Annotated in this window: 52 protein-coding genes and 1 pseudogene (1 of these 53 cut by a window edge); 30 read left to right on the forward strand and 23 right to left on the reverse strand. The window is 55.4% G+C overall.

What is annotated here, in order from left to right; all coding sequences use genetic code 11:
• On the forward strand, positions 1-204 hold a 204-nt coding region (locus AB1287_RS12205), incomplete at its 5' end, for a cell envelope integrity TolA C-terminal domain-containing protein (RefSeq protein ID WP_435617930.1).
• 467 nt (positions 205-671) lie between these two features.
• Here the strand turns inward: AB1287_RS12205 and AB1287_RS12210 are convergent.
• The 8 genes and pseudogenes from AB1287_RS12210 to AB1287_RS12245 all read right to left on the reverse strand — a co-directional run.
• Positions 672-911: pseudogene (locus AB1287_RS12210) on the reverse strand (DUF4225 domain-containing protein); the annotation flags it as partial.
• Positions 912-1,234: 323 nt separating this feature from the next.
• A complete protein-coding gene (osmV, locus tag AB1287_RS12215; protein ID WP_435617931.1) occupies positions 1,235-2,383 on the reverse strand; it encodes an osmoprotectant ABC transporter ATP-binding protein OsmV in 1,149 nt (382 codons plus the stop codon).
• Positions 2,383-3,030: an osmoprotectant ABC transporter permease OsmW gene (osmW, locus tag AB1287_RS12220; protein ID WP_312626369.1), complete on the reverse strand. Its 648-nt coding sequence runs from the start codon at positions 3,028-3,030 to the stop codon at positions 2,383-2,385. Before osmW ends, osmV begins: the two co-directional genes overlap by 1 nt.
• A 9-nt stretch (positions 3,031-3,039) precedes the next feature.
• Positions 3,040-3,942 (reverse strand): glycine betaine ABC transporter substrate-binding protein, encoded by a 903-nt coding sequence (locus AB1287_RS12225; protein ID WP_435617932.1) that lies wholly within the window; start codon positions 3,940-3,942, stop codon positions 3,040-3,042.
• A 19-nt stretch (positions 3,943-3,961) separates the two neighbouring features.
• Positions 3,962-4,675: an osmoprotectant ABC transporter permease OsmY gene (gene osmY / locus AB1287_RS12230; RefSeq protein ID WP_435617933.1), complete on the reverse strand. Its 714-nt coding sequence runs from the start codon at positions 4,673-4,675 to the stop codon at positions 3,962-3,964.
• 285 nt (positions 4,676-4,960) lie between these two features.
• Positions 4,961-5,575: a Tat proofreading chaperone DmsD gene (dmsD, locus tag AB1287_RS12235; RefSeq protein ID WP_435617934.1), complete on the reverse strand. Its 615-nt coding sequence runs from the start codon at positions 5,573-5,575 to the stop codon at positions 4,961-4,963.
• 124 nt (positions 5,576-5,699) lie between these two features.
• A complete protein-coding gene (gene ynfE, locus AB1287_RS12240; protein ID WP_435617935.1) occupies positions 5,700-8,144 on the reverse strand; it encodes a selenate/tellurate reductase subunit YnfE in 2,445 nt (814 codons plus the stop codon).
• Between the two features lie 131 nt (positions 8,145-8,275).
• A complete protein-coding gene (locus AB1287_RS12245; RefSeq protein WP_435617936.1) occupies positions 8,276-8,533 on the reverse strand; it encodes a DUF1161 domain-containing protein in 258 nt (85 codons plus the stop codon).
• 133 nt (positions 8,534-8,666) lie between these two features.
• Here AB1287_RS12245 and AB1287_RS12250 point away from each other — a divergent pair, with 133 nt between their 5' ends.
• Positions 8,667-9,347, forward strand: a complete 681-nt coding sequence (locus tag AB1287_RS12250; protein WP_436799842.1) for a YnfC family lipoprotein — start codon at positions 8,667-8,669, stop codon at positions 9,345-9,347.
• Here the strand turns inward: AB1287_RS12250 and speG are convergent.
• The 3 genes from speG to AB1287_RS12265 all read right to left on the reverse strand — a co-directional run bounded on the left by speG (position 9,341) and on the right by AB1287_RS12265 (position 10,609).
• On the reverse strand, positions 9,341-9,895 hold the full coding sequence (speG, locus tag AB1287_RS12255) for a spermidine N1-acetyltransferase (protein WP_312626378.1): 555 nt from the start codon (positions 9,893-9,895) through the stop codon (positions 9,341-9,343). The two genes, AB1287_RS12250 and speG, sit on opposite strands and share 7 nt — an antisense overlap.
• A gap of 55 nt (positions 9,896-9,950) precedes the next feature.
• Positions 9,951-10,292: a DUF1283 family protein gene (locus AB1287_RS12260; RefSeq protein WP_312626379.1), complete on the reverse strand. Its 342-nt coding sequence runs from the start codon at positions 10,290-10,292 to the stop codon at positions 9,951-9,953.
• 101 nt (positions 10,293-10,393) lie between these two features.
• Positions 10,394-10,609, reverse strand: a complete 216-nt coding sequence (locus AB1287_RS12265) for a hypothetical protein (RefSeq protein WP_435617938.1) — start codon at positions 10,607-10,609, stop codon at positions 10,394-10,396.
• Between the two features lie 111 nt (positions 10,610-10,720).
• Between AB1287_RS12265 and AB1287_RS12270 the strand changes: the two genes are divergently transcribed.
• The 9 genes from AB1287_RS12270 (at position 10,721) to AB1287_RS12310 (ending at position 22,349) form a co-directional block, all read left to right on the forward strand.
• On the forward strand, positions 10,721-11,047 hold the full coding sequence (locus AB1287_RS12270) for a YnfA family protein (protein WP_435617939.1): 327 nt from the start codon (positions 10,721-10,723) through the stop codon (positions 11,045-11,047).
• Between the two features lie 164 nt (positions 11,048-11,211).
• Positions 11,212-12,495 carry an MFS transporter gene (locus tag AB1287_RS12275; protein WP_435617940.1) on the forward strand — a complete coding sequence of 428 codons (1,284 nt, stop codon included), beginning with the start codon at positions 11,212-11,214 and terminating at the stop codon, positions 12,493-12,495.
• Positions 12,496-12,653: 158 nt separating this feature from the next.
• Complete coding sequence (gene rspA, locus AB1287_RS12280) at positions 12,654-13,868, forward strand: starvation-sensing protein RspA (RefSeq protein ID WP_312626384.1); 1,215 nt, start codon at positions 12,654-12,656, stop codon at positions 13,866-13,868.
• Between the two features lie 35 nt (positions 13,869-13,903).
• Complete coding sequence (gene uxaC, locus AB1287_RS12285; RefSeq protein WP_435617941.1) at positions 13,904-15,310, forward strand: glucuronate isomerase; 1,407 nt, start codon at positions 13,904-13,906, stop codon at positions 15,308-15,310.
• A gap of 25 nt (positions 15,311-15,335) precedes the next feature.
• Positions 15,336-16,889 (forward strand): MFS transporter, encoded by a 1,554-nt coding sequence (locus AB1287_RS12290; protein ID WP_435617942.1) that lies wholly within the window; start codon positions 15,336-15,338, stop codon positions 16,887-16,889.
• 34 nt (positions 16,890-16,923) lie between these two features.
• Positions 16,924-17,943 (forward strand): Zn-dependent oxidoreductase, encoded by a 1,020-nt coding sequence (locus AB1287_RS12295; protein ID WP_435617943.1) that lies wholly within the window; start codon positions 16,924-16,926, stop codon positions 17,941-17,943.
• Between the two features lie 52 nt (positions 17,944-17,995).
• Complete coding sequence (locus tag AB1287_RS12300) at positions 17,996-19,378, forward strand: MFS transporter (RefSeq protein WP_435617944.1); 1,383 nt, start codon at positions 17,996-17,998, stop codon at positions 19,376-19,378.
• A 24-nt stretch (positions 19,379-19,402) separates the two neighbouring features.
• A complete protein-coding gene (locus tag AB1287_RS12305; protein WP_435617945.1) occupies positions 19,403-20,737 on the forward strand; it encodes an MFS transporter in 1,335 nt (444 codons plus the stop codon).
• A gap of 148 nt (positions 20,738-20,885) precedes the next feature.
• On the forward strand, positions 20,886-22,349 hold the full coding sequence (locus AB1287_RS12310; RefSeq protein WP_435618172.1) for a mannitol dehydrogenase family protein: 1,464 nt from the start codon (positions 20,886-20,888) through the stop codon (positions 22,347-22,349).
• Positions 22,350-22,473: 124 nt separating this feature from the next.
• On the opposite strand, the gene AB1287_RS12315 is transcribed toward AB1287_RS12310, so the two are convergent.
• Positions 22,474-23,160 carry a GntR family transcriptional regulator gene (locus AB1287_RS12315; RefSeq protein WP_312626392.1) on the reverse strand — a complete coding sequence of 229 codons (687 nt, stop codon included), beginning with the start codon at positions 23,158-23,160 and terminating at the stop codon, positions 22,474-22,476.
• A 92-nt stretch (positions 23,161-23,252) separates the two neighbouring features.
• Positions 23,253-24,002, reverse strand: a complete 750-nt coding sequence (gene ydfG, locus AB1287_RS12320; RefSeq protein WP_312626393.1) for a bifunctional NADP-dependent 3-hydroxy acid dehydrogenase/3-hydroxypropionate dehydrogenase YdfG — start codon at positions 24,000-24,002, stop codon at positions 23,253-23,255.
• A 150-nt stretch (positions 24,003-24,152) separates the two neighbouring features.
• Between ydfG and AB1287_RS12325 the strand changes: the two genes are divergently transcribed.
• Both AB1287_RS12325 and dcp read left to right on the forward strand, forming a co-directional pair.
• The gene (locus AB1287_RS12325; RefSeq protein ID WP_435617946.1) at positions 24,153-24,677 is read left to right on the forward strand and encodes a hypothetical protein; all 525 of its coding nucleotides are present in this window, start codon (positions 24,153-24,155) and stop codon (positions 24,675-24,677) included.
• A gap of 79 nt (positions 24,678-24,756) precedes the next feature.
• Entirely contained in the window at positions 24,757-26,802 is a 2,046-nt protein-coding gene (dcp, locus tag AB1287_RS12330; RefSeq protein WP_435617947.1) for a peptidyl-dipeptidase Dcp, read from the forward strand.
• A 78-nt stretch (positions 26,803-26,880) separates the two neighbouring features.
• On the opposite strand, the gene AB1287_RS12335 is transcribed toward dcp, so the two are convergent.
• The 3 genes from AB1287_RS12335 to ftrA form a co-directional block, all read right to left on the reverse strand.
• Positions 26,881-30,672, reverse strand: a complete 3,792-nt coding sequence (locus tag AB1287_RS12335) for a S6 family peptidase (protein WP_436799834.1) — start codon at positions 30,670-30,672, stop codon at positions 26,881-26,883.
• A gap of 945 nt (positions 30,673-31,617) precedes the next feature.
• A complete protein-coding gene (gene mgtS, locus AB1287_RS12340) occupies positions 31,618-31,713 on the reverse strand; it encodes a protein MgtS (protein ID WP_097163057.1) in 96 nt (31 codons plus the stop codon).
• A 122-nt stretch (positions 31,714-31,835) separates the two neighbouring features.
• On the reverse strand, positions 31,836-32,810 hold the full coding sequence (ftrA, locus tag AB1287_RS12345) for a transcriptional regulator FtrA (RefSeq protein ID WP_435617948.1): 975 nt from the start codon (positions 32,808-32,810) through the stop codon (positions 31,836-31,838).
• A gap of 184 nt (positions 32,811-32,994) precedes the next feature.
• On the opposite strand from ftrA, the gene AB1287_RS12350 reads away from it, so the two are divergent.
• The 8 genes from AB1287_RS12350 to urtE all read left to right on the forward strand — a co-directional run bounded on the left by AB1287_RS12350 (position 32,995) and on the right by urtE (position 41,347).
• Positions 32,995-33,849 (forward strand): 5'-methylthioadenosine/S-adenosylhomocysteine nucleosidase, encoded by an 855-nt coding sequence (locus tag AB1287_RS12350; RefSeq protein WP_312626400.1) that lies wholly within the window; start codon positions 32,995-32,997, stop codon positions 33,847-33,849.
• A gap of 113 nt (positions 33,850-33,962) precedes the next feature.
• Positions 33,963-34,358 carry a rhodanese-like domain-containing protein gene (locus tag AB1287_RS12355; protein WP_435617949.1) on the forward strand — a complete coding sequence of 132 codons (396 nt, stop codon included), beginning with the start codon at positions 33,963-33,965 and terminating at the stop codon, positions 34,356-34,358.
• Positions 34,359-34,501: 143 nt separating this feature from the next.
• Positions 34,502-35,605, forward strand: a complete 1,104-nt coding sequence (locus tag AB1287_RS12360; protein WP_435617950.1) for a cobalamin-independent methionine synthase II family protein — start codon at positions 34,502-34,504, stop codon at positions 35,603-35,605.
• Between the two features lie 202 nt (positions 35,606-35,807).
• Positions 35,808-37,079, forward strand: a complete 1,272-nt coding sequence (urtA, locus tag AB1287_RS12365) for an urea ABC transporter substrate-binding protein (RefSeq protein ID WP_435617951.1) — start codon at positions 35,808-35,810, stop codon at positions 37,077-37,079.
• A 124-nt stretch (positions 37,080-37,203) separates the two neighbouring features.
• Entirely contained in the window at positions 37,204-38,769 is a 1,566-nt protein-coding gene (gene urtB, locus AB1287_RS12370) for an urea ABC transporter permease subunit UrtB (RefSeq protein WP_435617952.1), read from the forward strand.
• Positions 38,769-39,842 (forward strand): urea ABC transporter permease subunit UrtC, encoded by a 1,074-nt coding sequence (urtC, locus tag AB1287_RS12375; protein ID WP_435617953.1) that lies wholly within the window; start codon positions 38,769-38,771, stop codon positions 39,840-39,842. The genes urtB and urtC overlap by 1 nt, the downstream gene beginning before the upstream one ends.
• The gene (urtD, locus tag AB1287_RS12380) at positions 39,842-40,639 is read left to right on the forward strand and encodes an urea ABC transporter ATP-binding protein UrtD (RefSeq protein WP_435617954.1); all 798 of its coding nucleotides are present in this window, start codon (positions 39,842-39,844) and stop codon (positions 40,637-40,639) included. The genes urtC and urtD overlap by 1 nt, the downstream gene beginning before the upstream one ends.
• A 9-nt stretch (positions 40,640-40,648) precedes the next feature.
• Positions 40,649-41,347 carry an urea ABC transporter ATP-binding subunit UrtE gene (gene urtE, locus AB1287_RS12385; RefSeq protein WP_435617955.1) on the forward strand — a complete coding sequence of 233 codons (699 nt, stop codon included), beginning with the start codon at positions 40,649-40,651 and terminating at the stop codon, positions 41,345-41,347.
• A 95-nt stretch (positions 41,348-41,442) separates the two neighbouring features.
• Here the strand turns inward: urtE and AB1287_RS12390 are convergent, their stop codons facing one another.
• Positions 41,443-42,339, reverse strand: coding sequence for an SDR family oxidoreductase (locus AB1287_RS12390; protein WP_435617956.1), 897 nt, complete (start codon positions 42,337-42,339; stop codon positions 41,443-41,445).
• A 99-nt stretch (positions 42,340-42,438) separates the two neighbouring features.
• On the opposite strand from AB1287_RS12390, the gene AB1287_RS12395 reads away from it, so the two are divergent.
• The gene (locus tag AB1287_RS12395; RefSeq protein ID WP_435617957.1) at positions 42,439-43,272 is read left to right on the forward strand and encodes a helix-turn-helix transcriptional regulator; all 834 of its coding nucleotides are present in this window, start codon (positions 42,439-42,441) and stop codon (positions 43,270-43,272) included.
• Position 43,273: 1 nt separating this feature from the next.
• On the opposite strand, the gene ydeE is transcribed toward AB1287_RS12395, so the two are convergent.
• Entirely contained in the window at positions 43,274-44,467 is a 1,194-nt protein-coding gene (gene ydeE, locus AB1287_RS12400; RefSeq protein WP_435617958.1) for an efflux MFS transporter YdeE, read from the reverse strand.
• A gap of 195 nt (positions 44,468-44,662) precedes the next feature.
• Between ydeE and eamA the strand changes: the two genes are divergently transcribed.
• Positions 44,663-45,562: an O-acetylserine/cysteine exporter gene (gene eamA, locus AB1287_RS12405; RefSeq protein WP_312626418.1), complete on the forward strand. Its 900-nt coding sequence runs from the start codon at positions 44,663-44,665 to the stop codon at positions 45,560-45,562.
• A 40-nt stretch (positions 45,563-45,602) separates the two neighbouring features.
• Here the strand turns inward: eamA and marB are convergent, their stop codons facing one another.
• Genes marB through marR form a run of 3 tightly spaced genes read right to left on the reverse strand, consistent with a single transcriptional unit; the run spans position 45,603 to position 46,691 of the window.
• Complete coding sequence (marB, locus tag AB1287_RS12410; RefSeq protein WP_312626419.1) at positions 45,603-45,821, reverse strand: multiple antibiotic resistance protein MarB; 219 nt, start codon at positions 45,819-45,821, stop codon at positions 45,603-45,605.
• Between the two features lie 29 nt (positions 45,822-45,850).
• On the reverse strand, positions 45,851-46,234 hold the full coding sequence (gene marA, locus AB1287_RS12415) for an MDR efflux pump AcrAB transcriptional activator MarA (protein ID WP_312626420.1): 384 nt from the start codon (positions 46,232-46,234) through the stop codon (positions 45,851-45,853).
• Between the two features lie 22 nt (positions 46,235-46,256).
• Positions 46,257-46,691, reverse strand: coding sequence for a multiple antibiotic resistance transcriptional regulator MarR (gene marR, locus AB1287_RS12420; RefSeq protein ID WP_435617959.1), 435 nt, complete (start codon positions 46,689-46,691; stop codon positions 46,257-46,259).
• 258 nt (positions 46,692-46,949) lie between these two features.
• On the opposite strand from marR, the gene AB1287_RS12425 reads away from it, so the two are divergent.
• Together AB1287_RS12425 and bla are read left to right on the forward strand one after the other, a co-directional pair.
• On the forward strand, positions 46,950-47,618 hold the full coding sequence (locus tag AB1287_RS12425) for a MarC family NAAT transporter (protein WP_312626422.1): 669 nt from the start codon (positions 46,950-46,952) through the stop codon (positions 47,616-47,618).
• A 43-nt stretch (positions 47,619-47,661) separates the two neighbouring features.
• A complete protein-coding gene (gene bla / locus AB1287_RS12430; RefSeq protein ID WP_435617960.1) occupies positions 47,662-48,516 on the forward strand; it encodes a class A beta-lactamase in 855 nt (284 codons plus the stop codon).
• Between the two features lie 38 nt (positions 48,517-48,554).
• Here the strand turns inward: bla and AB1287_RS12435 are convergent, their stop codons facing one another.
• Entirely contained in the window at positions 48,555-49,748 is a 1,194-nt protein-coding gene (locus tag AB1287_RS12435; protein ID WP_312626424.1) for a sugar transporter, read from the reverse strand.
• Between the two features lie 203 nt (positions 49,749-49,951).
• Between AB1287_RS12435 and AB1287_RS12440 the strand changes: the two genes are divergently transcribed.
• Together AB1287_RS12440 and AB1287_RS12445 are read left to right on the forward strand one after the other, a co-directional pair.
• Positions 49,952-50,752: a PhzF family phenazine biosynthesis protein gene (locus AB1287_RS12440; protein WP_435617961.1), complete on the forward strand. Its 801-nt coding sequence runs from the start codon at positions 49,952-49,954 to the stop codon at positions 50,750-50,752.
• Entirely contained in the window at positions 50,752-51,540 is a 789-nt protein-coding gene (locus AB1287_RS12445; protein WP_435617962.1) for a PhzF family phenazine biosynthesis protein, read from the forward strand. Before AB1287_RS12440 ends, AB1287_RS12445 begins: the two co-directional genes overlap by 1 nt.
• Here AB1287_RS12445 and ptrR read toward each other — a convergent pair.
• On the reverse strand, positions 51,537-52,415 hold the full coding sequence (gene ptrR, locus AB1287_RS12450; RefSeq protein WP_312626427.1) for a putrescine utilization regulator PtrR: 879 nt from the start codon (positions 52,413-52,415) through the stop codon (positions 51,537-51,539). The two genes, AB1287_RS12445 and ptrR, sit on opposite strands and share 4 nt — an antisense overlap.
• A 103-nt stretch (positions 52,416-52,518) precedes the next feature.
• Between ptrR and sad the strand changes: the two genes are divergently transcribed.
• The 3 genes from sad to glsB all read left to right on the forward strand — a co-directional run.
• Positions 52,519-53,904, forward strand: coding sequence for a succinate-semialdehyde dehydrogenase (gene sad / locus AB1287_RS12455; protein ID WP_435617963.1), 1,386 nt, complete (start codon positions 52,519-52,521; stop codon positions 53,902-53,904).
• Between the two features lie 162 nt (positions 53,905-54,066).
• Positions 54,067-55,656: a methyl-accepting chemotaxis protein gene (locus AB1287_RS12460; RefSeq protein WP_435617964.1), complete on the forward strand. Its 1,590-nt coding sequence runs from the start codon at positions 54,067-54,069 to the stop codon at positions 55,654-55,656.
• Between the two features lie 54 nt (positions 55,657-55,710).
• On the forward strand, positions 55,711-56,527 hold the 5' portion of the coding sequence (gene glsB / locus AB1287_RS12465) for a glutaminase B (RefSeq protein WP_409438232.1). 104 nt of this gene lie beyond the right edge of the window; 817 of the gene's 921 nt are visible here — the first part of the coding sequence; the start codon lies at positions 55,711-55,713; its stop codon lies off the right edge, out of view.

The following is a 56,527-nucleotide window of genomic DNA, read 5'->3' on the forward strand; positions in this document are numbered from 1 at the left end:
TTTTGCAGGGATGCTTACAAAGCTTGCTCAGTTCAGATAGCGCTGGATCGGGATGGCACCGTGAAAAATGCCCGGGCTGTAGAGGGCGATCCCGCCTTCTGTGAAGCTATTCTGAAGGCGGTCCGTCAGGCAAAAATACCTCCGACCCCTGACGAGAAGGTTTATCAGCGTTTCAACAATGCACGTCTGGATTTTGTATTCTGATAGTGCTGCCCGGCTGTGCAAACTTGAATGTATTCTGGGTGAGCACCATGAAATACGAGGGCAGTGCTGGTAGCAGATGTTATGGCAAATTCGGGCTGATTTTGTGATTATTAGACAAGTTGAATTATACAGATAAGGATGTTGATGTAATGACAATAGATTTTAGCAAAGAACGCCTTCTGGCTTCAGGGTTTACTGCGAAGGAGTTGCAGAAGCTTCAGAACAATATTGATAACTTCGGGGGAACGATTGAGGACGTTATCAGGGATTTAGCGAAAAGATTTAAAAGGATATTTTTTATGATTATGTTTCTTTTTGTTTTTTTTTATTTATGTTCTATTGTTTGACTCTATGAATGAGATCATCTCTTTTGGACTATCTTTTGCTATTGTATCTGTACTTATTGTATTCCTTCAACCACCAGTTATCTCATTTAAATGCTGGCGGTTTTGTAGGGGAAAATAAATTTAGTTCTTATCGGTGTTGATAAGGTCAAATATCACTTTGGCCTTCACACCGTAACCGGCTATCTTCATAGTCAGTTTTGGGGTGCTCATAGTGTTTACTTTTCTGTAAAAGTCGGCTGGCAAGTAACGGAAAAGTCGCCAGGCTTCTGGTCTTCTGGATAATCCAGCAATACTATAAATGCTGGATGCTAATGAAATGGCATTATATACAGCAAGCCCTGACTCGTTTTTGAATCCCATAATGTACTCACCAGCTTTCTGGCCTCAAGGTTAACCATGCTTTCTGCCCAGGCTTTGTTTCTTCTGCCTGGGCCTGCCATCTCAAGTAACGCTGTATCCATTTGCCATTTCCCTGTTATATCTTACGGTCATATGTACGCAAATTTTGTTACCGAACAGATTGAAAATCAAACAATTGGCTTTTTTTTAGGAATAAGCACCTGATGGTCTAGGCGGGGCTACCAGAAAACAGATTAGTGGGGATACCTAAGCCCTACATGGGCATTCTTAAAAGCCACCTTCTGAGAAGATGGCTTTTACTTTTACCTCAGTCGGGCAATACTTTATTCCACCGAACCAATATTCAGCGCCCGTCGTGTCCTGCCGGAGCTTAAGTAGTCGGCGATATAATCCTGGGAAATCTCGCCGTTATAGCGTCCGTCCTCATCGACAATCGGCATCCAGCTGGTGTTGCTTTCATACAGCTTCGAGAGCACCACGCGCAGGTTGTCGTCCGCTTTGCCCGTGGCGCGGAACGGGTGCAGGAGATCCGCACAGCTGCCTGATGCATTGCGCGCTTCGCGGCGCTTGACGAAGCCTAACGGTTTACCTTCGTTATCGACCACGGTAATAGCGCGAATATCGTTATCGTCCATCGTCGCGAAGGCTTCCGGCAGGGCGGTATCGCGCTTGACCGTAATGGTTGGCTGCCGATCGGTGACGTCGCCCGCTGAAACCAGCAGCAGGCGCTTCAGCGTCCTGTCCTGACCAACAAATGAGCCGACAAACTCATTCGCCGGTTTTGCCAGTAGCTCATCGGGGCTGGCGCACTGCACAATGCGGCCCTGACGGAACACGGCGATGCGATCGCCAAGCTTCAGCGCTTCATCGATATCATGGCTCACCAGCATGACGGTTTTCTTCAGCTGGCGCTGCATCTCAAGGAACTGGTTCTGAATAACCTCGCGGTTAATCGGGTCGACCGCACCGAATGGTTCATCCATCAGCAGCACCGGAGGATCGGCCGCCAGCGCGCGAATCACGCCGATACGCTGCTGCTGCCCGCCGGACATCTCTTTCGGGTAGCGGCTGAGGAATTTCTTTGGATCCATCGCTACCATGTCCATCAGCTCCTCGGCGCGGGCCTTGTAGCGGGCTTTCTCCCAGCCCAGCATGCGCGGCACGACGGTGATATTCTCTTCGATGGTCATGTTCGGGAACAGGCCAATCTGCTGGATGACGTAGCCGATATTGCGGCGCAGGCTGACGGTGTCCATTTCGCTGGTGTCCTGGCCGTTGATCAGGATTTTCCCGCTGCTTGCCGGGATCAGACGATTAATCATCTTTAGCGTCGTGGTTTTACCACAGCCGGACGGGCCCAGCAGAACGCACATTTCGCCTTCCGGCACGTTGAGATTGACGTTATCTACGGCGTTAAAGCTCTGGCCGTTCTTTTGCGTAAATTGTTTGGTCAGATTTTCTAACTTTATCATTATCGGATCCCCTTTGGTGTCAGGACAATCTGCAGGCGGTGCAGCAACCAGTCGAGCACAATGGCCAGCAGGCAAATCATCAGCGCCCCGGCAATTAACAGACGAATATCACTCCCGCCGATGCCGTTCAGCAGCAGCAGGCCAAGGCCACCGGCACCGATGACCGCGGCAATCGCCATCACGCCGATATTCATGACGACGGCGGTACGAATGCCGCCGAAGATAACCGGCAGCGCCATCGGAATTTCCACCCAGCGCAGGCGCTGCCAGAAGGTCATACCGATGCCGCGGCCCGCTTCACGCAGCCCCGGTGGCAGGCTATCCAGCGCCGTGTAGGTATTGCGCACAATCGGCAGCAGCGAGTAGAGGAAGACCGCCGTAATGGCGGGCAGGGCACCAATACCCTGACCGATCAGCGAAAACAACGGAATCATCAGGCCAAACAGGGCGATGGAGGGAACGGTCAGCAAGATCGTGGTCACTCCCAGAATCGGCGTGGCGAGCCATTTGTGACGCACGATCAGTACGCCCAGCGGAACACCAATCACGATCGCCAGCCCCACAGCCAGCAGAACCAGCCACAGATGTTGCCAGGTCAGGGTGGCGAGATAGCCCCAGTTATCAATCATGTAATGCAGCGTTTCCATGGGTTCTCCTTACACCAGGCCTTTGCTGCGCAGGAAGTCCTGCGCCACTTGTTGCGGCGTCTGGTGATCGATATCCACGCGCTTGTTCAGCTCGGTGATCACCTCGTTATTCAGCAACCCGGACAGCGTATTCAGCGCCTCTTCCAGACCCGGATTGGCTTCCAGCGTGTCTTTGCGCACCACCGGCGTGACGGCGTAACTGGGGAAGAAGCCTTTGTCGTCTTTCAGAACCTTCAGGTCGAAGCCTTTTACCCGCCCGTCGGTGGTGTAAATCAGCCCGGCATTGACGAACCCGTCACGCACGGCGTTGTACACCAGACCCGGGTCCATCTGGCGGATCTGCGGCCTGTCGAGCGGCATCTGATAGGCCTGCTGGAGTGGTTTCATGCCGTCACTGCGTCCGGCAAACTCGAGGTCGAGCCCAAGCAGCCAGTTATTCTTTGGGTCGGTCTGACGGATATGCTCAATCTTCGCCACCATTTCCGACATGGTGTTGATGTTTTCTGCTTCGGCGTGCTTACGCTGCATCGCGAAGGCATAGGTGTTGTTCATCTCTGCAGGCTTCAGCCACACCAGGCCGTGCTTCGCTTCCAGGCGTTTCACCGTTTCGTATGACTCTTCCGGCGACATGCGTTTGTTAATGTGGTTGAAGATGATTAGCGCAGTGCCGGTGTATTCCCATGTAATATCAATCTGTTTGTTAATCATTGCGTTATGAGAAATAACCGTAGCAATGTTGGTCTGCGGCTGTACCTGAAATCCTTTCTTGCGCAGGTACTGCACGGTCATGGCCGACAAAATATGCTGCTCGGTAAAACTTTTGGTTGCCAGAATCAGCGGGGCTGCGTGTACCTGGCTGGCAAGCAGCGCAGCCGTAGCGGCGGCGACAAACAGGCGTGTCAGTCGTCTCATGGTTAGCTCCTTATTGTTGTTATTCGACGGTATGCGGGCTGAGTAAACGACCGAGACCTGCCAGCAGCGTATCGAGGATCAGCGCAAACAGCGCCGTGGCGACCGCACCCAGAATCAGCGTCGGGAAATCATTGAGATAAATGCCGGGGAAAATCAGCTCACCGTAGCTGCTGGCGCCAATCAGGAACGCCAGCGGTGCCGTACCGACGTTGATGGCGGTAGCGATACGAATGCCCGACAGCATCACGGGCCAGGCATTAGGCAGCTCGACCTGCATCAGCCGCTGCCACTTGGTCATGCCGATACCGTTGGCGGCTTCCAGCAGCGATCCTGGCACTGAACGCAGCCCGGCGTAGGTATTGCGCACAATGGGCAGAAGTGAAGCAAGGAACAGCGCCACGATGGCGGGTTTATCGCCGATGCCAACCACCACCATTGCCAGCGCCAGCACCGCCAAAGGAGGCAGGGTGTTACCGATATTGAAAATCTGCATCACGTATTCCGCTATGCCCCTGGCAGCAGGACGGTTGAGCAAAATTCCGCTGGGAATACCGACTAACAGTGCGAAAAACATCGAGGAAAAGACGAGGATCAGGTGCTGTTGGCCGAGATAGAGCAAATCTACTTTACGTTCGCGGATCGTCTCCAGGCCAATTCCCCACGTGAGTAACGCCAGGACCACGATAATTGCGCCGATAAACAGCAGCGCGCGGGTCAGTAATGAGCTTTGCATTGCAGATGTGTCTCCCTGTGCATGCTTATAAGTGTTGTAATGCCATGTTCCGGCAGGGTTTCAGACCTATAGCAAGCGATTGGGAAGGATTCCAGAAAGAGGCCGAAATAAGCGAGCAGGGCGCTGATTGTAAATGAGGTGTTACGCCTTAGAGCATAACGGCTGAAGGGTCAATGAACAGAAAAGTCTTAAAACGGAAAAGGAAAAGTGACATTGTCACAATTTAGGGCGGGCAGGTGGCTGAAATTTAAGTTAAGTCGCCCGCATGCAGCGGGCGTAAGGGCATTAGCGGTAAAGCTTTTTGTCGGCCACCGGCACCAGCAGCTGCGTTTGCCAGAAAGCCAGAGTCTGCTGCGTCAGCTTGCCGAGTGCTTCGTAAAACGGATGACCTGCCTGGGCCACAAACTCCTCAAGAAATCGGCCTGACCATGGCAGAAGGTGCCAGCTCAGGAGCTGTTGCCACGCCTCCTCGCGCTGGTTTTCTTTCAGCCATGCGGCCAGCATCAGCAGCGTGCCAAAGTGATCTTCCGGTTCGTTCTGCTGGGCTTCAAAAGCAACCCCGTTTTCGCGCATCCACTGACGCAGAGCGAGAGTAGAGTCACCAAACAGCACATTTTCCCGATCCAGCCAGACGGAGCCCCATGGCGGTGAGGGCAATGCGTAAGGGCCGATGAAAAGACGCTGAAAAGCGTCGCTCAGCGGCTCCGGGGATTCAGCCTGAAAGGCGTTGATCAGCGCTGCATTGAAGGGGATGGATTCTGGCCACTCCTGCGCCCAGCTGCCGTCGCGAAAGGCGCTGACCAGCGGGCGCATGTTTTCACTTTGTGGGTCGTAATAAAACAGACCGCCGAGCACGCGGCCCGTAACGGCAATGGCTTCAACGAATTTCGGTTGAGACATAACGATTTTCCTGATGTCGGCGGGATACCTTCCGCCGGGTTTTCAATGTGAGTAATTATAACCAACAGACAGCGCGGGGAGCATTGCCCGGCAAACAACTTGCCGCCGGGCGAGACTGAAGGTTCTACACCTTTTCAATCTGCACGAGGTTGGTGTGCTGAGGGTTACCTTTCGCCAGCGGCGAGGGTCGATGCGTTGTCAGGGTGTTAATGCAGGCGCCATGATCGACACGATCGCCGCTCATGCTGGCGTCGTGCCACGCGCCCTGGCCCATCGCGCTGACGCCCGGCATGATGCGCGGCGTGACTTTCGCCTCAATGCGCAGTTCGCCACGATCGTTAAACACGCGCACCTTATCACCATTGCGGATGCCGCGTTTGGCCGCGTCCAGTGGATTCAGCCACACTTCCTGACGGCAGGCGGCCTGCAGCACATCGACGTTGCCGTAGCTGGAGTGGGTCCGGGCTTTGTAGTGGAAGCCAAACAGCTGGAGCGGATATTCGCGGCGCTCGGGGGCATCCCAGCCGTCGAAGGTGGAGGCATAAACCGGCAGCGGGCTGATGGTGTCATCTTTTTCCAGATCCCAGCTTTCAGCAATTTTCACCAGCCGTTCAGAGTAGATTTCAATTTTTCCCGACGGTGTTTTCAGCGGGTTTGCTTCTGGATCTTTGCGGAAGTCCTGGTAGGCAACAAAATGGCCTTTGGGATCTTTGCGCTTGTAGATGCCCATCGCTTTAAGCGCTTCGTAAGACGGCAGCTGCGGGTCTTTGGCAACCATTTTGGCATACAGGTACTGCAGCCATTCGGCCTGGGTGCGGCCTTCAGTAAATTTCTGGTGAACGTCTGCGCCAAGCCGCTTAGCCACTTCGCTCAGGATCCAGTAAATCGGCTTACGCTCGAACTTCGCGCACGTGGCGGGCTGGATGAAAATCAGATAGCCCATATTGCCTGCGTAGTCGTTGGGGATGATGTCTTCCTGCTCGACGGTCATCAGGTCCGGCAGCAGCAGATCGGCGTATTTCGCTGAGGCGGTCATGAAGTTTTCGATGACCACAATCATCTCGCATTTTTTGTCATCCTGGAGGATGTCATGAGTGCGGTTGATCTGCGAGTGCTGGTTGATGATGGTGTTACCCGCGTAGTTCCAGATGAACTTAATTGGTACGTCCAGCTTGTCTTTGCCGCGCACGCCGTCACGGGTTGCGGTCATTTCGGCTCCGCGCTCGATGGCATCGGTCCAGGTAAAGCAGGAGATGGCGGTTTTTACCGGGTTTGTCAGCACCGGCATGCGCTCGATGGTGATGGTGTAGGTGGATTCACGTGCGCCGCTGTTGCCGCCGCTAATACCGACGTTACCGGTCAGGATGGGTAGCATTGCGATGGCGCGGGCAGTGAGTTCGCCGTTGGCCTGGCGCTGTGGGCCCCAGCCCTGGCAGATATAGGCCGGCTTAGCGGTACCGATTTCACGCGCCAGCTTGATAATTTTATCCGCCGGAATACCGGTGATGCGTGAAGCCCATTCCGGTGTTTTGGCTGTTGCATCATCACTCTGGCCCAGAATCCAGGCTTTGTAATGGCCGTTAGCGGGTGCGCCTTCCGGCAGCGTTTTTTCATCGTAGCCGACGCAGTATTTATCAAGGAACGGCTGATCCACGAGGTTTTCGCTGATTAACACCCATGCCATACCGGCGACCAGCGCGGCGTCCGTGCCCGGCCGGATTGGCACCCATTCGTCTTCACGGCCTGCGGCAGTATCGGTGTAGCGCGGGTCGATGACGATCATGCGGGCATTGGAACGTTCACGCGCCTGTTCCAGATAGTACGTGATGCCGCCGCCGCTCATGCGCGTTTCCGCCGGGTTATTACCGAACATCACCACCAGCTGGCTGTTTTCAATGTCCGAAGTGCTGTTGCCGTCGTTGGAGCCATAGGTGTAAGGCATGGCGCAGGCAATCTGCGCTGTACTGTAGGTTCCGTACTGATTAAGGGAGCCGCCGTAGCAGTTCATCAGGCGTGCCACCAGCGATGCGGAAGGAGAAGAGCGGGTGATGTTGCCGCCGACGATCCCGGAGGTGTAGTTTATGTAGACGGCCTCATTGCCGTACTCTTTAACCACATGCTTCAGGCTGTCCGTCAGCATATCCAGCGCTTCCGTCCAGCTGATGCGCTCAAATTTTCCCTCACCGCGTTTGCCAACGCGTTTCATCGGGTAGTTCAGGCGTTCCGGGTGATTAATGCGACGGCGGATGGAGCGCCCGCGCAGGCACGCACGGACCTGATGATCGCCGTAAATGTCTTCGCCGGTGTTATCGGTTTCAACCCAATAAACTTCATCATCGCGCACGTGCAGACGCAGCGCACACCGGCTGCCGCAGTTAACCGAACAGGCACCCCAGACGACTTTATCGTCAGCCTGAGTGGCTTGCTGGACGGCTGCCGCTGCGCTTTTAAGGGTAAAAGGTAAAGAGATGCCGCTGGCGGCGAGCGCCAGAGAACCGAGTGCGGAGGATTTGATCAAAGAACGGCGACTGATCCCGCCTGGGTGTTCATGCTGGTTTTGTTCAGACATTGTTCACTCCATCGTTGTCATTATTAGCCGGACGCGATCGCGGCTTTTGGATGGAGGGATGTTACTTACTTAGGAGTATGCAGATATTATCCCTGGTCAAGCCAGAGATAATATCTTTCGTTTGCAGGGGGCTATTGCTGATCGTTGCCGCTGCGGGTATAGAGAATTTTAAAGGTATCGTTGGCGCAGTGGCCGACGACCTGAGCATCCTGACGATCGGCCTGATCGTTGGGCACAATGTCCAGCGTAAAGCCGCTCTCCGGCACGCCGTTATTCACAATTTTCTGCTGAATGTCTTCCTTTACGCGCTCGCAGGACTCGGGGGCCGCGGCGAAGGCAGGCGCAGACGCGGCCAGCAGCAGGGCAACCAGACAGTGAGTCGTTTTCATACGCATCTCCTTATCGCTGAGTGAGATAAAAGCATAGCACCCTTAGTGTAAAGTGCTGTATTTGCTAATATGATTGAGAAAATTCTAACGTGAAGGACGCGCTGTGAAGAAACTGCTGTTCGTGCTGCCGCTGATGAGCCTGCTCACCGCCTGCGACAATGCCTCGGGGCCGGTAGCCTTTACGCCGGAGATGGCCAGTTTTTCCAATGAGTTTGATTTCGATCCCCTGCGTGGGCCGGTCAAAGATTTCAGCCAGACGCTGATGAATGAAAAGGGTGAAGTCACTAAGCGCGTCAGCGCCCGCCTTTCTGAAGAGGGGTGCTTTGATCTCATTGAGCTGCACGATCTGGAGAATAATACCGGGGCGACGCTCGTGCTGGACGCCAACTACTATCTCGACGGCACAACTCAGGAAAAGCGCATTTTGTTGCAGGGCAAATGCCAGCTTGCGGGGATGCCGACGGCGGGCGTAACGTGGGATACGGACGACAACGGCTTTATCGTTGCCGCGCACGGCAAAGAATTTACCGTGGATTATCGCTATGACAAAGACGGCTATCCGCTGGGTAAAACGACCGTCAGCGGCAAAGAAACGCTGAAGGTGATCGCCGCGCCGCCGAAAGACGCGCTTAAAAAGCTGGACTACACTGCGGTCAGTCTGCTGAATGACAAAACGATCGGCAACGTGGCGCAGACCTGCGACTACGACAAGCACAACAACCCGCTGAGCTGTGATTTAGAGATAGTGGATGACAGTGCAAAGCCGCCTGTTACCCGGCATTACACCATCAAAAACACCATTGAATATTATTGAGCCGTGGGTTTCAGCAGCGTGTGGCCCTTGTGTTTGGGCAGATACTGATGCTGGAACAGGCACATACGAATGGTGTTGCGGTATTCCCCGTTAATGAAAAACTCATGGATGAGTTCGCCTTCCACCTGGAAACCGAGCTTGCGATAGATATGGATCGCTTTTTCGTTCTCTTTATCCACAATCAGGTAGAGTTTGTAGAGATTGAGCACGGTGAAGCCGTAATCCATCGCCAGCTGCGCGGCTTTTGTGGCGAGCCCTTTACCCTGAAAGTCCGGGGAAATGATGATCTGGAACTCGGCGCGGCGGTGAACGTGGTTAATTTCCACTAATTCCACCAGACCCGCTTTCTCGCCGTTGCACTCGATAACAAATCGTCGTTCGCTCTGATCGTGAATGTGTTTATCGTAGAGGTCAGAAAGCTCAACAAACGCCTCGTAGGGTTCCTCGAACCAGTAGCGCATAACGCTGGCGTTGTTATCCAGCTGATGTACAAAGCGCAGATCTTCGCGTTCCAGCGGGCGCAGCCTAACGGTATAAGCATCGGCCATGTGATGTCCTTTTTAAGTCGACAGAAGAAGGGCGCCGATGGGCGCCCTTGAGGAATTACGGCACTAGCGGACGACCGGTGGTGCGGTCGAGGCAGCGCAGGGTATTCGGTTCCCAGTACGCGTTCAGGTTTGCGCTCTTCTCGCACTTGTCGCGGGTATCAAAGGCCACGTCGGTTTTATCCCACTCTTTCTCAACGCGGGTGTTCACCTTCTGACGAAGGGAACGGGTATCGTTCCACTGCTCCTTGTCCATCGCCGCATTCTGCTTACTCTGCGCGCTGTCACCGGACTCAATGATGAGTTTGCTGGTGTCCGCAGATGCAGTCGCGGTATACACGATGGCACCCAGTGCCAGCATAGCCGTCAGGCACAGGCGTTTGCTAAGGGTCACTTTCATTGCTGTTTCCTTTAGGGTGATAAAAACGGTAATCCCACACGCAGAGTTTACACCAACTCCTGAGCAGGGAATAGCCGCCTGGCGAGCTGACGCTGGAAGGGTCAGCAAGGACTGCTAAGCGTGGATTTATAGATTCGCACGGCCTCGTTTACGTCTTTGGTTTTAACGAAGCTGATTTTCTGCCCGTTGATGAAAATGTCGTAGCCGTCCTGGTTGTAGCGAAACACAATCGTACTCCCGCGAAACCGCACGACTTTATCCTTTACGCCAATGCCCTGGCGGCGGAGCACCATCTTCGCCATTCTGTCGATACTCATCTTACTGCACCTCAATGGCCTCGGGACTCTCAGAGAGAAAAGCGATTCTCCCTTTATAAAGATTAATTTATCCTTAAGAACTTTGCCGACTGTGGATGGAAATAATCCTTCATGCTGAAAACGAGTCTGCTCTTCTTTGCCACCGCGCTATGCGAAATCATTGGCTGCTACCTGCCATGGCTGTGGCTAAAACGCGGGGCAACAGTGTGGCTGCTGCTGCCCGCGGGCGTTTCGCTGGCGCTGTTTGTCTGGCTTTTGACCCTGCATCCGGCGGCGAGTGGTCGGGTCTATGCCGCGTACGGCGGCGTTTATGTCTGCACTGCGCTGCTGTGGTTGCGCTATGTTGATGGCGTGCGTCTGAGCGTCTACGACTGGGCCGGGGCGGCGACTGCCCTGTGCGGTATGTTAATTATCGTGGCGGGCTGGGGTCGAGCCTGACCCTGTTTCCCTCACTGTGGGACGGTGAGGGTTTCCTGAATGTTTCATAATTGTGATCGTTCTGCATTTTCTTACCTGTTGTTCTTGTATGGTAGTAGCCGGATTTGTTCCGCTACTTTGCGCATCCTGAACGGTGCGCACTCAAGACTGACAGGAGAGCGCGTATGGCAATTGATGTGGTGGCAGAGGCGGGGCTTGCAAAGCCTGCCCGAATAAAAACGATTCAGACGGTGACCCTGGCGCTGCTGTTTATTGCCGGGATTGTGAATTTTCTCGACCGCTCATCGCTAAGCGTTGCCGGGGAGGCCATCCGCGGCGAGTTGGGCCTTTCGGCGACGGAATTTGGTGTGCTGCTTTCAGCCTTCTCACTCTCATACGGTTTTTCGCAGTTGCCTGCGGGGATCCTGCTCGACCGCTTCGGGCCACGCGTGGTTCTCGGCGCCGGGCTGATTTTCTGGTCCGCCATGCAGGCGCTGACTGGCATCGTAAACTCCTTCAGCCACTTCATTTTACTGCGTATTGGTCTTGGCATCGGCGAAGCACCGTTTATGCCCGCGGGGGTAAAGTCGATCAGTGACTGGTACGTACAAAAAGAACGCGGCACGGCGCTGGGTATCTTTAATTCTTCAACGGTGATTGGGCAGGCCATCGCCCCGCCAGCGCTGGTGGTGATGCAGCTGGCCTGGGGCTGGCGAACGATGTTTGTGGTGATTGGCCTGGCGGGGATTCTGGTCGGAATCTGCTGGTATGCCTGGTATCGCAACCGCGCGCAGTTCACCCTGAACGAGGACGAACGTGAGTACCTCTCCGCGCCCGTAGTGGCGAAGCCAAAGCTGGCGTTCAGCGAATGGCTGGCGTTATTTAAACGCCGGACCACCTGGGGCATGATCCTCGGCTTTTCTGGCGTGAACTATACCGGCTGGCTGTACATTGCCTGGCTACCAGGATACCTGCAGGCGGAGCAGGGCCTCAGCCTGGCGAAAACAGGCTGGGTTGCTGCGATACCGTTTTTGGCCGCGGCGGTAGGCATGTGGACTAATGGCCTGGTGGTGGATGCGTTGGCGCGACGCGGCTATGACCTTGCGAAAACGCGTAAAACGGCCATCGTGTTGGGTCTCATCCTCTCGGCGCTGGGCACGCTGCTGGTGGTACAGTCGTCTTCTCCTGCCCAGGCCGTGGCCTTTATTTCGATGGCGCTGTTCTGCGTGCATTTTGCCGGAACGTCCGCCTGGGGACTGGTGCAGGTGATGGTCGCAGAAACCAAAGTCGCCTCCGTTGCGGCTATCCAGAACTTTGGCAGCTTTGTTTTTGCTTCCTTCGCGCCCATTGTCACCGGTTGGGTGGTCGACACCACGCACTCCTTTAACCTCGCACTGGTGATTGCCGCCTGTGTGACCTTTACCGGTGCGCTTTGCTATTTCTTCATCGTTAAAGACCGCATCGAATAACCCCTCTCTGGCCCGGTGCAGATCTGCTGCCGGGTTTCTCACTCCCTCGCTGGTTTCTTTTTTGTGATCTGCTGAACTCTTTTTGATCAATATACTTGTATGGTAGTTATCAAAGGCGCTAAGTTTCGCCCATAGACGATGAGACCTAAGGATCAAAAATGAAGATTGTAGCCGCAGAGGTATTTGTCACCAGCCCAGGGCGTAATTTCGTTACGCTGAAAATCACCACCGACGAAGGCATCACCGGTCTTGGTGATGCCACGTTAAACGGACGCGAGCTGTCCGTAGCATCCTACCTGAAAGATCATCTTTGCCCGCAGTTGATAGGGCGGGATGCTCACCGAATCGAGGATATCTGGCAGTTCTTTTATAAAGGAGCTTACTGGCGCCGCGGGCCGGTCACCATGTCGGCCATTTCTGCCGTTGATATGGCACTGTGGGACATCAAGGCCAAAGCCGCCAACATGCCGCTGTATCAGCTGCTCGGTGGCGCGTCACGCGAAGGCGTTATGGTTTACTGTCACACCACCGGGCACACCATTGACGACGTGCTGGAAGATTACGCGCGGCACAAAGAGATGGGCTTTAAAGCCATTCGTGTGCAATGTGGCGTGCCGGGCATGAAAACCACCTACGGCATGGCGAAAGGAAAAGGGCTGGCGTATGAACCGGCAACCAAAGGCCAGTGGCCGGAAGAGCAGCTGTGGTCGACGGAAAAATACCTCGACTTCACGCCAAAGCTGTTTGACGCCGTGCGCGAAAAATTCGGCTTCAACGAACACCTCCTGCATGACATGCACCACCGCCTGACGCCGATTGAGGCTGCGCGTTTTGGTAAAAGCATCGAAGACTACCGTCTGTTCTGGATGGAAGATCCGACCCCTGCGGAAAATCAGGAGTGTTTCCGCCTGATTCGTCAGCACACCGTCACGCCGATTGCGGTGGGTGAAGTATTTAACAGCATCTGGGACTGCAAGCAGCTGATAGAAGAGCAGCTTATCGACTATATCCGCACCACGATAACGCACGCGGGTGGGATCACCGGTATGCGCCGCATTGCAGATTTTGCCTCGCTTTACCAGGTCCGCACGGGTTCGCATGGCCCGTCAGATCTTTCACCTGTGTGCATGGCTGCTGCGCTGCACTTTGACCTGTGGGTGCCTAACTTCGGCGTGCAGGAATATATGGGCTATTCCGAACAGATGCTGGAAGTCTTCCCGCACAGCTGGACGTTTGACAACGGCTATATGCATCCAGGCAACAAGCCGGGTCTTGGCATTGAGTTCGATGAAAAGCTGGCTGCGAAATATCCCTACGATCCAGCTTATCTTCCGGTAGCGAGACTTGAAGACGGGACTTTATGGAACTGGTAAGGAATTAAGCACATTCATTCATAAGGGAAACAAACATGGACTTCATTAACGATCGGTTTATGATCAACAATGAAGTCGGTGTTCGGCTTTATAAAGAAGTAGCTTCGCAATTGCCGATCGTCGACTATCATTGCCACCTTGACGCAAAAGAAATTTATGAAAATAAAGAAATAAAAGATATTACACAGCTTTGGCTTTCCGGCGACCATTATAAATGGCGTGCGATGCGGGCGAATGGTGTGGATGAACGTTTTATTACAGGTGATGCTACCTCAGAAGAGAAATTTAAAGCATGGGCTGAAACCGTTGAATCGGCGTTTGGCAATCCGCTTTATCACTGGACCCATCTGGAGCTGAGTAAATATTTTTCCTGTCATCTTCTTCTGGATAGCAGTAACTGGCGTGAGGTGATGGAGCATTGCAATCGACTGTTAAAAACGGAGGCATTCAGACCACGGAGTTTAATTACGCGCTCGAATGTAGAAGTGATTTGTACAACAGATGCGCCCCTGGACTCACTGGAATATCATCGTCTGCTTCAAAAAGATAATTCCTTTAGCACAAAAGTATTACCGACATTTCGACCAGACGACATTTTTGAAGAATCATCGGCAGTATTTTCTGCCTTTGTGGATAAACTGTCTGCGTTAACCTATGTAAAGATAGCGTCATTTGCTGATTTCGATAAAGCCATTGCGCAGCGAATTGAGTGGTTCCATCAGTCCGGCTGTCGTATTTCCGATCACGGCCCCGTTAATATCACTTATTGCAGCGCTACACCTGAATGTATTGCCAGTCTGTTTACAAGAAAATGCGCTGGGGAAGAACTCACCGGGCATGAGCATGCACAGTTAAATAGTGCGATGTTTGTCATGTTATCTGCGCATTACAAAAAATACCGCTGGGCGATGCAAATTCATTTCGGCGCGCTTCGGAATAATAATAGTGACATGTACAGCAAGCTCGGAATCAACATGGGGTTCGATTCCATTAGCGATCAAAACGGACTGGCCTTGAATCTGAATCAGTTGCTTAACGCAATGAACCAGCATGCAGGCCTGCCAAAAACGATTATCTACAACCTTAACGCCAGCTACAACGATGTGGTGGCGACGACTATCTCCAACTTCCAGTCAGCCGAAGATGGGATTAAGTCCCCCATTCAGTTTGGTTCAGGCTGGTGGTTTAACGATACGCGAAGAGGTATGGAGAACCAGTTAACCTGTCTGGCGGACCAGGGATTACTAATGCACTTTGTGGGAATGCTGACGGATTCGCGCAGCCTTGTTTCATATCCGCGACATGATTATTTCCGTCGAATATTGTGCAACTTAATAGGCGAGTGGGTTCAGCGGGGCGAGGTCCCTGATAATAATAATATCCTGACCCGAATGGTTAAAAATATTTGCCACGATAACGCCTGTAACTACTTCAAATTTTAAAAATCTTCTCGTAAGAGGATAGAACATGGCTCGTACCTTTAAAAAAATAACAATACCTGTCAGCATCGGTTATGGTCTGACAGATATTATGGGCGGCGGTGCGTTTACCGTTATCGGTGCATGGTTGTTATTTTACTACACCACTTTTGTTGGCCTCTCTCCCGTGGAGGCCGCATCCATTGTGGCTATTGCCAGAGTCGTGGATGCAATAGTCAGTTTGTTTATGGGGAGTTTTACCGATCATTTTTATAAAAATGCGCTGGGTAAACGATTTGGTCGCCGCCGCTTCTTCTTGCTGATTGGGGCGCCGTTGATGCTGGTCTATATACTGCTCTGGGTAAATGGAATGAACTTCTGGTTCTACCTCGCCGTTTACCTTGCGTTTGAAGTGATTGCCGCCATGGTTTTAATTCCATGGGAAACGCTTCCTTCGGAAATGACTAAGGACTTCAACTCGCGGACCAAACTTTCAACGTGCCGGATGTTCCTTTCGGCGTCAGGAACGTTTCTGGCAACCTTTATTCCAGGACTGCTGATCGGTCATTTTGGTGAACAGGATCCTGACGCATACTTTATTAATGGTGTGGTATTCGCCGTGCTGTTTATGGTCTGCGTATTTATCTCCTGGAAGGTGACATGGGAGCGGGAACTGACGCCTGAAATGCTCGCGGAAATGGAAAAGGAGACAGCGCCACGTTCGCTGAATGAAAAAATTGCCACCGTAGGGAATCTCTTCAGGGAATATTTATCAACCTTAAAGGTGAGGGCGTTTCGTAAACATCTGGCAATCTATCTGTTCTCCTTTACCGCAAAGGATGTTTATAACACCGTCTTTGTCTTCTTTTGTGTGTACTGCCTGAATGTCTCTTCATCGCTTTCGGGAACATTGCTGTCAATGAGTATTGTGGGGCTGCCGGTGACGTTACTGGCGGGCGTCGCCATCATTAAGTTCGGACCGTCCCGACTGTACGTTTTTGCCTATACCACGATGCTATTGTGTCTGGCGGGCCTCTTTATGGTTTATCAGTTCCCGCCTGATAACAAAGTGACAGTACTCCTTTGCCTTGCCGCTGTTTATCAGATTGGGCGTTGCGTTCTTGAGTTTACCCCCTGGAACGTCTTCCCGTTTATTCCCGATATTGACGAGATGATCACCCGGCAGCGTCGTGAGGGATTGTTTGCCGCAGTCATGACCTTCTCACGTAAGACGACGGTAGCCATCGCGACGTTTGTCGTTGGCGTGATGCTGCAAAGCGGCGGGTTTGTGAAAGGCAGCCTGGTCCAGCCACAGGAAGCGATCTCCACCATTGCTGCAATGCTGTTCATCGGTACGGGAGGGCTATTGATCATTGCTCTGTGGCAGGCCTGCACATTCCATCTTAACAAGCGCACACACAAGATTTTCGTCGACGAAGTGGAGCGGCTGAAGGCTCGCGGGCTGAAGAACGCCGTCAGCGACGAGACGCGTCAGGTTGTTGAAGATTTAACAGGCTACAGCTATGACGCGCTATGGCTTGAAAACGACACTGCGATGCGGGCAGGCAACCGGAAGACAGCATCCGTTACATCAGCTCACTGACGCAATGACGTCGTGATTACAGGAAACCTACAAAATGAAAAGCATAGTCATTCGTCAACCTGATGAATTAGTGATTGAAGAGCGCACACTGCCCACTCCGGCTGCTGGTGAGGTGAGGGTAAAAGTGAAGCTGGCGGGGATTTGCGGCTCCGACAGTCATATCTACCGCGGCCACAACCCGTTTGCGAAATATCCACGCGTGATTGGTCACGAATTTTTTGGCGTCATCGACGCGGTTGGCGAAGGGATAAGTGACGCCCGCCTGGGCGAGCGAGTCAGCGTCGACCCGGTCATCAGCTGCGGCCACTGTTACCCGTGTTCGGTCGGCAAACCGAACGTCTGTACTTCGCTTGTGGTGCTGGGCGTGCATCGGGACGGTGGGTTCAGTGAGTACGCCGTCGTGCCCGCAAAGAACGCCTGGCCGATTCCGGACGTTATTCAGGACAAGCATGCGGTCATGGTGGAACCATTCACCATCGCAGCGAACGTGACCGGGCAGGCAAAACCGACGCCGCAGGACGTAGCGCTGGTTTATGGCGCCGGGCCGATGGGGCTGGTGACCGTCCAGGCATTGAAGGGCGTCTATAAGGTCAGCCAGGTGATTGTCGTCGATCGTATTACGGAGCGTCTCGCAATGGCTGAGCAAAGCGGCGCGGACTGGGCGATCAACAATGCAGATCGGTCGTTACAGGTGGAGCTTGAGGCAAAAGGTATCAAGCCAACGCTGATTATCGACGCGGCCTGTCATCCGTCGATTTTGCAGGAGGCCGTGAACCTGGCTTCTCCGGCAGGGCGAATCGTGCTGATGGGCTTCTCTGGCGAACCTTCCCAGGTGGCGCAGCAGGGGATCACCGGCAAAGAGCTGACGGTCTACTCCTCGCGCCTCAACGCCAACAAGTTCCCGGTGGTTATCGACTGGCTGGAGAAAGGGCTTATAGACCCGGACAAGCTGATTACCCACGTCATGGATTACCGACAGGTCGGTGAGGCCATCGGGGTGTTTGAAAAAGACCAGAAGCGTTGCTGCAAGGTGCTCTTGACCTTTGCAGAATAATTAAAACAGAGAGCGAGTGAGCCGTACGCCTCTTACTTTCGAGAACAACACTATGACGCAACATCAACCTGTACGAAGCACGAAAGATTTAACCCGCGCCGCGGTCTCCGGCTGGCTCGGCACCGCGCTGGAGTTCATGGATTTTCAACTCTATTCGCTTGGGGCTGCGCTGGTTTTCCATGAAATATTTTTCCCGGAGCAGTCTGCGGCGATGGCGCTGATTCTGGCGATGGGCACCTACGGCGCGGGCTACATTGCCCGCATCGTCGGAGCCTTTATCTTCGGCAAAATGGGCGACAGGATCGGGCGCAAAAAGGTGCTGTTTATCACCATCACCATGATGGGGATCTGCACCACGCTTATCGGCGTGCTGCCGACTTACGCACAGATTGGTATTTTCGCGCCGGTGCTGCTGGTGACGCTGCGCATCATTCAGGGGCTGGGAGCCGGGGCCGAAATTTCCGGTGCGGGCACCATGCTGGCTGAGTACGCACCGAAAGGTAAACGCGGGATTATCTCCTCGCTGGTGGCGATGGGCACTAACTGCGGTACGCTCAGCGCCACGGCCATCTGGGCATTGATGTTCTTCGTACTCGATCGCGAGTCGCTGGTGGCCTGGGGCTGGCGCGTGCCGTTCCTGGCAAGCGTAGTGGTGATGATTTTCGCTATCTGGCTGCGATTGAATCTCAAAGAGAGCCCGGTGTTTGAGAAAGTCAGCGAGAGCGGGGCCGTAGCAAACCAGAGTAAGCATGAGGAAAACACGCTTGGCGCGATGTTCCGCAGCAAAACCTTCTGGCTGGCGACAGGGCTGCGTTTCGGGCAGGCGGGTAACTCAGGATTGATTCAGACGTTCCTTGCGGGGTATCTGGTACAAACCCTGGTGTTTGATAAGGCGATTCCCACCGACGCCCTGATGATAAGTTCAGTCATTGGCTTTATCACCATCCCGCTGCTGGGCTGGCTTTCGGACAAATATGGCCGCCGCCTGCCGTACATCATTCTCAATATCTCGGCCATCATTCTGGCTTATCCGATGCTGGCGCTTATCGTCGACAAGAGCCACGCGCCGGGCGTCATCATGACCAGCCTGATTGTTATCCATAACGTGGCGGTGCTGGGCCTGTTTGCGCTGGAAAATATCACCATGGCGGAAATGTTTGGCTCGCGAAATCGCTTTACCCGGATGGCCATTGCCAAAGAGGCGGGTGGGCTGGTGGCCGTTGGATTCGGTCCGTTGCTGGCGGGGATTTTCTGCAACCTGACCGGAAGCTGGTGGCCGATGGTCGCGATGATTATCTGCTACTCGCTGATAGGCCTGATTTCTGCTGCGCTGATGCCAGAAGTGCGCGATCGCGATTTGAGTCTGTTGCAGGATGCTGCGGAGCAAGCGCCTGAACGCACTGCGGTGCCGTATGGGCAAACAGTGAACCGCTAGTACAACTTTACTGAGGTTAATGATATGGCGAACATAGACAATATTTCGTATCAGACGAGTAACGTGTCGACAATCCGCCGTGTTGCAACGGCATCGGCGATCGGTACGGCGGCAGAGTATTATGACTTTTTCGCTTACGGCACCGCAGCAGTCCTGTTTTTCGGCCACCTGTTTTTCCCAAGCAGCGATCCGCTAATTAGCACGCTGGCAGCATTTGCTACCTATGCCGTAGGGTTCCTTGCCCGGCCACTGGGTGGCATCGTATTCGGGCATATTGGCGATAAAGTCGGGCGCAAAAAAGCGCTGGTGATCACCATTCTCATTGTCGGCCTCGGGACGTTCTGCATCGGGCTGTTACCCACTTATGAGAAAATTGGTTTTTGGGCTCCCGCTTTGCTTATTTTCATTCGCGTGCTGCAAGGTTTTGGCGTAGGGGGCGAACAGGCTGGCGCAGTGTTAATGACCGCCGAATATGCCGAGCCGTCGCGGCGGGGATTCTATGCCAGCTGGGTACAGATTGGGGCACCGACAGGTTTTCTTTTGCCGATGGCGCTGTTTGCCATCCTGAATATGACCCTGACCAGTGCAGAGATGATGGATTACGGCTGGCGCATTCCTTTTCTACTGAGTGCGGTGCTGGTGTTTGTCGGGCTGTTTATCCGTCTGAAAATTGATGAATCGCCGGTCTTTGCCCAGATCCGCGATACCAAAGCGGCAGAATCGCGTCCGGTGGTGGAGGTTATACGCGACTATCCGGGGCTGGTGGTGAAGGGGGTCAGCGCCAAACTCATCGAAGCCTGCACTTTTGCGATGTTCACGGTGATCGTGCTTGCCTATGGAAAGGCGAACCAGCTCAATGCCACCTGGCTGATGGATGCAATGATCGTGGCCGTTTTACTGGAAATTGTCGCGATCCCCGCAATGGGCGCGCTAAGCGACCGTATCGGGCGAAAACCTGTTTACATCACCGGGGCAATCATTCAGGTCCTGGCGATCGTCCCGTTCTTTCTGGCGATTAATCAGGACAGCTTTTGGCTGACGCAGCTGGCGATGATTCTGGTGATCACCTTCGGCCACAGCATGTGTTATGCCCCTCAGGCCTCCTGGTTCCCGGAGCTGTTTCCAACCCATATTCGCTGTAGCGGTATCGCACTTATCTGGCAACTGGGGTCGCTGATTGGCAGCGGCATTCTGGGGCTGGTCGCGGTGAAAATCCTGCAGGCGACGGGCGGACATTACTACGGTATGGCTACCTACGTAATTGTGCTCGGCGCCGTTTCCCTGGTGGGGCTGGCGCTGATGCCGGAAACCGCACCGCTTAAAAGGAAGGCAGAATATCAACACTGGGGAGAAAAGTAGCTAATCGTTTTGCGGGGCAGGTCGCATTTGCCTGCTCTGCAACTCCCTTCTTGTATGGCAGTTGATGAAAATCAAAGATGTCATACCAATTGCATGAGATGGTCTACAGCCTAAAGTTCGACGACCTCTCACAACAATGAGCCTCATGATGACTAATAACCTGTTGAAAGCTAAAGCGTCACTCCCGAACTACGACCGCACAAAGCTGGTCTCCCGCATCGTTCACCTCGGCTTCGGCGCATTCCATCGCGCGCACCAGGCCGTTTATACCGATATTCTTGCCCAGGAGCACGGCAGCGACTGGGGCTACACCGAAGTTAACCTGATTGGCGGCGAGCAGCAGATTGCTGACCTGAAACGCCAGGACAACCTCTATACCGTGGCGGAAATGTCCGCCGATGCCTGGACCGCTCGCGTAGTTGGCGTAGTGAAAGACGCGCTGCACGCCCAGGTTGATGGTCTGGAAGCGGTTTTTGCAAAACTGTGCGAGCCGCAGGTGGCGATCGTTTCGTTAACCATCACCGAAAAAGGCTACTGCCATAATCCTGCCACGGGTGAACTGAACCTCGATCACCCGATGATCGCCGCCGAACTGCAAAACCCACACCAGCCAATGTCCGCACCTGGCGTGGTGGTGGAAGCGCTGGCTCGCCGTAAAGCGGCTGGCCTGGCGCCGTTCAGCGTGATGTCCTGTGACAATATGCCGGAAAACGGCCATGTGCTTGGCAACGTGGTACGCGCCTATGCCCGCGCGCTGGATGCAGATCTGGCCGCATGGATTGAAAAACACGTCACCTTCCCGTCTACCATGGTGGACCGTATTGTGCCTGCCGTTACGCCAGATACGCTGGATAAAATCGAATCCATCACCGGCGTGCGCGATCCGGCTGGCGTGGCCTGTGAGCCATTCCGTCAGTGGGTGATTGAAGACAACTTCGTGGCGGGACGTCCGCAGTGGGAAAAAGCAGGCGCGGAACTGGTGGACGACGTCATCCCGTTTGAGGAAATGAAGCTGCGCATGCTGAACGGCAGTCATTCTTTCCTTGCATACCTCGGCTATCTGGCCGGTTATCAGCACATTAACGAATGCATGGAAGATGACAACTACCGCCGTGCTGCTCATGCGCTGATGCTGAAAGAGCAGGCGCCGACGCTGAAAGTGAAAGGGGTGGATCTGGCCCGTTATGCCGACCTGCTTATCGATCGCTACAGCAACCCGGCGCTGCGTCACCGCACGTGGCAGATTGCGATGGACGGCAGCCAGAAATTACCGCAGCGTATGCTCGATTCCGTCCGCTGGCATCTGGTGAAAAACAGCGATTTTTCCCTGCTGGCGCTGGGCGTGGCGGGTTGGATGCGCTACGTTGACGGCACCGACGAGCAAGGCGAAGCCATTGAGGTGTGCGACCCGCTGCTGACCACCATTCAGGCTGCTGTCAATGCCAGCGAGCAGGGCGAGGCTCGTGTGAAGGCGCTGTTGGGCATTGAAGCGATTTTCGGTAAAGAACTGCTGCTGGAAACCCGCTTTGTGCAGCAGGTTACAGAAGCTTATCTCACGCTGCTGGCGAAGGGTGCGAAAGCGACCGTGGCGGAGTTTACTGCGAAGCTGTAATAAAAAATGCCGCCTCATTCGGGGCGGCATTCTCTTTTTTGCCGGGGAGCTATTGCCAGCCCGGTCTGCAAGGCCTGTAGGCTTGCGCAAGCGTAGCGCCGCCAGGCAACGGCATTTCGCAGAACTATTCTTCGCTAAACCAGTCGCGGTTTTCCTGCCGAATCAACAGCACCGACTCGCTGATCTCCTGCAAATGTACGGTCATCGCTTTATCGACTGCATCAACGTCCCGTTTCTCCAGCGCGCTGAAAATGTCCTGATGCTGGCGCAGCAGCATATCCGGGGAGGAGACGTGGTCCAGGCTCATATAGCGCACGCGGTCGATGGCGGCTTTGATATTTTCGATGGTATCCCACGCGAGTTGGCAATCGGCAATTTGCGACAGCCGCTGGTGAAACTCGTCATCAAGCATAAAGAAGTCGTTAATCTGCTGTCTGTCGATGGCAATTCTTTGCTGGTGCAGGTCTTGCTCTAACTGATAGCACTGCGCATCGGTGATGAGCGTGGCCGCGCGGCGCACCACGGCACATTCGATGGCCTGGCGCACAAAACAGCCGTTGCGCACCTGTGAGAGCGAAATTTTGTTCACGTAGCTGCCACGCTGTGGGCGAATCTGAATCAGACCGTTTTCGGCAAGCTTAATAAAGGCTTCACGGACGGGCTGACGCGATACGTTGAACCTGACTGACACTTCTTTCTCAGACAGCGGCGTGCCCGGCGCTATCAGGCAATGCACGATATCCCGGCGCAAAATACGGTAGATTTGCTGGTTAACGGGCTGTGTCGGATTGAGTTGCGATTCTGCGGTCATTGCTCTGTCTTGATCCTGAAAGAAGTGTGTTATTTTACGCTGATTTTAACGCTGCGCCCAGCCCGGCACGTAGCCGGGAGGGCAGAACGGTATCAACCCTGACGGTGGACGCTCAGCCCGGCGTAGGTCTGGCTGACCGGCATCATTTCAAGGGTATTGATGTTGACGTGTTTTGGCAGCGTTGCCACCCACCACACGGCTTCGGACACATCTTCCGCAGACAGCGCATTGGCGTTCTCATAGGTTTTCCCGACTTTTGCATCGTCGCCCTTAAAGCGAACGTTGGAAAACTCGGTGCCGCCTACCAGGCCTGGTTCGATGTCGGTGACGCGAACGGCGGTGCCGTGCAGATCGGTGCGCAAATTCAGGCTGAACTGGCGAACGAACGCTTTGGTCGCGCCGTAAACGTTGCCGCCCGCATATGGCCAGCTGCCGGCAGTTGAGCCGATATTGATGATGTGGCCGGCGTTACGCTCCACCATGCCCGGCAGCACCGCGCGGGTCATGTAGATCAGACCTTTGTTGTTGGTGTCGATCATGGTTTCCCAGTCATCAACGTTCGCTTTTTGCGCAGGCTCCATGCCCAGCGCCAGCCCGGCGTTGTTGACCAGAATATCGATGTTGCGCCAGTCGGCGGGGAGGCCGGAAATCATCTCTTCAATCGCCGCACGGTTGCGGACATCGAGCTGTGCGGTTAACAGGTTATCGCCGAGTTCCTCTTTCAGCTCCTGCAGGCGCTCGTGGCGGCGACCCGTGGCAATCACTTTATGACCATTAGCGATAAAACGGCGGGTGATGCTTTCACCAAACCCGGCGGTGGCTCCGGTAACGAGTACAATCATTCTTCCTGTTCCTCAATGCTTTAACTGAACTCATACCATAGCACGCACCGCTGGCCATCGTTAACGGAACTTTGTTTCCAGTCACATCGTACAGTGAGGGGGGAATCGGCTATTGTATTGACCAGGGAAAAATGCTGAAGAGGAGAGCAGATGAAAATTTTTACCGTTATGAAGGAGCGCGCTCTTAAGCCTCTGCAGGGAAGAAGCGTGGTGGCAGAGTTTGAAGACGGCAAAATACTGGAACTGACGGATAGTCAGCAACCTTTGCCTCCGGCCATACCCGACGGTATGACTATCTGGGGAGGACGGGAACCCTCAGAGCACGCGCCAGCCATGAAACACGCCCAACTTAATATCACTTCCGTGGCCGCTAATGGGATTATCGTCGCGCCGTGCCGTGAAAACGTAATGAGCCCCATAAAAATGGAACTGTTCATTTCTGAAGACAGTGGCCATCTGATTCCACTGACAAGTAAAAATGTGGTGATAGAGCTTAACAATGGGAAAACCCTCGAAGTCGTGGAAGACTACGCTAAAAAGGGGCTGCTCATCTGGGGTGGGCGTGAACCCGTATCCGGGCTTACGCTCAACGAAGCAAAGGAGAGAACCGAGTCTCTGGGGATTTACCCTTTAGCGGCCAATATGATTCACGTTTTTGCGTACAGGCTGGGGTAGTTGCTCAAGCCAGTGAAATCATTGCGATTTATCAAGGGGTTGCCTAATCTAAGGAAAATCCTGCGTTCCGGAGTAAGAGATGAGCTCAGAAAACCCGTTTTTGACCGTAAGCCTGCTGCCGTATCAGGCACCGAGATTTGATTTGATTGAGGATCAACACTACCGTCCGGCCTTTGATGAAGGCCTGCGGCGCAAGCGCGCAGAGATTGCCGCCATTGCCGGCAACCCACATACGGCCACTTTCGAAAACACCTTTGAGGCGCTGGAAAAAAGCGGTGAGCTGCTGGAGCGCGTCACATCGGTCTTTTTTGCGATGACCAACGCTCACACGAACGATACGCTCCAGCAGCTTGATGCCCAGTTTTCTGCCGAACTGGCGGAGCTTGCCAACGATATCTATCTGAATGACGCGCTTTTCGCCCGCGTCGAGCAAGTCTGGCAACAGCGTGAAGCGCTGGATCTGGATGCTGAATCGAAGCGCCTGGTGGAGGTAGTTTATCAACGCTTTATTCTCTCAGGCGCGAAGCTCGGCGCACCGCAAAAAGCGCAGCTGCGTGAGCTGAATACCGAAGCCGCCACCCTCAGCACCCGATTCCACCAGAGCCTGCTGGCTGCGGCCAAATCTGGCGGGCTGGTGCTGGATTATCGCCATCAGTTGGACGGTCTGACGGAGGAAGAAATTTCCGCCGCCGCCAGCGCCGCGGTGGAGAAAGGGCTGAATGACAGATGGCTGATTCCGCTGCTGAACTTCACTCAGCATCCGATGCTCGCGCAGCTTCGCGACCGACAGACCCGTGAAAATCTGTTCAGTGCGGGCTGGATGCGTAACGAGAAGGGCGATCGCAACGATACCCGGGCCCTTATCCTGCGACTGGTGAACGTACGGGCTGCGCAAGCAAAACTGCTTGGTTATCCGGATTATGCAAGCTGGAGCATGGCGGATCAGATGGCGAAAACGCCGGAAGCCGCCTTCAGCTTTATGCGTAAAATTGCCCCTGCAGCCCGTGCCCGGGCGGAGCGTGAACTGGCAGATATTCAGCATATTATCGACGAGCAGCAGGGCGGATTTACCGCTCAGGCCTGGGACTGGACGTACTACGCCGAGCAGGTGCGTCTGGCCCGCTACTCTCTGGACGAAGCCCAAATTAAGCCTTATCTCGAGCTGAACCGTGTGCTGACGGAAGGCGTGTTCTGGGCGGCCTCCACGCTGTTTGGCATCCGTTTTGTCGAGCGCTTTGATATCCCCGTCTACCATCCTGATGTCCGGGTCTGGGAAATTTTTGACGCCAATGGTGAAGGGCTGGCGCTGTTCTACGGCGATTTCTTTGCCCGTGATTCCAAAGGCGGTGGCGCGTGGATGGACAACTTCGTTCAGCAGTCCACGCTGCTGACACAGCGGCCGGTAATCTACAACGTCTGCAACTATCCAAAGCCGATGCCGGGTCATCCTGCATTGCTGAACTGGGATGATGTCGTCACGCTGTTCCATGAATTCGGCCACACGCTGCACGGTTTGTTCGCCACTCAACGCTATCCTGGCCTTTCCGGGACCCGCACGCCGCGTGACTTTGTGGAGTTCCCCTCACAGATCAATGAGCACTGGGCACGTCATCCGCAGGTGTTTGTGCGCTTCGCCCGTCACTGGCAGACAGGTGAACCGATGCCGGATGCATTACGCGACAGCATGATGCGTGCAGCCACTTTCAATAAGGGCTACGACATGAGCGAACTGGTTATTTCAGCGCTGCTCGACATGCACTGGCATAGCCTGAATACCGACAGCCTTCCCGATGACGTAAACCTGTTCGAACAGCAGGCCATTGAGGCTGAAGGACTCACTATGGCAGCCGTGCCGCCACGCTACCGCAGCAGCTATTTTGCGCATATTTTTGGCGGGGGCTATGCGGCGGGCTACTACGCCTATATCTGGACGCAAATGCTGGCAGACGATGGCTATCAGTGGTTTGTGGAGCAGGGTGGATTAACCCGTGAAAATGGCCAGCGTTTCCGCGAAGGCATTTTGTCGCGCGGAAACAGCAGCGATCTGGAAGCGCTTTACCGCAGCTGGCGCGGACACGATCCACGCCCGGAACCGATGCTGAAAAGCCGTGGGCTGAGTGAATAACATCTGACCAGCTGTTCATCAGATAGTGGGTGAGCGAAAGGGCGGAGTCGTGTGCTCCGCCGCTTTCACTGATGTTAGTCAGAACCGATAGTTAATGCCGATGCCTCCTCCGGCTTCGTCGCTGAAAAGCGTACCGGTACGGTAGCTCATTTTGGCGCTGGCCGACCAGTTCGCCGCGAGCTGTCCCTGGAGCCCCAGCTCTGCAAGCATGCTGCTGTCGGTGCCCTCCCTGTAGGACCTGCTTCCATGACCGTCGGTGAGCGTCAGCGTGGATCCTCCTTCATCACCTGAATACTGCCAGGCCAGATCGGCCGTTACCGCCAGCGGCGATTCGCCCAGCGGCTTACTTGCTGACAGGCCGGAGGCAAAGCGCCAGGGCGTTCCGGAACTTAGCGAAATTCGGGCATCTTTCCCTGTCATCGAATAGCCGGAAACCGCAGCAGCACCCAGCTCCGCGTATGGGGTCAACGTGAATCCCCATGGGCTGACCGGAAGCCGGTAGCCTGTGCGCAGGCTGGCGGCCAGAATGTCGCTGTCCTTTTTCTGCTTCCCCATCTCCAGAGAGGGATCGAGGCTAAAGTCCTGTGTCAGGCGCATATACTGGGCTGAAAGATCGACGCTCAGTCCCTGGCTTTCCCAACCGTAGTAGGCACCTGCGGCATAGAGGTTATGCTGCTCGCGTCCGGCGCCTTTGACGTTGCCCTGAGTAATGCTGGCGCTGAGTCCATACAGCTGGTTATCGACAAAATTGTCTACGCCCACGTTCAGCACGCTGCGGGTGATATCCGACCGGCCATATCCACCGCGCGTTTGCTCTATGTTTGCCCAGGCCCCGTCCGGTGACTCCGCCTGGTGCAGCTGACGCGGGCGGCTCTGAAGCTCATTCGATGCTCTGTCCAGAAGATAGCGGCGCGTGTCCATCAGCGTCCGCGTATCCTGAATAAGGCGGAGATTATCGCTGGCAATCAGCCAGCTTCCCTTGTCGCTGTCTGGTGCAGGTTTTTCATCCGGCTTAGCTTCTGGTGACGGTTTTACCTCGTGGCCATCGTCCGGTGAGGCGGTGTTGTTATCAGGCGGAGTGTTACTACCGTTGTCCGATGGGGTTGCGTTGCCGTTATCAGACGGAATATCACTGCCGTTATCCGGTGGGGTGGTGTCGTCATCAGGTTTGTGTTCCTCCTCACCGCGAAGCAGCCACCGTACTCGCCCGTCAGCATCCTGAATTTGATAGTCAGGGGTGTAGAGCGTGAAGCCGCGAGGCATCGAAGCCAGACGGAAGTAGTCGTGGCTCGTTCCTCCTGGCGCGTCGGCGAACACCACGTTCTGTTTTAGCGACGATAAATTCTGAATATCGCCCTCGGGCACTATATTCAGCGTATTGCTGCCGCCGGTGACTTTATTGCGGATCGTCAGCGTATCGCCGGTTCCGGCGGCGGCATCCAGACCGAGACTCAGCAGCGCGCCGGTGGCGTTAAGTTCGTCGACCGTCAGTGTTTTTGCGCGCCAGGCGGCGTTCTGTGTCGGTAAAAAAGAGATTCTGCTGACCGATGCTGCTGTCAGCGATGAGACGGTGCTGCTACCCGTCATTTGCCACAGGGAGGTTTTCGCCATGTTCATGCTGCTCTGCGCAGTGCCGCTGAGTATACCCTGCCAGACGACCTTACCAAGCTGGAGGTTCGCGCCGTTGCCGAGAGTCATATTGCCGCGAACGGTGCTCTGCGGCATAGCGTCTGCCACTTCCTCTGAAAGAGGGTTCTGACCGCAGCTGCCACCTGCGGTGTTTATCACGGCAAAGCAGCGCCACAGCGGTGTGCCGCCGTCCTCTGCGTCACGATAGCCCAGCATAATCTGGGCCCCGTCGGCGGCGTTGATATTCGCATCTACCCGGGCCCAGGTACCGACCTGCAGGGCGGCACCCGGTTGAACGTTGATGGCACGGGCCCTGAAATCGGCGGTCTGCCAGTCGTCGTCATAGACCACGCTCCCCGCATGGGGAACCGGCTGACCGGAGAGCAGCAGCGTTCCGGCCTTCACGTTAATGGTGCCGTTGATGTTCGAGCCGCCGGTCAGTGCCATCACCGAACGGGTGCTTTCAGGCATCGCTACGTTGAGGTTCAGCGTGCCCTGGGAGCGTGTCGGATCCCGCTCGCCGAGGAAGCCCCGGAACACCAGGCGATTAAGTTCCCCCGTAATCACAGAGACGGCCTGCTCCTGATTCTCTCCCATATATTCCCAGGTATCAGTACTCATTCCGTCTGTCGGGAAATAGGAGTAGGAGGACTTTTTCAGTCGGAAATACTCGGTCTTATGGCTGTGGGGATTGTTATAGACATAAAGATCGCCGGGCGTTCCTTTACGGGCCGAGGTCCAGCTGTGTATCTCTGTTTCATCCCGGGAGTGGCCCGTCAGCGTGAGCGTGGAGGCGGCAGAAAGGCTATGGTTTATCAGCGTGGCGCCGTCATCAGTGTGGTTTATCTCCCGAAAGCTGAGGCTGGTGCCGTTTAAATCCAGCGAGCCACCACGGTAGCCAAAAAAGATAGCGTCGGGGCTGACCTGATTCGCATCGCCGAGCACCACCGTTGGGCGTCCGCTGACCAGAGTGATGGAGGAGAATGCCTGCTTGTTCCCCGCGGCGTCCGGCTGCTGGTCAAGTACGACGGTGCCGTCACCGGTGTTCAGGGAGCCGGGGTTAATTCCGATAGCGTTGACGCGCAGCGTTCCTTTGCCGATCTTATGCAACGCATCACCGGCAACGCCATTGACTCCCCACAGAACCTGGCGTCCTGCATCGACCTCAATCCCGCCTCCTGCCCAGGTTGCCGCCGGATTGCTACCGGGCTGAACGGCGTAATCGGCAGAAAACTGTAGCTTACCGGCACCCATATTAATGGCGTCGTCAAGTATAAGGCGGCCGCCGGCGCCGTTAAAGCGAAGATCTTTAGTTGCGTCAAGCTCCTCATTGCTCGCCTGTGACGGGGCCAGATTTTTATATTTTTCAGCAAGCCCCGCCCAGCGCCAGCGGCTGCTGCCCTGGGTGATAGCATCCTGCGCCCAGAGGATGTCTCCGGTACCGGTTGTATCGGTGACATCGGGAACGCTATTTATGGCCGGGATATCCTGCAGATAATTATCCGGTATGTACTCTGCGCCACTGATGCGTTGGTAGATGCCTTTGTTACTGATGCTGGCGTGATGTACGCCCGCCAGCTTCCACACTTCTTCCAGTTCGTCATAAACGAAAATTGGGCTTTCGCTATCGCCACTAATCGCGGCGGCACTGAAAGGGGTGGAGTTTGGGGTATCCGGCCCGTCGTTCTTCCAGCGCAGGGTGCCATCCGGCAGAGTCACTGAGGCGTTAGCGAAGGTACCGCCGCTTTTCCACTTGTACGCACCGGCGATCGACAGTTCCTCGGTTTGATCGTCGCTGATTTGCTTCTGCGTGCCGCCGCCGGTGCGGGCATACCAGTAATAGCGCGCCCGGTCGCCTGAACGAATAGTGGATTTATCGACGATGGTCGCCGGGGCTGCATCCGTCACGACTTTATTCAGGCGGGGAAGGTGGAAGTCGATATTGGATATCTGGCTTTCATTTCGGTTGATGAGCTTATAGCTGGCCGCGTATTTTGCACCATTGCCAAATGAGACGCTTTGATACCATGTATTATGGCGAACGCTGGCAACATAGGAAAGCGAAACCAGCGTGGAATAGCCGCCGTTTACGACCATTCCGAAATCAGGAATACGAAATTGCAGATAGTCATCAAGCGTGCCGTCCTTTCGATATACCGGTATATGGGTAGCTCCAACCTGGTATTTACCCAGATTCTCTCCGAAGTCCCTGTAATCCTGAACGGAAATATCATGGCGCATAACGCTGGCGGACGTTCCGGCAGTAACCGCGAGGGAACAATAAAAGAGCGTGTTTACTGCATCCCATTTTTTTGCAAACCCACATCCGAGTGTGTGTGCGTATTTCTGCTGCCGGGGCGGCATCACAGAAATTAAATACAGCCGCAGCGGTCAGGCTGAAAGGTGGAATGTATCCTCGCAATGAGCGCGGATCGTGTCAATGGCGAACAGACTAAGGGAACGGGCAGATTACGTCATTGCGGGCCAGCGGAAAGAAAGTAAATATGTAGCAATGCTTAACAAGCTGAGCGGAAGCCAAATAGCCTTCATCGGCAAATAATAGCCAGATTGTGGCTGGCATCGGATGTTAGTTCGCCTGACTTTGATGAGCGTTTATCTGCAGAGGGTCCTTTTTTAGGAATATTCCACAGGAATGATTAGTGACGTTTTATTTATTCCCCCCGACCTGCGTGATTAGCAGCTGTAACCTTCCGTTTTTTTTCAGAATATTCCTGGGCTGGTTGATGCAACAGGAATATCAGGTAACGGCGGAAAAAATTCAGTTTGAGTGCGGAAAGTTATCTGAAGTCATATAAGAAAGTGTCGAGTCATGCGGTCTGCTCATTCCGTTCAGGTGCGCACTTTGTGTGCCTGTTCTCATGCTCTTCCGACGCTGCTGGCCAGGACAGCGCGACAGCCACACGAAGAAAAAGGCATGGCAAAGGGCGTGAGAGGCTGAACCCTGTTCGTTTAGTCTTTATTGAGGTTATGCGTGATAGGATTACATCACGATGCAACCAGGCAAGGAATAGCCTGTACTGCAGACTAACCAAAACACAAATCTATCCATGCAAGCATTTACCGCCACACCGTTGGCGGTTTTTTTCGTCTTTTTCGGGGCAAATAAAAAGCCCCTTGCACAGACTGCAGCAAGGGGCTGTTAAGGGTGGGGATTGTCAGTATTCATCAGTCATCCCATTTATGGCTGAAATATGCAGCAAGGAAACCGGAAAAAACGATGATTCCTAATACTGCGATAAAGACATGCATATTTCCGAGCATGGTAACCTCCATTGAAATTAAAGTTAAACGATAACGCCTCTCTTACCTTTTTTAGCCGCGATGAACACAGATTAACCGAATCAACCTAAACGAATCATGAATTATGTGGACTATTTTGTTAATTACGTAAATTTTTTGCGATAAGCCTGTGGGCTAATGGCGAACTGCTGTTGGAAATGATGACGTAAGGCGCTGGCGCTACCAAAGCCACTGTTCAGGGCGACTTGCTCAATGCTGATGCGACTCTTGCTAAGCGCCTGCTGAGCCTGACGCAGGCGCTCATTAAGCAGCCAGTGGGCAGGGGTAACGCCGGTGGCTTCCCGGAAGCGGCGCAGCAGCGTGCGCTGACTCATGCCGACGCGGCGTGAAAGTGACGCCAGCGAATGGGGTTCTGCAAGATGCAGATGTAGCCAGTCGAACAGCTGGCCGAGTCGCTCGCTCTCCCGGCTGCGCGCCACCGGCCGTTCAAGATGCTGCGTCTGCCTTCCATCCCGGTGCGGCTGTACCACCAGCCTGCGGGCGACATTGTTCGCCACTTCTAACCCAAAATCCTCACGCACCACGTGCAGGCACAAATCGATCCCTGCGGCGCTGCCCGCCGAGGTCATTAGCTGCGAGTCACCCACGTACAGGACATCGTCCACCACCTTTATGGCCGGAAAACGCTGACGAAGTTCATCGGTATAGCGCCAGTGAGTGGTGGCCTGCTGTCCGTTCAGCAGGCCGCTTGCCGCAAGGACGAACACGCCGGAGCAGATTGAGATCAGCCGACAACCTCTCTGATGCGCCAGGCGCAGGGCACTGCACAGCTTTTCCGGCACAGGCATATTCGCACCGCGCCATCCGGGGATAACAATCGTATCGGCCTGTTCAAGCAGCTCATAGCCACCGTCTGTCATCAGCCGCACGCCGCCCGTGGCTCGCAGCTCGCCTTCATCGACGGCCGCCACCGCAAAGCGGTACCAGCTATCGCCAAGCTCCGGGCGTGGCAAACCGAAAATTTCAACGGACACGCCAAATTCAAATGTGCAAAGGCCATCATAAGCGAGAGTGACAACAAGCGGTCGGGAAGCGGCAGGGCAGCCAGGCGCGGTCATGGGCGGTTTCATCTCAATAACTCAGAAGGCTTTAACATGCCTGTGGCGGCAGCTTCAAGTCAAACGGCTTCCCTTCCCGAAGCTGAGGATAAAACCATCAGTCCATGCATGAACAGGGTGAAAAACATAACTGCCCGGGCCGAACTTTGTTAAGGTAAACGTTTGCGCATGGAGGATTAATTGAATGCACCCTAAAAAAGTACTTTTTCAGGCAATAACCGCCTGTTGCCTGACGCTCCCGGTAATCACTTTTGCACAATCTCAGGAAAAAAGGCCGATTGTGGTACAGGGCGCTATGCCTGTTGAGGCTGAACGTTTTGCTCAACGTCTGGACAATGCGAAAGAGGAACACATTGGCGAGTGGCGCTTCTGGCGCGGTACGGTGGATGGCTATCCGGTGGTGGTATCCGAAACGCTGAAGGGAATGTCCAACGCGGCGGCGGCTACCGCGATTGCCGCCACGCAGTTCCAGCCTGCGGCGTTTATCAATCAGGGTACCGCAGGTGGGCACGATCCTGCGCTGAACGTTTATGACATCGTGCTGGGCAAGTATTCGGTCAACCTCGGTGCATTCAAAACGCCGCATAAGCTGAAAGGGGAAGGTAGCGATTCCACGCAGTGGAAACCGATGGATCTTCTGGCGTCGAAGGGCAGCGCCGGGGAGGATAAAAACCCGCATACTATCCGCAAATTCCCGGCTGACCCGCAGCTACTGGCGATCGCTGAGAGCGTTAAAGACAGCTACAGCAAAGGAAAAGTAGTTGAAGGCGTTATTGGTTCGGCGGATCTCTGGAACAGCGAGCTCGATCGCATCAGCCATTTCCATAAGGATTATCAGACCTCAGTTGAAGAGATGGAAACTGCTTCAGCAGCCCAGGTTGCCGCGGCGTTCTCCGTGCCGTTCATCGGTATCCGCGTGTTGTCCAATAACATCACCAACAACGGCAAGTACGATCCCAATACGGGACTGGCCTGCCAGGACTATGTTTATCAGGTGGTGAAGACCTACATAAGCAAGCTGCCATCCGCGAAAGAGTAAAGACCCGCCAGGATTGTCACGATCCTGGCGATTTTTGGCCGGAGTGAGGGCGGCAAGGGGATGCTGGTTCATGGTGAGATAGTGGCCTGTTAACACAAGCCAAAGGAAAAACCATGAGCTATGTTTCTGAATTCTCTGCTGCCACTCCTGATGACGCCATTGCCCATTTCCAGCGTCGCCTGAACGTCGAGACGGACTGCGCGGACGTACATGCCGCTATCGAAAATCACGATATGGACTTTGTTCTGCTGCATGTGGTCGGCTCTGCGCAGGCTTTTGCCCGTCGGCATATTCCTGGAGCACTGCATCTGCCGCATCGCCTGATGACCGCCGAACGAATGAACGAATGGCCGCCGGAGACGCTGTTTGTCGTCTATTGTGCTGGTCCGCACTGCAACGGGGCGGACCGGGCCGCACTGAAGCTGGCACAGCTCGGCAGGCCCGTGAAGCTTATGATCGGTGGACTGACCGGTTGGGAGGATGAAGGATTAGCCTTCGCGACATCATGAATTTTCTTCACGGCTGATGAATTTATCTCGTTTGCCTGCGCCTCTCCCGCATGGCAAGTTGAATATATAGCCATCCAGAAGTCTAAATTAATATCGTTAATTATCACGCCAGGCAATCAGTTGCCTGGCGTCAAGGAGAGACCATGACCCAGTTCGCTGCACCATACCGCGCCGATATTGTCGGCAGTTTCCTGCGCCCGGACAGCATTAAGCACGCCCGTCAGCAGTTTGCAGAAGGGGAAATTGATGCCCTGACGCTGCGCGCCGTAGAGGATGAAGCGATCCTGCGTGTGGTTCAACAGCAGTGCGACTGCGGCCTGCATGTAGTGACCGACGGTGAGTTTCGTCGGGCCTGGTGGCATTTCGATTTTTTCGATGGTCTCCAGGGCGTTGAGCGTTATGACTCAGACAAGGGGATTCAGTTCAACGGCGTTCAGACAAAAGCCCACGGCGTGCGCGTCACCGGGAAACTGGGCTTCGGCGACCACCCGATGCTCAATGACTTCCGCTACCTGAAAAGCATCAGCGGTAATGCACAGCCAAAAATGACGATTCCGAGCCCGAGCGTGCTGCATTTTCGCGGTGGTCGTAAAGACATTGATGCCACCGTTTATCCCGATCTGGCCGATTATTTCAACGACCTTGCCACGACCTGGCGTGATGCCATCCGTGCTTTCTACGATGCAGGCTGCCGCTACTTACAGCTTGATGACACCGTCTGGGCCTATCTGTGCTCCGACGAGCAGCGTCAGCAGGTGCGTGAGCGCGGCGACGATCCGGATGAGCTGGCAAAAACCTATGCCCGCGTGCTGAATAAAGCGCTGGAAGGCAAGCCGGATGATTTGACCATTGGACTGCACGTTTGCCGGGGCAATTTCCGTTCAACCTGGATCTCTTCCGGTGGCTACGAGCCCGTGGCGGAGGTGCTGTTCGGCACCGTGAACGTCGATGCCTTCTTCCTCGAATATGACAACGACCGTTCAGGTGATTTCCAGCCGCTGCGCTTCGTGCGTCCAGGCCATCAGCAGGTGGTTCTGGGGCTGATAACCACTAAAAACGGCGAGCTGGAAAACCCGGAAGGGGTGAAGGCTCGCCTTGAGGAAGCCGCGCAGTTTGTCGCGAAATCACAGATTTGCCTGAGCCCGCAGTGCGGCTTTGCTTCAACTGAAGAAGGCAACAGCCTGAGCGAAGCTCAGCAGTGGCAAAAAGTACGCCTGGTAACGGAGATCGCCGCTCAGATCTGGTAATCCGCTCAAAAGGAGGCAGCGTTGCACCGTTTTAAAGCAGCGCTGCCGCTGAATTTGCCGTTCTACTCTGTAATCACAGCGATACCCCGCCTGCAAACCACCTGTTTTTCTGAACCTTTACGACCTGGCATCCTTTTTGCCTGACTCCTGATGACTACACCGATGTTATTAATCCTTGTTGCCTTTATCTCAGGAGTGAACCATGCGCCGTCGAACACTGCTTAAAGCTTTTGCTCTCTCTGCCTCCACGATTGCCCTGGGTTTTAGCGTCAGCGTCTATGCGGCTGACACCATTAAAGTGGGGATCATGCATTCGCTCTCCGGCACCATGGCGATTTCAGAAACGCCGCTGAAGGATGTGGCGCTGATGACCATTGATGAAATCAATGCCAAAGGTGGCGTGCTCGGCAAAAAGCTGGAGCCTGTGGTGGTGGACCCGGCCTCGAACTGGCCGCTGTTTGCCGAAAAGGCCCGCCAACTGCTGACCCAGGATAAAGTCGCGGTCGTGTTTGGCTGCTGGACGTCCGTATCACGGAAATCGGTCCTGCCGGTATTTGAGGAGCTGAACGGCCTGCTGTTCTACCCGGTGCAGTACGAAGGCGAAGAAATGTCGCCGAATGTGTTCTATACCGGAGCGGCGCCAAACCAGCAGGCCATCCCTGCGGTGGAATATCTGATGAGCGAAGACGGCGGGGCGGCTAAGCGCTTCTTCCTGCTGGGCACGGATTACGTCTATCCGCGCACCACCAACAAAATTCTGCGTGCTTACCTGCATTCTAAAGGCGTTCAGGATAAAGACATCGAAGAGGTCTACACGCCGTTTGGCTACAGCGATTACCAGACTATCGTCGCCAACATCAAGAAATTCTCCGCAGGGGGCAAAACGGCGGTGGTCTCGACCATTAACGGCGATTCGAACGTTCCCTTCTATAAAGAGCTCGCTAACCAGGGCGTGAAGGCCACTGACGTGCCGGTAGTGGCGTTCTCCGTAGGTGAAGAGGAGCTGCGCGGCATTGATACCAAACCACTGGTCGGCAATCTGGCCGCGTGGAACTATTTCGAGTCCGTGGACAATCCGACCAACCAAAGCTTCGTCGCGGACTACCGCGCATACGCGAAGGCGCACAAGCTGCCTAATGCCGATACCGTAGTGACTAACGATCCAATGGAGGCGACCTGGGTCGGCATTCATATGTGGGCGCAGGCGGTGGAGAAAGCGGGCACCACGGACGTCGACAAAGTCCGTGCTGCGATGGCCGGACAAACCTTTAAAGCACCGTCGGGCTATACGCTGACGATGGATGCCACCAACCACCATCTGCACAAGCCGGTGATGATCGGCGAAATCGAAAGCAACGGCCAGTTCAACGTGGTGTGGCAGACCGACAAACCGGTTCGCGCGCAGCCGTGGAGTCCGTACATTCCTGGCAACGACAAAAAGCCGGATCGGCCGATGAAAATGGCGAGCAACTGACAGGGCTGTCTGGTGGATGAATAGTGAGGCTGCCTTTCTCCCTCTCCCTTTGGGAGAGGGGGCGTACAGGACATTGAATCGCACTTTCGCCACTCAAAATGAAACGGTGCCACAGGAGGCGACCATGACATTGATTCGCAGGCTGCTTACCGTCGCCTGGCTGCTGCCATGTTTCGCCCATGCGGGCGACGCAGATGACTTCGTGGCGGCAAACCGCAGCCAGCAGTCGGCATTGCTGGAAAAATGGGCGGCAGATCCGCAGCCGCAACGCGTACCATTGCTACAGGCTTTGAGCGCGGAGAATCTGCGTTCTGACAGCGCCCGCCACGCCTTTGTACTGGACAAAGGTGAACCCCGCGCGCTGGATTCCGCAACCCGGCCGCAGGGGGAACTGAAGCCCGTGCGCCTGACCAACCGCCTGCGCAATTTAGTCGCGGGTGCGCTGGCAACGCATCAGCTGGTGAGTGACAGTGTCACTAAACGTCTGGCGGCGGCGAAAACGCTTCAGCGAGACGCCTCGCCGGATCTTATCCCTTTGTTGCAAAAACGGCTGTCCGTGGAAACGGATGCCACCGTGAAGCAGCAGCTGGAACTGGCACTCGCTAATTTACAGCTCACCAGCCCGGATGCCGCGGTTCGCAGACAGGCGATGACGCTGCTGGGGCACTCAGCCGATCCGGAAACCCAGGCGCGCCTTCAGCCTTTTACTGATGAACAGCACGAACCGGATGCCAGCGTGCGCGTGGCGGCAGAAAAAAGCCTGAAGCAAATTCAGCATCGTCTGTTCTGGGGGGACATTCTCGGTCAGGCGTTTATGGGGATTTCGCTGGGATCGATTCTGCTTCTGGCCGCACTGGGGCTGGCTATCACCTATGGCCTGCTTGGTGTTATCAACATGGCGCACGGTGAAATGCTGATGCTTGGAGCGTACAGCACCTGGCTGGTGCAGCAGGCGCTCAGCCAGTTTGCACCGCAGTGGCTGGCCTTTTATCCACTGCTGGCGCTGCCGGTGGCTTTTGCCGTCACCGGAGGGATCGGCATGCTGCTGGAGCGCACGGTGATCCGCCATCTCTATGGTCGTCCGCTGGAAACGCTGCTGGCGACGTGGGGTATCAGTCTGATGCTAATCCAGCTGGTGCGCATGCTGTTTGGCGCGCAGAACGTCGAGGTAGCCAACCCGGCCTGGTTGTCTGGCGGGATTCAGGCGTTGCCGAACCTCATTCTGCCGTGGAACCGCATCGTGGTCATTGGCTTTGTGTTGCTGGTGCTGTGCTTTACCTGGCTCATCCTTAACAAAACCCGGCTCGGATTGCGCGTGCGGGCAGTAACGCAAAACCGCGCGATGGCGGCCTGCTGCGGCGTGCCGACAGGGCGAGTCGATATGCTGGCCTTTGGGCTCGGCTCCGGTATTGCCGGTCTCGGCGGCGTGGCGCTTTCTCAGTTGGGTAACGTTGGGCCGGAACTCGGCCAGGGCTACATTATTGATTCCTTCCTGGTGGTGGTGCTCGGCGGCGTCGGGCAGCTGGCTGGGAGCGTGGCGGCCGCATTTGGACTTGGGATCTTCAATAAAATTCTTGAGCCGCAAATGGGCGCTGTGCTCGGCAAGATTCTGATTCTGGTGCTGATTATTCTGTTTATACAGAAGCGTCCGCAGGGGCTGTTTGCACTGAAAGGGAGGGTCATTGACTGATGAGCCAGCCACTCACCTTAACGCTTGCCCGCCGGGCGCCGCAACCGCTGCGCTGGGCCGGCATTTTCGCTGTTCTGGCACTGCTGATGATGCCGTTTCTGGCGCTGCTGCCTGCCTCGCACCCGCTGGCAGTTTCCACCTGGACGCTGACGCTGGTGGGGAAAATCCTTTGTTACGCGGTGGTCGCGGTAGCGCTGGATTTAGTGTGGGGCTACGCAGGGATGCTGTCACTGGGGCACGGTTTATTCTTTGCGCTGGGCGGTTATGCAATGGGCATGTACCTGATGCGCCAGGCTGCGGGCGATGGTTTGCCTGCTTTTATGTCTTTTTTATCGTGGAACGACCTGCCGTGGTTCTGGTGGGGTACGCAGCATTTTGCCTGGGCGATGCTGCTGGTCGTGCTGGTGCCAGGTCTACTGGCGTTGGTTTTTGGCTGGTTCGCTTTTCGCTCGAAAATCAAAGGCGTCTATTTCTCGATCATGACTCAGGCACTGACGTACGCGGGCATGCTGCTGTTCTTTCGTAACGAAACCGGGTTTGGTGGCAACAACGGTTTTACCGGGTTTACCACCATTCTGGGTTTCCCGGTGACGGCAACCGGCACACGCGCAGCGCTGTTTCTTGCCACGGTGATCCTGCTGCTGGCGACGCTTGCCATCGGCATGCTGCTCGCCCGCAGCAAGTTTGGCCGCATCCTGACGGCGGTGCGCGATGCGGAAAACCGGCTGATGTTCTGCGGCTACGATCCGCGTGGCTTCAAGCTGCTGGTGTGGACGCTTTCTGCCGTGCTGTGCGGCCTTGCAGGCGCGCTTTACGTGCCACAGGTTGGCATTATCAACCCCGGAGAAATGTCGCCGACCAACTCAATTGAGGCTGCTATCTGGGTAGCGCTCGGCGGTCGCGGTACGCTTGTGGGGCCTATTCTTGGCGCCGGGCTGGTGAACGGCGCAAAAAGCCTGTTTACGGTGGCGATGCCGGAGTACTGGCAGCTGTTCCTCGGCCTGATTTTCATCGGGGTGACGCTGTTTCTGCCCCGTGGCGTGATTGGCCTGCTGCGCAAAGGAGATAAATAATGCATCCCGATGAAGGACTTTTTACTCGCCAGCTGCCAGGGGATCGCTATCGCGACCAAACGGATCCGGTGCTGTTGCTGGAAAATATCAACGTCAATTTCGACGGTTTTCAGGCGCTGACCAACCTCTCATTACAGATAGGCGTAGGCGAACTGCGCTGTGTGATTGGTCCGAATGGTGCTGGTAAAACCACGCTGATGGACGTGATCACCGGTAAAACGCGGCCCCAGAGCGGCAGGGCCATTTACGATCAGTCGGTGGATTTGACCACGCTGAACCCTATAGCCATCGCCCGTCAGGGCATCGGTCGAAAGTTTCAGAAGCCAACGGTGTTCGAAGCCTTAACCGTGGCGGAGAACCTGGAGCTGGCAATGAGTGGCGATAAGTCCGTCTGGGCGAGCCTGCGGGCAAAACTCTCCGGCGAGCAGCAGAACCGAATCGATGAAGTCCTGCAATTACTGCGTCTGGAGGGCGAGCGTGCGCGGCGAGCCGGACTGCTGTCGCATGGCCAAAAGCAGTTTCTGGAAATCGGCATGCTGCTGGTGCAGGAGCCACACCTGCTGCTGCTCGACGAACCGGCTGCGGGCATGACCGACGCGGAAACCGAATACACCGCTGAGCTGTTTCGCACGCTATCCGGCAGGCATTCATTAATGGTGGTTGAGCACGATATGGGGTTTGTTGAAACCATCGCCGATCGCGTTACGGTACTGCATCAGGGACAGGTGTTAGCGGAAGGCTCGCTGAAGGACGTACAGGCCAACGAGCAGGTGATTGAAGTGTATTTAGGGCGCTAAGGAGGCGGGATGTTAGAGGTTCAGGAACTGCATCAGTACTACAGCGGCAGCCATATTCTGCGCGGCGTCAGCTTTACGGCGAAGCCGGGGGAAATCACCTGCCTGCTGGGGCGAAACGGGGCCGGAAAAACCACGCTGCTGAAATGCCTGATGGGGCTAATTCCGGCGCGTAGCGGCACGGTAAACTGGCAAAGTAGCAACATCATTCAGCGCAAGCCACACCAGCGTGTGCAGGCCGGAATGGCCTATGTTCCGCAGGGGCGAGAGATTTTCCCGCGCCTGACGGTAGAAGAAAATCTGCTGCTGGGCATGTCCCGTTTTTCGGCCTGCGAAGCGGCCAGGGTGCCGGAAGACATCTATCAGCTTTTCCCGGTGCTGCGGGAAATGAAACACCGCCGAGGGGGCGATCTGTCCGGAGGGCAGCAGCAACAGCTTGCTATCGGTCGCGCGCTGGCCAGTCGGCCTCAGCTGCTGATACTGGATGAACCGACGGAAGGCATCCAGCCATCGGTGATCAAAGAGATCGGGGAAGTGATCCGTGAGCTGTCCCGACGTGGTGAGATGGCTATTCTGCTGGTGGAGCAGTTCTACGATTTTGCTGCCGGTCTGGCCGATCAGTATCTGGTGATGTCTCGCGGCACGATCGTTCAGCAGGGGCGCGGAGAAAACATGGAAAATGACGGCGTGCGGGGAATGGTAACGATTTGATTTGTTGTTGCCCGGTGGCGATTTGCTGGCCGGGCCTGTGCGTTATTCAGGAACTGTAGGCCGGGTAAGGCGAAAGCCGCTACCCGGCGCTGGGTTTAAGATTGGGCTGAATAATCCATTTTGCTCAAATCAGCGATAAGCCCTGGGCCCTGCGGCTGCCAGCCGAGCTGCTGGCGCGTCCACTCACCGCTGGCACGCAAATCTATTGTTGCGAAGGCGGCGAACCAGCCGAAATGCTCCGCGGCCTGTTCCGGTTTCAGCGAAACAGCAGGGATGCCCAGCCCTGTTGCCACGGTTTCCGCAATCAACCGTGAGGTAATGCTTTCCTCCGCCACCGCATGATAGCGTTCGCCACGTTTGCCTTGCTCAAGCACTTTCACATAGAGTTCAGCCACGTCATCCACGTGTGCGGCACACCAGGCATTTTCACCTTCGCCAATGTACGCTGCGACGCCTTTTTCCCGCGCAAGCGGAATGTAATAGCTGATTAAGCCCTGACGCTCCGTGTTATGTACCTGGGGCAAACGCACCACGCGCACGTCGATGCCGGAATCCAGCAACTGATTGCCTTCCAGTTCTGAGGCTACGCGAGGGTTCGGATGGGCCGGATTAAAATACTTTTCAAGAGCAGGCTGGCCGTCGCCATTATCGCCCATTCCCGTGCCGGAAGTGATAAGCAGTGGGCGCTGGCTGCCCTGCAACACAGAACCGATAGCGCGAATAACGCGGCGATCCTTCTCGCAATTTTCTACAAAGCGACTGAAGTCATGATCGAAAGCGGTGTGGATCACCGCATCACAGTGTTCAATGCCCGCTACCCACGCCTGTGGATCTTCCAGCGTGCCGCGCTGGGCGGTTGCGCCCTTGTCGGTCAACTGACGGGCGGCTTCCTCCGAACGTACAAGCCCTGTCACCTGATGGCCACGTGCCAGCAGAGTCGATACCACACGCGAGCCAATAAAGCCCGTCGCACCGGTTACAAAAATACGCATAGCCTGTCTCCTGAGTGATTTACCGGGACAGCGTAAGCCCGGATCTCTTACTATTAAAGTAGTGACTTTATCAGGGTATAAACATTAACAGGCTAATCTATGACGCTGCTTTCTGAGAATCCATTGGGTGAGTTTTTACGGGCCCGTCGTCTGGGCATTGACCCGGCTTCGTTTGGCTTTTTACCCGGACGTCGCCGCACGCCGGGCCTGCGCCGCGAAGAGGTGGCCCAGCTCGCCAATATCAGCCCGACCTGGTATACCTGGCTTGAGCAAGGCCGTGGAGGTGCCCCTTCCCGGGAGGTGCTTAACCGTATTGCCGCCGGGCTGCGGCTGACGTCGCCCGAACGCGATCATCTGTTTATCCTGGCTTTTGGGCATCCACCGGAAAACCGGGTGAGCCCCTCCGACAGCATCACGCCGCGGTTACAGCGCGTACTGGACAGCATGATGATTCCGGCGATTATCAAAACCGCGACCTGGGACGTGGTGGCATGGAATCACCCGGCATCGATTGTACTGAAGGATTATGGTCAGCTCGAGCCCGGGCGGCGCAATATTCTGCGCCTGCTGTTCACTGACCCGGAAGCGAAGGAGATGCAGGAAGACTGGGAGGGCGTGGCGCGGCTTATCGTCAATGCTTTTCGGGCGGATGCCGCGCGCCTGGGCGCTTCAGACGAAATCGATCGACTGGTGGCGGAGCTGTCCGCTCAAAGCGCCGATTTTGCCCGCCTGTGGCGTAATAACGATGTCGCCGGGCACGGGGAAGGGTTAAAGCGGCTGAACCACCCGCAAATCGGGACCATTGCGCTGGAGTTCTCCACCTTCTCGGTTGAAGGGCGGCCGGACCTGACGATGATGGTCTTCAATCCGGCAACCGGGGACAGTAAAGAGAAAATAGAGCGCTGGATCGCCACGAACCCGCTCCGACGCTGAGTCAGGCGGTTTTCAGCTCGCGATCCCACGCTTTGACGCTCATCCCGCGCAGGATCATCAGCCAGGCCAGGACGATAGCCAGCATCATGATGGCAAACAGCGTCCAGGCCGGCAGAGAAGTCAGAATCAGGCCAGTGATCATCGGGTTGGCTGCCGCGCCGAGCCAGCCCAGCGCCTGAGCAGAGAAATAGCTCGCCTTCATGCCCGGCGGCGCAATGTTGTCGATAAGCATGTATTCGCCAGGCGCATAGATGATTTCACCAATGGTAAACACCGCGGCGGCAATGCCCCAGTACACCAAATTTTCGCCCGAGAAAATAAATCCGCCAAGGCCCAGCAGGAAGCAGAGCGTCCCCACGACCATCAATGGGCGAATGTTGCTGGCCGTGATCTTCCGGCCAACAACATATTGCAGGCTGACCACCACCACGGCGTTCACCGGCAGCACAACCGATACTACCTTTTGCGCGAAATCTGCGTCATCGGCCACCGTCAGCACATACTGCGAAATACAGGTGGCAAACGAGCCACCGACGTAAGAGGCCAGCAGCCCGGAGAGCGTAAACCAGAACAGCGCTTTATCCTTCAGCAGCACCGAAGGCTGCCAGACGGTGGCAACTTTCTCTTCACTGCTCTCCTGGCTGCGCTGGACGTAAAACTGAATAAATACCAGCGGGAAGGCGGCGCAGACGGCAGCAAGCCAGAAGGGCAACTGCAGGCTGTACATCACAAGCCAGGTGCCAATCGGCGGCCCCACGGTCCAGCCGATATTCAGAAAGCTGTAGTTGAGTGAGAAAATACGCGCTTTTTCACCGACGCTCAGCACATCGGCAAACCAGGCTTTCAGCACCGTGGAGAAGACGGAGTAGGCGCAGTTGATCAGCGAAAAGAAAAACACCACAAGGATGACGTTGTTGACCAGCGGTATGGCGGAAAAACCGGCGATAAAAGCCACAATGGCGACGATCATGTAGCGTTTTTTGTCGAACTTATCGGCGAGAATGCCAAAGCCGAGGCTGAATAACACCCCGACGGTCAGGGCTACCGTTAAGGCGTAGCCAATCGCTTCGACGCTCATGCCGTACTGGCGCGTCAGATAGATGGTCATGAAGGGCAGTGTCGCACCGCGGCCGATAGTTAACAGCAACGACGACGCCAGCAACGCTGAGGTTGAACGCTTAACAGAGGGTGTCATTGTTTATCCGACAATTGCTTATGTGATCGTTATGTTGTGTCGTATCAGGATTATCACGCGCTAAGGGGGCTTGTACAGACCCCAATTTATCCATCAGTGCCTTGAATACCTGCCAGAATTAATGATCTGTTCCTCGCGCGTTTTTTTCGTTACCTTGAATCTGTTTACAAAAATTTAATAATTCAGAGGCAGGGTATGACGCGGAAAGACGGGTTGTTGGCGCTGTTGGTGGTGGTGGTCTGGGGACTGAACTTTGTGGTCATCAAACTAGGGCTGCACAATATGCCGCCGCTGATGTTGGCCGGTTTACGTTTTATGCTGGTCGCCGTGCCCGCCATTTTCTTCGTCGCCCGCCCGAAAATTCCGCTCTCATTGTTGCTCGGCTATGGCCTGACCATCAGCTTCGGTCAGTTTGCCTTCCTGTTCTGCGCCATTAAATCTGGAATGCCCGCCGGGCTGGCTTCTTTGGTGCTTCAGGCGCAGGCGTTTTTCACCATTATTCTTGGCGCATTTGTCTTCGGTGAACGGCTTCAGGGCAAGCAGCTGGCGGGCATTACGCTTGCCGTCTTTGGTGTGCTGGTGCTGATTGAGGCCAGCCTCAACGGGCAGCACGTCGCAATACTCGGCTTTTTCCTGACGCTGGCGGCAGCCTTCAGCTGGGCATGCGGGAATATTTTTAACAAGAAAATTATGCAGCATGAGGCGCGTCCGGCGGTGATGTCGCTGGTGGTGTGGAGTGCGCTGATCCCGATTCTGCCGTTTATGCTGGCCTCTTATCTGCTGGAGGGGCCGACGGCGATGGTGCAAAGCCTGGTGAACATCGATCTCACAACGATTTTGTCGCTGGTCTATCTTGCGTTTGTGGCGACCATTATCGGCTATGGCATCTGGGGTTCGCTGCTGGGACGTTATGAAACCTGGCGCGTGGCACCGCTCTCTTTGCTGGTACCGGTTGTCGGAATTGCCAGCGCGGCACTGCTGCTGGGTGAAACGCTGTCAACGCTTCAGCTGCTGGGGGCGCTGCTGATTATGGCGGGGCTGTATATCAACGTGTTTGGCCTGAGGATCCGGCGGGTAAAAGCAGTGCAGGGGTAAGGCTAAAAGAAAAAAGCCCCGCAAAAGCGGGGCAAAAAAGTTACTGGGAGTTTCCGTTATAGTAAGGTACGCCCAGTTCGTCGGATTTGTCGCTGCCGGAACCCATGTGGTTGAAGTCAAACGGTGACTTGTCCTGGGTTGACGGCATAATCATGGTGTCGTGGCTACCGTGACTCGCCGGTAACGTGGATTGCTCCGCAAAACTCTGGCCGGAGACCAGCACCAATAAGGTGAGGGCGGCGGAGGCGAACAGTTTCATTTTTTCCTCGATACGTCTTGTGCAGGCGATTAACAATTACAGTGGTTTAGTGGCATCAGATAACGCGACTCGCCGGGCATATTGGTGATGCGGTATTTGTGCGGCGGTACGTCGAAATAGTTCTTAAAGGTGCGCGTCAGCGTCTGCTGGGATTCGAAACCATAGCGTTCGGCCAGATACAGGATCGGCTCGTTGCTTTGCTTAAGCTTCTGTGCGATTTCAGTGAGCTTACGGCTGCGAATATACTGCCCCAGGGAGTGTCCTGTTTCTTTCTTGAACATCCGCTGCAGGTGCCACTTCGAGTAACCGGAGCGTTCTGACACCTTTTCAAGCGACAGTGGTGACTCCAGATTGCTCTCGATCCAGTCCAAAATGCTATGAATAGTGATAGCGTCAGTATTACGTCTGGACATCGTCTTACCTCTTTTTCTTCTGTTACGGCAGGATTTTCTTGAGCAGAAGCTCAAGGGTTGCGACCTCGTCCGCCGTTAAGTTTTTTGTTAATTCCTGATGCAGGTTCTGTCCCACCAGCTGGTGGCATTGCTCACATATTGCTGCGCCGTCCGGTGTCAGCTGAACCAGCACGCCGCGCTTATCATTCGGGTTAGGCAGACGTTCAATCCAGCCTTTGCAAGCCAGGCGGTCAAGCATTCGGGTCAGGGCACCGAGATCGACCGACAGCGCTTTTTTCAGCTCAACCGGAGTGATGCACACTGCGCAGCGAACAGAACAAAGCGTTTTAAACTGCGAAGCGGTGATATCCATTGGCGACAGATAGTCGTTCAGTAAACGATCTTTTTTCTGGTTGACCATATGGATCAAGCGACCAAGTGGAATGATTTCGTTAAACAGGTCACTGGTGCTTTTCACAAAGGTTGCCCTGGCAAGTAGTTTAGTTGCTGGCGATATTATTGCCCAGGCAACCATAAGTCAATCGAATGAATAAGCTAATCACACTTTTTGCTAAAGTCAGATGGATCACACTTTTACGTCTTTATTCTGCTTATTTGATAACTGTCCGTTATGTGTTTGCATGGCAAAAAAACGACAACATTTAACCATGGCATGGGCTGCGGGAATGCTCTTATACTCAGCCGGCAGGTGACTGCTATCACAGGAGTGTTTTTTATGCTGGATTTGTTTAAAGCCATTGGCCTTGGGCTGGTGGTAATTTTGCCGCTGGCAAACCCGCTGACCACCGTGGCGTTGTTCCTTGGCCTTGCCGGGAATATGAACAGCGCCGAACGCAATCGTCAGTCGCTGATGGCCTCGGTGTACGTGTTCGCGATCATGATGGTGGCGTACTACGCCGGCCAGGTGGTGATGAACACCTTCGGGATCTCTATTCCCGGTCTGCGTATTGCCGGTGGCCTTATCGTGGCGTTTATTGGTTTCCGGATGCTGTTCCCGCAGCAAAAAGCCCACGATTCGCCTGAAGCGCGGCACAAGTCGGAAGAACTGGAGGATGAGCCAACGGCGAATATCGCCTTTGTGCCGCTGGCGATGCCAAGTACGGCCGGGCCGGGGACGATTGCGATGATCATCAGTTCGGCGTCTACCGTGAAGCACGGCGTCGATTTCCCGGACTGGGTGGTATGGATAGCCCCGCCGCTGATTTTCCTGTCGGTGTCAGTGATTCTGTGGGGCTGTCTGCGCAGCTCCGGGGCAATTATGCGCCTGGTCGGAAAGGGCGGCATCGAAGCCATCTCCCGCCTGATGGGCTTCCTGCTGGTCTGCATGGGCGTGCAGTTCATTATTAACGGCGTGCTGGAAATTATTTCGACGTATCCGGCATGATCTTATTTTAAAAGCATCATTCACACCCAAGGAAGAGTATTTTATGCCACTTGTTCGTCTTTCTCTTATTCCTCTGCTGGCCGCTTTTTGCGTGCCAGCGTTTGCCCAGACGCTGCCTCTGGATAAAGCCAAAGAAGCGGAGACGCAACTTAAAGCGCGCGTGGGTTATGCAGAGCTGGAGCTCTCCAGCGGTAAAGTATTGAGCGGCTACCGTGCTACTGAACGTTTTCCGATGATGAGTACGTTCAAAGTGCTGCTCTGCGGCGCGGTTCTGGTCCGGGTTGACGAAGGTAAAGAACAACTCGATCGACGTATCAGCTATCAAAAAAGCGATCTTATCGTCTACTCACCCGTGACTGAAAAACATCTGACTGACGGGATGACCCTCGGCGAATTATGTGAAGCCGCCATCACCATGAGCGATAACACAGCGGCGAATTTGCTGCTTAAGGCCATTGGTGGCCCGCAAAAGCTCACCGATTTCTTGCGTAAAGCGGGTGACAATGTAACGCGCCTCGACCGTTGGGAGCCTGAACTGAACGAGGCGCTACCTGGCGATAGCCGTGATACAACGACCCCGGAGCATATGGCGCAGACGCTGCGTCAACTTTTAACCGGTAATGTGCTGACTGCCGCCTCGCAAAAGCAATTAATCAACTGGATGACAGCGGACAAAGTCGCGGGGCCACTGTTGCGCTCAGTGCTTCCTCAGGGATGGTTTATTGCCGACAAATCCGGGGCGGGTGAGCGCGGCGCTCGTGGCATCGTGGCGGCGATGGGGCCTGACGGAAAACCTTCACGCATTGTGGTGATTTACTTAACCGAGACCCAGGCCACGATGAACGAGCGTAATGCTCAGATTGCAGAGATTGGCGATGCGCTGATTAAACACTGGTAAGCTGGTAGAAAGAAAAAGGTGGCAAACGCCACCTTTTTTTACTGCTGCGGTTGTTCCTCGAGCGCCACCGGCCAGCGGCGGAAAATAATCACCGACCAGATAAGTGCGGCCAGCGCGGGCACCGCGCCGATATAGCCAATATCGGCCATGGATAAGTGCAGACTTATTTGATTCCCGACCAGCGCACCTGCGCCAATCCCGATGTTAAAGATCCCCGAAAACAACGCCATCGCCACGTCCGTGGCATCGGGTGCAATCGCCAGCACCTTCACCTGCATTCCAAGACCGATCACCATAATGGCAATACCCCACACAATGCTCAGGAGAGTCAGGTGTAGTTCGCTTTGCGCCGCAGCCAGCAGCAGCACCAGGCAGACCGTCATCAGGGCGATGGCACCGCTGACGAGTGATGAAGCATGACGGTTACCCAGCTTACCGAACACGATTGAACCGATAATGCCCGCACCGCCAAGGGTAAGCAGCAGCAAGGTGGCGAAGTTGGCGTTAAACCCGGCGACGTTAATCACAAAAGGTTCGATATAGCTGTAGGCCGTGTAATGGGCAGTGATGACGACGACGGTCAGTAAATAGAGGCTCATCAGCGCCGGGCGGCGGAACAACAGCGGCAGGCTTTTCAACGAACCGGAATGCTCGCTCGGTATCTTCGGTAGCAGTTTGATCAGCGCCATCAGAGTGATGAGCGCGCCGAGGCCGATAACAAAGAAGGTCGTACGCCAGCCGAAATACTGCCCAACGACGCGACCAATCGGTAGGCCAAGCACCATCGCCAGCGCCGTGCCGGTGGCGATCAGGCTAAGCGCCTGCGCGCGTTTCCCGGCCGGAGCAAGCCGGATAGCCAGCGATGCGGTAATCGACCAGAATACCGCGTGGGCGAATGCGATGCCGATACGACTAATTACGAGCACGTTAAAATTCCACGCCAGGAAAGAGAGTACATGGCTTGCAATAAATAACACAAATAACCCGATCAGCAGCTTACGGCGCTCCATCTGGCTAGTGAGCAGCATAAACGGCAGGGACATCAGCGCCACGACCCAGGCGTAGATGGTCAGCATGATGCCAACCTGCGCGGTTTCCATTGAGAAACTACGGGCAATATCAGACAGCAGTCCTACCGGGACAAACTCAGTGGTGTTGAAAATAAAGGCGGCGATGGCAAGGGTAACCACGCGCAGCCACGCGACCTTGCGGGAGACTGTGTTTGTTGTCATAGCACTTGTCTTGATGGTTTGCGGGAGGAAGAGAAGGCGATCTTAAAACCATCGTTGTGCAAAACACAATCGTTTTGTGACTGAGATCGCATAACGGAAGCTTGTGGCCGAAGATGCGTCATCCTCCGAAAGGGGGCTCGTATTTTGCCGCCAAAGGCGCTATTAATGTTGCTAAGTCGTTATAAAAACAAAAGATAGAGACTATGCAGGAAATTCCGTTTTACATGGTAGATGCCTTCAGCGACCGCACGTTTGGCGGCAATGCGGCGGCAGTTTGCCCGCTTGTGGAGTGGCTGCCGGATGCGACTTTGCTGAAGATGGCGCAGGAGCATAACCAGTCAGAAACCGCCTTCTTTGTGCGAACCGACGGCGGCTTCGAGCTACGCTGGTTCACCACTCAGGGGGAAATCAATCTCTGCGGTCACGCCACGCTTGCCAGCGCCCACGTTATTTTTGAATTTCTGGATTATCCCCATACGGAAATCCGTTTCTCTACCCGTTTTGTTGGCGAGCTGATCGTCACCCGCAGCGGCGACTGGCTGACGCTCAATTTCCCGGCGTGGAAAACGGAACCCGCGGATCCGCCTGCGCTTCTGCTGAAGGCGCTTGGCATTGAAAACTATGAAGAAGTACGTGTCGCTCGGGATTACCTGTTGGTGCTGAACAATCAGCAGCAGGTGGAGGCGCTCACGCCCGATATCCATGCCATGCTGCCGCTTGGCAAAATGGTCTGCGTGACGGCACCGGGCGATAAGCATGACTTCGTGAGTCGATTCTTCTGCCCGGGCGAAAGCGTGGCGGAAGATCCTGTTACCGGCTCGGCGCACAGTATGCTGATTCCCTACTGGGGGGAGAAACTGAGCAAAACGCAGATGATGGCCCGCCAGGTTTCCGCCAGAGGTGGTGAGCTGCGCTGCGAATGGAAGGGCGATCGTGTGCTGATTGGCGGGCAGGCGACCACTTATCTGATCGGCAGCGTTTTTCTGCGTGAAGGAGAGATGTGATGCAAACGCTCCCCGTCTGGCTGGTCGACGCCTTCAGCGAGAATAATTTTACCGGAAACCCTGCCGCCGTCTGCGCGCTTGAGCGCTGGCTGCCGGACGACCAGATGTTGCAAATGGCGCAGCAGCACAATCAATCCGAAACGGCTTTCTTTATTCCGGCGAAAGGCGGCTTCGAACTGCGCTGGTTCACCACGCTCGTGGAGGTCAATCTGTGCGGTCACGCTACGCTTGCCACCGCGCATGTCATCTTTAACCATCTCGATTACCCGGATGCGCGCATTCATTTTGATACCGCCTCTGGTCGTTTGACGGTCAGTCGCGATGGGGAATGGATGACGCTCGATTTCCCGGCAGGACAAACGGCAGAACTGACGCCACCGCCTGATATGCTGAAAGCGCTTGGGGTTACGCACTATCGCCACGCACGCAAGGGGCGCGCCTGGCTCATTGAGCTGGATAATCGTGAGCAGGTCGAGGCGCTTATGCCTGATTTCGCTGCCATGCTCCCGGATGAACACAAAGTTTGCGTGACGGCGAAGGGCGATGATAAGTACGATTTTGTCAGCCGCTTCTTCTCGCCGGGCGTGGCGGTGCCTGAAGATCCGGTCACGGGCTCGGCGCACACGATGCTGATTCCCTACTGGAGTGAAAAGCTCGGGAAAACGACCATGCTGGCGCGTCAGGTTTCGGCACGCGGCGGCGATGTGCGCTGTGAACTCCGGGGTGACCGCGTGCAGATGAGCGGCACGGCGGTCACCTGGATGCAGGGCAAGATCCTGCTGCGTTAAGCTTGTGTATCGGAAGGCTGCGCTTCATCCAGCAGGGTAATAAACGCCTCAAGCTGGCGGGTCATGCCACCGCGTCGCCAGACGAGCCAGGTGGTCAGCCAGCGCCATTTTTCGGCCAGCGGCCAGGCATCCACCTGATGATGTCCCGGCATGCTTTCCAGCATGCTGCGGGGGATCATCGCCAGCCCCGCGCCAGCAATCACGCACGCCAGCATGCCGTGATAGGACTCCATCTCATGAATGCGTCCGGGCGTCGCGCGGTCTGCGTGGAACCAGCTTTCAAAATGACGGCGGTAGGAGCAGTTAGCGCGAAAGGCGTAAATGCTGGTGCCGTTGACGTCGCTGGCCCGCGTGACCTGCGGGTGACCTTTTGGCGCGACGATCATCATCTCTTCCTGATAGACCGGTACGCCTTCAAGATTTGGATGCACCACAGGGCCGTCGACAAAAGCGGCGCTGAGCCTGCCTTCCGTCACGCCGTCAATCATTGTACCCGACGGGCCGGTTGCCAGATCGAACTGAATCTTCGGATAGCGCTGGTTATATAACGCCAGCGTCGGCGGAATACGCACCGCGGCGGTACTTTCCAGCGAGCCGAGCGAAAACAGTCCTTGAGGCTCATCTCCGGCAACCACCATCCTCGCTTCATCCACCAGGGCTAAAATCTGCTGGCTGTAGCGCAGAAAGCTGTGCCCGGCAGGGGAAAGACGCAGGCGCTGATTCTCACGAATGAACAGCTCAACCCCCAGATCGGCCTCCAGCTGACGAATACGGGTTGTCAGGTTTGAGGGCACGCGATGCACTTTCTGCGCGGCCTGGGTAATGCTGCCGGTCTGCGCGACGGCGTTGAACATCTCAAGCTGGGTCAAATCCATTGCGTTCTCATATTGTGAATAGGGTGGTTAATATTATTCATTATTCATAAATAGCAGAGTGGGGCAGTATCAGGCAACAGCCTCACTGAACAGAGAGAACAAAATGACATCACCTGCAACTCACGCTATCTCCCTCAACCCGGCAACGGGCGAGACTTTTTTCAGTCTGCCGTGGGCGACAAGCGAAGAAGTTAACCAGGCCGTAGCGCTGGCCGATTCTGGGTTCCGCCAGTGGAAACGCACTCCCGTGGCGGAACGTGCAGATGCATTGCGCAAGGTTGGCGCTGTGCTCCGCCAGCACGCCGAAGAGATGGCACTGCTCATCAGCCGTGAAATCGGCAAGCCGATTGCACAGGCTCGGGGTGAAGTGGCCAAGTCAGCCAATCTCTGCGACTGGTATGCAGAGCACGGCCCGGCGATGCTTGCCACCGAAGCGACTCAGGTCGAGCAGAACAAAGCAGTGATCGAATATCGTCCGCTTGGGCCGATTATGGCGGTGATGCCGTGGAACTTCCCGCTTTGGCAGGTAATGCGCGGCGCTGTGCCGATTCTGCTGGCCGGTAACAGCTACCTGCTGAAGCACGCCCCAAACGTGATGGGCAGTGCGAAGCTGATTGGTGAGATCTTCACGGAAGCGGGCATTCCTGCTGGCGTGTTCGGCTGGGTGAATGCCACCAATGACGGTGTATCGCAGATGATTAACGACCCGCGTGTTGCCGCCGTCACGCTGACCGGCAGCATGCGTGCCGGGAAGGCGATTGGCGCGCAGGCCGGTGCGGCGCTCAAAAAATGCGTGCTTGAACTGGGCGGATCCGATCCGTTTATCGTCCTTAACGATGCCGATATTGATGAGGCAGTTAAAGCGGCGGTAGTTGGCCGTTATCAGAATACCGGGCAGGTCTGCGCCGCCGCGAAACGTTTTATCGTCGAAGCCGGTATTGCTGATGCCTTCACTGAGAAGTTTGTGGCTGCGGCTGCGAAGCTCAAAATGGGCAATCCGGAAGACGAGCAAAACTATCTCGGTCCTATGGCCCGGTACGATCTGCGTGATGAACTGCACAACCAGGTGACGGCCACACTGGAAGAGGGCGCGACCCTGCTGCTCGGCGGCGAGAAGATAGCCGGGAAGGGCAACTACTACGCGGCGACGGTGTTAGGCAACGTCACGCCATCCATGACGGCCTTCCGTCAGGAGATGTTTGGCCCGGTTGCGGCAATTACCGTCGCCCGCGATGCTGAGCATGCTCTGGCGCTGGCGAACGACAGCGACTTCGGCCTGTCGGCAACCGTCTACACGGCGGATGAAAAGCTGGCGCAGCGCTTTGCTGACGAGCTGGAGTGCGGCGGCGTGTTCATCAACGGCTACAGCGCCTCGGATGCCCGCGTGGCGTTTGGCGGCGTGAAGAAAAGCGGTTTCGGCCGCGAACTGTCGCATTTTGGTCTGCACGAGTTCTGTAATGTGCAAACCGTGTGGAAGGATCGTCACTGATTCTCTGAATCCTTTGCCCGGCGGCGCAGGCTTGCCGGGCCTACAATATTGCAGGCCCGGTAAGCAGCGGCGCCGCCAGCCACATCCCACACCTTTCCTGTCATGGTTCTGTCATTTTCATTTCGTACACTCGTGTCTAACATGTTGTTATAGATGAAAATTATGAACTTAATACAAATTCCTCGTCGTTTTCTCCGTCGCTTTTTCCCGCAGCATTTTGGTTTACTTGCCGGCGTGTTTACCATCATTGGGCTGTTCTGCGCGCTGCAAATAGCCTCTTCGTTTTTGCTCTCCTGGTCGCTGCATAATGCACGCCTGAGCGAGCAGCATAATCAAAGAGCACATTTGCAGCAGGTCCACGTCGATCGGGCTCGCGTGTCTTTGCTCGCGGCAAGCGATCTGCTCAATCGCGCGGGCGTCTATTTCATGCAGGATAAAGAAACAGGCTCGGTGGGCAGCTCTGATGGCTTGCTGCAGGATGCACGCGCGAGTCTTAAGGTCTCGCAAAAAGCCTGGCAGGCGTGGCTGGCAATGAGCCCGCCGCGGGATGAAGCTTTGATCGACAGCTATAAGCAGTTTTATGGCGCTATTGAAGAGCAGCTTAACGGCCTGCAAAAGACGCAATCCATCGATGCCTTTTTTGCCGTGCCGGTGCAGGCTTTCCAGAGCGAGTTTAACGACAACTACGCCCGCTTTCAGGCCGCCAGTGAACGGCAAGCTTCAGAGGGGCGTGAATCCCTGATGGCAAGTCTTACGCATCTCCAGCAGCTGTTTATGCTGGCCCCGGCGGCTTTACTTGTGGTGGCTCTGCTGATGTGGCGTGGGATGTCGCGCTGGGTGATCGTGCCGCTGCGACGTTTAATCACGCATATTAAAAGCCTGGCTGATGGCGATCTCTCTCAGCCGTTGCCGCAAGTTTCGCAGGTAAACCGTGAGGTGGCGCAAATCAGCACTACGCTTGCCGATATGCAAAGCGGTCTGCAACGGCTCGTGGCCCAGGTCAGCGATGCCACCGGATCGATTACCGGTAATGTTTCGCGTCTGGCGCAGAGCAATGAGGCGCTCTCCCTGCAGGCAGAAAAGCAGACGCAGGAGCTTGACGACGTGACGCGTCATATTGCCTCACTGGAATCGCATGTGGAAGGGAACGCCGGCTATGCGGGGCTCGCCCGTGAGCGGGCGGAGGAGGCGAGTCAGATGGTGGCGGGCGGCGATCGCATGATGGTCACGGTGAACGCTTCCATGCAGGCAATCGTGGCGCGTTCCGCCGAAATGCGAGGGATCGTTGCGATGATCGACAGCGTGGCGTTTCAGACCAATATTCTGGCGCTCAATGCGGCGATTGAAGCGGCTCATGCGGGCAACCAGGGGCGCGGCTTCGCGGTAGTGGCCAGAGAAGTTGGGCTGCTGGCCCGACAGAGCAGCGAATCGACGCAGACTATTCAGGGTCTCATCAACCACTCCTTGCAGGGAATTGAAGAGGGCTCACAGGCGGTCGGGCGACTGGAAGATAACCTGCAGCAGGTGACGCAGCTGGTGAGCAATCTGAGTACGCTACTGACGGAGATTTCACAGGCCACGCTCAATCAGGGCGAAAATATTCATCAGGTAACGCGTCAGCTGCATTCCCTTAATCAGGTCGCCGGGAAAACGGGCGACCTGGTGACGGCCAGCGCGGCGTCATCCCGCCACCTTGAAACCAGCGCACAGCAGCTGATGCAGGCGGTAATGCGCTTTCGCCTGCCGGCCTGACGCTGCTATACTCGCAGGCCGAAAAAGGCCTGCGGGCAAGGAGCAACTGTGGCAATGGTCATCAATAACGACATGCTGGCATCGATTCTGGCAGAGGTAAAACCGCTGATAGGACAAGGCAAAGTGGCGGATTACATTCCGGCTCTCGCCTGCGTGGATGGCAATAAGCTCGGGATCGCCATCAGCACCGTTGACGGCCAGTATTTCTGTGCCGGAGATGCGCAGGAGCGTTTTTCCGTGCAGTCGATCTCAAAAGTCCTGAGCCTGGTGGTGGCGATGAATCACTACGAAGAAGAGGAGATTTGGCAGCGCGTTGGTAAAGATCCCTCCGGGCAGCCGTTTAACTCGCTGTTGCAGCTTGAGATTGAGCAGGGGATCCCGCGCAATCCGTTCATCAATGCCGGGGCGCTGGTCGTTTGCGACATGCTGCAAAGCCGCCTCAGCGCGCCGCGTCAGCGAATGCTGGAGATTGTCCGTGAGCTTTCTGGCGTGGACGACATCGCCTATGACGCCGTAGTGGCACGCTCTGAGTTCGATCATTCTGCTCGTAACGCCGCCATTGCCTGGCTCATGAAGTCGTTCGGCAACTTTCATAATGACGTCACGACCGTTTTACAAAACTACTTCCATTACTGCTCGCTGAAGATGAGCTGCGCTGAACTTGCGCGCACTTTCCTGTTCCTCGCCAACCAGGGCCACTTCCCGGAGCGCGATCGTCCTGTTATCACGCCATTACAGACCCGCCAGGTCAACGCCCTGATGGCGACCAGCGGCATGTATCAGAACGCCGGAGAGTTTGCCTGGCGCGTGGGGCTGCCGGCGAAATCCGGCGTGGGCGGCGGAATTGTGGCGATTGTGCCGCATGAAATGG

The sequence above is a fragment of the Scandinavium sp. UTDF21-P1B genome (genome assembly GCF_040750395.1).
In the GTDB taxonomy this organism is placed as follows: domain Bacteria; phylum Pseudomonadota; class Gammaproteobacteria; order Enterobacterales; family Enterobacteriaceae; genus Scandinavium.

Excerpts from the sequence above, each read along its gene's own strand:
- AB1287_RS12245 (WP_435617936.1), bottom strand. The coding sequence starts at position 8,533 with ATGAAAACGACTCACTGTCTGGTTGCCCTGCTGCTGGCCGCGTCTGCG.
- marB (WP_312626419.1), bottom strand. The coding sequence starts at position 45,821 with ATGAAACTGTTCGCCTCCGCCGCCCTCACCTTATTGGTGCTGGTCTCC.
- urtD (WP_435617954.1), top strand. The coding sequence starts at position 39,842 with ATGCATCCCGATGAAGGACTTTTTACTCGCCAGCTGCCAGGGGATCGC.
- AB1287_RS12315 (WP_312626392.1), bottom strand. The coding sequence starts at position 23,160 with ATGACCGCAGAATCGCAACTCAATCCGACACAGCCCGTTAACCAGCAA.
- AB1287_RS12435 (WP_312626424.1), bottom strand. The coding sequence starts at position 49,748 with ATGACAACAAACACAGTCTCCCGCAAGGTCGCGTGGCTGCGCGTGGTT.
- sad (WP_435617963.1), top strand. The coding sequence starts at position 52,519 with ATGACATCACCTGCAACTCACGCTATCTCCCTCAACCCGGCAACGGGC.
- ydeE (WP_435617958.1), bottom strand. The coding sequence starts at position 44,467 with ATGACACCCTCTGTTAAGCGTTCAACCTCAGCGTTGCTGGCGTCGTCG.
- AB1287_RS12425 (WP_312626422.1), top strand. The coding sequence starts at position 46,950 with ATGCTGGATTTGTTTAAAGCCATTGGCCTTGGGCTGGTGGTAATTTTG.
- speG (WP_312626378.1), bottom strand. The coding sequence starts at position 9,895 with ATGGCCGATGCTTATACCGTTAGGCTGCGCCCGCTGGAACGCGAAGAT.
- eamA (WP_312626418.1), top strand. The coding sequence starts at position 44,663 with ATGACGCGGAAAGACGGGTTGTTGGCGCTGTTGGTGGTGGTGGTCTGG.
- AB1287_RS12440 (WP_435617961.1), top strand. The coding sequence starts at position 49,952 with ATGCAGGAAATTCCGTTTTACATGGTAGATGCCTTCAGCGACCGCACG.
- AB1287_RS12290 (WP_435617942.1), top strand. The coding sequence starts at position 15,336 with ATGGCTCGTACCTTTAAAAAAATAACAATACCTGTCAGCATCGGTTAT.
- marA (WP_312626420.1), bottom strand. The coding sequence starts at position 46,234 with ATGTCCAGACGTAATACTGACGCTATCACTATTCATAGCATTTTGGAC.
- urtE (WP_435617955.1), top strand. The coding sequence starts at position 40,649 with ATGTTAGAGGTTCAGGAACTGCATCAGTACTACAGCGGCAGCCATATT.
- AB1287_RS12260 (WP_312626379.1), bottom strand. The coding sequence starts at position 10,292 with ATGAAAGTGACCCTTAGCAAACGCCTGTGCCTGACGGCTATGCTGGCA.
- ynfE (WP_435617935.1), bottom strand. The coding sequence starts at position 8,144 with ATGTCTGAACAAAACCAGCATGAACACCCAGGCGGGATCAGTCGCCGT.
- AB1287_RS12445 (WP_435617962.1), top strand. The coding sequence starts at position 50,752 with ATGCAAACGCTCCCCGTCTGGCTGGTCGACGCCTTCAGCGAGAATAAT.
- AB1287_RS12275 (WP_435617940.1), top strand. The coding sequence starts at position 11,212 with ATGGCAATTGATGTGGTGGCAGAGGCGGGGCTTGCAAAGCCTGCCCGA.
- osmW (WP_312626369.1), bottom strand. The coding sequence starts at position 3,030 with ATGGAAACGCTGCATTACATGATTGATAACTGGGGCTATCTCGCCACC.
- mgtS (WP_097163057.1), bottom strand. The coding sequence starts at position 31,713 with ATGCTCGGAAATATGCATGTCTTTATCGCAGTATTAGGAATCATCGTT.
- AB1287_RS12310 (WP_435618172.1), top strand. The coding sequence starts at position 20,886 with ATGACTAATAACCTGTTGAAAGCTAAAGCGTCACTCCCGAACTACGAC.
- urtB (WP_435617952.1), top strand. The coding sequence starts at position 37,204 with ATGACATTGATTCGCAGGCTGCTTACCGTCGCCTGGCTGCTGCCATGT.
- urtC (WP_435617953.1), top strand. The coding sequence starts at position 38,769 with ATGAGCCAGCCACTCACCTTAACGCTTGCCCGCCGGGCGCCGCAACCG.
- AB1287_RS12270 (WP_435617939.1), top strand. The coding sequence starts at position 10,721 with ATGCTGAAAACGAGTCTGCTCTTCTTTGCCACCGCGCTATGCGAAATC.
- osmY (WP_435617933.1), bottom strand. The coding sequence starts at position 4,675 with ATGCAAAGCTCATTACTGACCCGCGCGCTGCTGTTTATCGGCGCAATT.
- AB1287_RS12305 (WP_435617945.1), top strand. The coding sequence starts at position 19,403 with ATGGCGAACATAGACAATATTTCGTATCAGACGAGTAACGTGTCGACA.
- ptrR (WP_312626427.1), bottom strand. The coding sequence starts at position 52,415 with ATGGATTTGACCCAGCTTGAGATGTTCAACGCCGTCGCGCAGACCGGC.
- AB1287_RS12300 (WP_435617944.1), top strand. The coding sequence starts at position 17,996 with ATGACGCAACATCAACCTGTACGAAGCACGAAAGATTTAACCCGCGCC.
- osmV (WP_435617931.1), bottom strand. The coding sequence starts at position 2,383 with ATGATAAAGTTAGAAAATCTGACCAAACAATTTACGCAAAAGAACGGC.
- AB1287_RS12395 (WP_435617957.1), top strand. The coding sequence starts at position 42,439 with ATGACGCTGCTTTCTGAGAATCCATTGGGTGAGTTTTTACGGGCCCGT.
- AB1287_RS12265 (WP_435617938.1), bottom strand. The coding sequence starts at position 10,609 with ATGAGTATCGACAGAATGGCGAAGATGGTGCTCCGCCGCCAGGGCATT.
- AB1287_RS12460 (WP_435617964.1), top strand. The coding sequence starts at position 54,067 with ATGAACTTAATACAAATTCCTCGTCGTTTTCTCCGTCGCTTTTTCCCG.
- bla (WP_435617960.1), top strand. The coding sequence starts at position 47,662 with ATGCCACTTGTTCGTCTTTCTCTTATTCCTCTGCTGGCCGCTTTTTGC.
- AB1287_RS12355 (WP_435617949.1), top strand. The coding sequence starts at position 33,963 with ATGAGCTATGTTTCTGAATTCTCTGCTGCCACTCCTGATGACGCCATT.
- AB1287_RS12335 (WP_436799834.1), bottom strand. The coding sequence starts at position 30,672 with ATGCGCCATGATATTTCCGTTCAGGATTACAGGGACTTCGGAGAGAAT.
- dcp (WP_435617947.1), top strand. The coding sequence starts at position 24,757 with ATGAGCTCAGAAAACCCGTTTTTGACCGTAAGCCTGCTGCCGTATCAG.
- AB1287_RS12225 (WP_435617932.1), bottom strand. The coding sequence starts at position 3,942 with ATGAGACGACTGACACGCCTGTTTGTCGCCGCCGCTACGGCTGCGCTG.
- AB1287_RS12350 (WP_312626400.1), top strand. The coding sequence starts at position 32,995 with ATGCACCCTAAAAAAGTACTTTTTCAGGCAATAACCGCCTGTTGCCTG.
- AB1287_RS12390 (WP_435617956.1), bottom strand. The coding sequence starts at position 42,339 with ATGCGTATTTTTGTAACCGGTGCGACGGGCTTTATTGGCTCGCGTGTG.
- AB1287_RS12250 (WP_436799842.1), top strand. The coding sequence starts at position 8,667 with ATGAGCCTGCTCACCGCCTGCGACAATGCCTCGGGGCCGGTAGCCTTT.
- AB1287_RS12325 (WP_435617946.1), top strand. The coding sequence starts at position 24,153 with ATGAAAATTTTTACCGTTATGAAGGAGCGCGCTCTTAAGCCTCTGCAG.
- AB1287_RS12360 (WP_435617950.1), top strand. The coding sequence starts at position 34,502 with ATGACCCAGTTCGCTGCACCATACCGCGCCGATATTGTCGGCAGTTTC.
- uxaC (WP_435617941.1), top strand. The coding sequence starts at position 13,904 with ATGGACTTCATTAACGATCGGTTTATGATCAACAATGAAGTCGGTGTT.
- ftrA (WP_435617948.1), bottom strand. The coding sequence starts at position 32,810 with ATGACCGCGCCTGGCTGCCCTGCCGCTTCCCGACCGCTTGTTGTCACT.
- rspA (WP_312626384.1), top strand. The coding sequence starts at position 12,654 with ATGAAGATTGTAGCCGCAGAGGTATTTGTCACCAGCCCAGGGCGTAAT.
- urtA (WP_435617951.1), top strand. The coding sequence starts at position 35,808 with ATGCGCCGTCGAACACTGCTTAAAGCTTTTGCTCTCTCTGCCTCCACG.
- AB1287_RS12295 (WP_435617943.1), top strand. The coding sequence starts at position 16,924 with ATGAAAAGCATAGTCATTCGTCAACCTGATGAATTAGTGATTGAAGAG.
- ydfG (WP_312626393.1), bottom strand. The coding sequence starts at position 24,002 with ATGATTGTACTCGTTACCGGAGCCACCGCCGGGTTTGGTGAAAGCATC.
- dmsD (WP_435617934.1), bottom strand. The coding sequence starts at position 5,575 with ATGTCTCAACCGAAATTCGTTGAAGCCATTGCCGTTACGGGCCGCGTG.